This window comes from Bradyrhizobium tropiciagri (genome assembly GCF_001189845.1).
Taxonomy (GTDB): Bacteria; Pseudomonadota; Alphaproteobacteria; order Rhizobiales; family Xanthobacteraceae; genus Bradyrhizobium; species Bradyrhizobium tropiciagri.
The window spans coordinates 1-57,671 of sequence record NZ_LFLZ01000011.1 but is presented as its reverse complement, the minus strand read 5'-3'; the positions used below and the strand labels follow the sequence as shown (position 1 = coordinate 57,671).

The window sequence follows — 57,671 nt, the reverse complement described above, 5'->3', positions numbered from 1 at the left end:
AGCGCCGTCGCGCGCTCGACCATCTCCTCATAGCTCCCCACATCGTCGGAAAGGACGCTGTGAGCGCCCCAAAGCAGGCACAGGCGGCGGGACACTTCGCGGCTTGGGGTGATGGCGAGGATCGGGAGGCTCGGCCGCTTGCGCGCGACGCGTGCGGCGGTGGTGCCGCTCGACGTGTAGGCCACGATGGCTGCCGCGTGAACCACGGAGGCGAGGTCGGCAGCGGCCGTTGCGACGGCATGCGGCGGCGTCTGCTCCTCGCCGGGCTGGGTCGCCTCGACGATGGAGCGATACATCTTGTGCTGCTCGGTGCTGCGAATGATGCGATCCATCATCTCGACGGCCTCGCGCGGATAGCGGCCCGTTGCGGATTCCGCCGACAGCATCACGGCGTCTGCGCCATCGTAGATGGCGGTCGCAACGTCGGAGACTTCCGCGCGCGTCGGCGTGGGCGCAGCGACCATGGAGTCCAGCATTTGCGTGGCGACGATCACCGGCTTCACCGCGAGACGGCAAGCCCGCACCAGCTCCTTCTGCCGCCCCGGCACGTCCTCATGTGGAATTTCGACGCCGAGATCTCCGCGCGCAACCATGATGGCGTCGCACAGCTGGATGATGTCGTCGATCCGCTCGAGCGCTGCCGGCTTCTCGATCTTGGCCATCAGGCCGGCGCGGTCGCCGACGAGGGCTCTCGCCTCGATGATATCGGAGGGTTTTTGCACGAACGACAAGGCGACCCAATCCATGCCGAGCTTCAGCCCGAACTCGAGATCGAGGCGGTCCTTGGTGGTGAGCGGCGAAAGATCGAGCACTGTCCCCGGCAGATTGACGCCCTTGTGATTCGAGATCGTGCCACCGACGATCACCTTGGCCTCGATGAAATCGTCACCGAGCCCGGCGACGCGGACGCGGACCCGGCCGTCGTCGATCAGAAGATCGTGGCCAGGGGCCACCGCGGCAAAGATTTCCCGGTGCGGGAGCGGAATCGAGGCTCGGTCGCCATCCGATCCGGATAGCACGAACCGGATGGTCTCTCCGGCCGCCACGGCAATCTTTCCATCGCGCAAGGTGCCGACGCGGATCTTCGGACCCTGGAGGTCCATCAGAATGCCGATCGGCCGGCCGACTTCCTGTTCCAGCTTTCGGATCGCGGCGTGGACGGTTGCGTGGTCGCTCTGGGTTCCGTGGCTGAAGTTCAGACGGAACGTGTCGACACCCGCCAGCAGCAGCGCCTTGAGCATCTCGGGGGAACTGCTCGCTGGGCCGACGGTTGCGACGATCTTGGCCCGTCGATGACGACGCATGGGTCACCTCATTGCTGGCTTGCCGGCTGCAATCAGCACGGCTCTGACATCATTGACATTGGTAAGCGTTGGCCCGGTGCGCACGAGGTCTCCAAGGCGGTCGAAGAAGCTGTAGCTGTCATGGGCCGCCAAATAGGCCCGGGCGTCGAGGCGATCCGCGGCGGCGCGCCGCAGCGTATCCGGACCGATCAAAGCGCCGGCAGCATCTTCCGTTCCATCAATTCCATCGCTGTCGCCGGCAATCGCCCAGATATTGGACGCGCCGGCCAGGGCGACGGCAAGCCCGAGCAGGAATTCGGTGTTGCGGCCGCCGCGGCCTGCCGGCCCGCGCCCGATCGTCACCGTCGTTTCCCCGCCGGACAGCAGCACGGCAGGAGCAGGGCCGGGCTGCGCGTGCTGCGCAACCGAGCGGGCGATGCCCGCCATCACGGTTCCGAGTTCGCGAGCCTCGCCTTCGATCGCGTCGCCAAGGATGATCGGATTGAGACCTTCATCCCGGGCCGCGCGGGCTGCAGCGTCCAGTGCGAGGGACGGCGCGGCGAGGATGCGGACATCGGCACCGATCTCGCTGGGCTTCGGCGTCTCGTCGGCATGCGCGAGGACAAGCTGCGCTGTTTCTGGCAGCTCGATTGCAAAGCGCCGGATGATCTCTTGCGCGTCGGCTTTTGTGCTGGGGTCCGGGAGCGTGGGACCGGAGGCGATTGCCGCCGGGTCGTCGCCGGGAATGTCGGAAATCACCAGCGTCGTGACGTGGGCGGGACGGGCAGCGAGCGCCAGCCGTCCGCCCTTGATCGCGGACAAATGTTTGCGGACGACGTTCATCTCGGCGATCGTCGCGCCGCTCGCAAGCAGGGCGCGGTTGACCGCCTGCTTGTCGGCAAGCGTCATCGGGGATGCGGGAAGGGTCATAAGCGCCGAGCCACCGCCGGACATCAGGGCGATGACGAGATCGTCTGCTGAAAGTCCCTCGACGGCGCGCAGCATGCGAAGGGCGGCGGCCTTGCTCGAGTCATCCGGAACGGGGTGAGATGCCTCGAGCACGTCGATGCGGCCCGCGGGAACCGAATGGCCGTGGCGCGTCACCACGACACCGGAAAGGTCGACGTCAGGCCATGCCGCGTCGAGGCCGGCGGCCATCGCGGCCGAAGCCTTGCCGGCGCCGATGACAATGCATCTGCCCTTCGGCTTTGCCGGCAGGGCGCGTGCGATGGTCATCCTTGGATCGGCGCTGGCGATGGCCGCATCGAAGATCTTCCGGAGCGCAGTCCGAGCGCGCAAGTCCGTCCATGTGTCGCTCAATCGCTACGCTCCGGCCAATGGGTCTCGCATTATGGCGTCTTCTTGAGACTGTCGTAAGACGCCGGTGTCTCCAGTAGATGATTTTCGCCGAGGGCTGGCCTTGCGCGCGCGACTGTGCCGCCAGCCGTCCCTTCACTGTCGAGAATGAACGCACGCCGCATTGGCTTGATCACCAGCAAGGCGGTGAGGGCCGCGGTGGCATTGAGCGCCACCGCGACGATGAACACGGCCTGCCAGCCGAACTGCGAGGAGATGATGCTGGCGAGCGGGACGAGCAGCGCCGCGGTGCCCTTCGCGGTGTACAGCATGCCGTTGTTGGTGGTTGCGTATTTGGCGCCGAAGGTGTCGCCCGACGTCGCCGGGAACAGGCTGTAGATTTCGCCGAACACGCCGAAATAAATCGCCGTGGCGAGCACGAAGACCACCGGAATGTGGCCGTAGACGGACAGCGTCAGCAGCATCAGCGCCGCTGTCGCGAACGCAATGAACATCGTGTGCTCGCGGCCGATCGTGTCGGAGACCCAGCCAAAGAACGGGCGGCCGAAACCGTCGAGGACACGATCGAGCGAGATGGCAAAGGTCAGCGCCGCCATCTGGAAGCCGGCCATCGTAACCGGCGTATCCGCGATCTTGAAGTCATGGGCGATCGGCCCGATCTGCGCGGCGGTTATCAATCCCCCGGAAGCCACCATGACGAACACCAGGTACATCACCCAGAAGATCGGGGTGCGCAGCACCTGGGGCGGCGTGTAGTCGATTGCGCTCTGCGGCAGGTTGAGTCGCTTCTTCCTGGGTGCCTCGACGCCTTCAGGCGGGCGGACGAACCAGGCCAGCAGGATAACTGTGAGGCCCTGTCCGATTCCGAACGTCAGGAAGGTGCTCTGGTAGCCGCTCGCGGCAATCATGTTGGCAATCGGCACCACGGTGAGGGCAGCGCCCGCGCCAAAGCCTGCGGCGGTCGCGCCGGCGGCGAGGCCGCGCCGGTCCGGAAACCATTTCAGCGCATTGCCGACGCAGGTCCCGTAGACCGCGCCGGCGCCGATGCCCGCGACAATTGCCGCGGCATAGAGCATGACGAGGGACGCGGCGAATGAGTTCAGCACCCAGGCCAGTCCGATCATCAGCCCGCCGAACATGATGACGATGCGGGGGCCGTATTTGTCTACGAACCAGGCTTCCACCGGCACCAGCCACGTCTCCGTCATCACGAAGATCGTGAAGGCGAGCTGGATGGCTGGACGGCCCCAGTGATATTCCGCGTCGATCGGATCAACGAACAGTGTCCACCCGTATTGCAGGTTGGCGATCATCGCCATGCAGACGATGCCGATCGCTAGCTGAAGCCAGCGGAAACCGCCGGGCGACGATACCAGTTTCGTGCCGGAAATCATGTGCGCTCCCAAAGCAGGTGTTGGTCGTTTGGTCCGGGCGTCAGGCTGTCGTCCGGCCGCGGCCTACTGACGAAATTCGTTGGTCAATTCGCCAATGCCTTCGATCGCGACGGTGACCGTATTGACCGGCTCCTTCATCACCCCGACGCCGATCGATGTCCCGCAGCAGATCAGGTCGCCCGGCAACAGCGTCATGTCGTGTGAGATCTTGCTGACCAGCGCCTGCGCACTGAAGATCATGTCCGCGATCGGATAGTTCTGGCGCTCGACACCGTTGAGGATGGTGCGTACCACGAGACGCGCGGGGTCGAGGCCTGAGGCGATGACAGGACCGAACGGGCCATATCCGTCGAAGCCCTTGGCCCGCGCCCATTGCGGGAAGGTCGGGTCGCGATTGAGGATGTCCGCTGCGGTGACGTCGTTGGTGCAAGTGTAACCGAAGATGAAAGCGTCGGCCTGTTCGGGGGCAATCGCCGTGCAGCTTTTGCCGATGACAATGCCAAGCTCGCCTTCGTAGGTCGTCTTGCCGTCGTAGCCGACTGGACGCGTGATCACGGCGCCAGGCTCGGTCACGCTGGTCGCAGCTTTCAGCAGGTACAACGGTTCGGCCGGCGCAGGTGATTTCAGCTTGGCCGCCAGCGCGTGAAAATTGTTCCAGAGCGCGATGATCTTGCTCGGCTGGGTCGGTGCGAGCAGCTCGACATCGGTGAGCGCCAGCATTTGTCCGGTCGGTCGTGTGTCGCCGAACATCTCCCCTGTATGCACGGAGATGCCCGACGGGGTGAGTTGCCCGAAGCCGATTTCGGCGTCGTGGCGGAAGCGAACCCAGCGTGTCACGTCGGTCATCTGGATCACGCCACCGCCAGGGTTTCTGCTACGGCCGCGCCGGCCGCCCCGTCATAGAGGCCGGCCAGCCTCGTGCGCTGCGCGACCAGGGCCAGCACCGCGTCGAGGGCGGGCGTTGCAATCCCGGTCATCCGGCCCATCTCCTGCACCACGGTGATCAGCGGATCGATCTCGACGGGACGTCCACGCTCGAGATCCTGCAACATCGAGGTCTTGTGCGCGCCGACCTTGCGTGCGCCCTCGATGCGGCGTTCGACATCGACCCGGAACTTGACGCCGAGGCTTTCCGCGATCGCCTGGGCCTCGAGCATGATCGCCCGGGACAGCGCGCGCGTGCCGGGATTGCTGCAGATCACGTCGAGGGTCGCGTGGGTGAGGGCGCTGATCGGGTTGAAGCAGACATTGCCCCACAGCTTGAGCCAGATCTCGTCGCGGATGCGGTCGAGCACCGGCGCCTTCATGCCCGCCGCCGTGAACAGGGCAGAAAGCTTCTCGACGTCGGGCGTGACCTCGCCGGAAGGCTCGCCGAGCGGAAAGTTGTTGCCGTAGACGTGACGGATCACGCCAGGTGCCTCGATCTCGGTCGCCGGGTACACGACGCAGCCGATGGCGCGCGCAGCGCCAAGCTCGCTCCACTGCCGTCCGCCGGGATCGATGCTCTCGAGCGTCGATCCTTCGTGCGGGCCGCCGTGCTTGTAGAAATACCAATAGGGAATGCCGTTGACGGCGGTGACGATGCGGGTCCGCTCACCCAGCAGGGGCCGCATCGGTTCGATGACGCCGGTGATCGAATGCGCCTTGAGGCAGATGATGACGAAGTCCTGCTCGCCTAGTTCGGCGGGGTTATCGGTACAGCGCGGATGCACCACGCGCTCCTCGTCGCCAATCAGGAGCTTCAGGCCATTCTGCCGCATCGCGGCGAGGTGTGCGCCTCGCGCGACCAGGCTGACATCGGCGCCTGCGCGCATCAATTCGACACCGAGATAGCCGCCGATGGCACCGGCGCCGTAGATGCAGATCTTCATGAAATCCTCGCGAGCAGGGTGGGGACACATTACGAGCCGCAACGGCTCGGGCCGGGTTGCGTGGCAATGATCTTCGGAACGTCCGTCAGGCCGCGCAGGCGGCTTCCTCGAGCGCAAAGCCGATGTCCCGCATGCTCACGACGCCGACGAGCCGGCCGTTGTCGATGACGGGGATATGGCGGATGTCGTGACGGGCCATCAGATGCTCGACATCGGCGAGCGCGTCTTGCGAGTTGCAGGACACAAGCGGCCGCGGCGAAATGAACTGTGCGACCTTTGCGGCAAGGCCACCCGTACCGTGCTCGGCGATCACGGCGACGACGTCGCGCTCGCTGAACATTCCGATCACGGCGGCGTCGACGCTGCGCGAGCCGTTCCTGACCACAAGCGCGCCGACATTGCTGGCGTACATCAGGTTCGCCGCGATGCTGACGGTTTCGCTCGAGCCGATCGTCACCGCAGGCGCACGGTTGGTGCGAAGGATGTCCCCGACATACATGGTATGGTCCTCCCGGTTGGGTTGTTAAGGACCGATCGTGGTATACATTATCCCAGAAGTCAAACAAAAGAATCGAAGCATTCTTCAATAAGAACGGCACAAATGCTGACCTATTCGTCAGTATTGTCCCCTTGACTTCCATGCCGATTGGCATGCCATATGCCAATTCTGGCGCTCGTTCCCGGCGGGCGATTTCGTTCTGAACCACAACCGGTTAGGGTCAGGTCGTCATGAAAAGAGAGCCGATCCGCCGCAAGCCGTCCGATCCCGATGTTCGCGCGCAACCGGATCCGGATGCACGAGATGGCGGCGTTCAATCCGTCGATCGCGCGCTGCAAATCATGGAAGCGCTTGCGGAGGACGACGAAGGCTATCGGCTGACCGATCTTGCGATCCGCATCGGTTTGCCGCCGTCGACGGCGCATCGGCTGCTGACGACGCTGGAGAATCGCAGGTTCGTGCAGTTCGACCGCGAGGAGTCGAAATGGCACATCGGTGCGCAGAGCTTCGTGGTCGGCTCGACCTTCATGCGCCGGCGCAATTTTTCCGCGCGGGCGTTGCCTTACCTGCGCAAGCTGCGCGACCAGACCAGGGAGACGGCCAATCTTGCGGTGGTCGACGATGAATCCATCATCGTCGTATCCCGGATCGAAAGCCGGGAGATCATGCGTTCGCTGACCAAGGTCGGCGGACGCGTCGCGTTGATCGCTTCAGGCGTCGGGAAGGCGGTGCTGGCCGCCTATTCCGATGCCGACATCAATGCGATCATCCGTCGTCGCGGCATGCCGCGGATGACGGAGAAGTCGATCATTCGGCCGGGCGAGTTGTTCAGGGAGTTGGAGACCGTGCGCCGCCAGGGCTATGCGGTGGACGATGAGGAGGCGCGGCTCGGCCTGCGCTGCGTGGCCGCGGTCGTCTTCAACGATTGCAGCGAGCCGTTCGCCGCGGTGTCGGTATCGGGGATGGCGGATCGGCTGACGGATGATCGCTTGCCGGAGATCGGCGCCATCGTGCATCGGATCGCAGCCGAGCTCTCGGCAGAGCTGCGCGGCAGCAGCCCTGCACAGCAGCAGGCGTGAGGCCCGCTGGCTTTCTCGTGCTTGCCGATTTCCATTTCCGCGTCGGCGCTAATCACTTGGAGGCATGCAAGAAATCGCGAGCGCTGCCACAGCGTGGAAAATCCCATCGATTGCGTTGAGATCGACGGTCGCGGGCCTGATGATCCTGCTCAGGCCAACTCATAGCGAAGCGGGATCATCACATGAAGATGCGAGCGGTGGATGCGGCAGTCCGCATACTTGAACGCGAGGGGATCACTTGCGCTTTCGGCGTTCCCGGCGCCGCGATCAACCCGCTTTACTCCGCACTGAAGCGCAACGGCTCGATCCGGCATGTCCTGGCGCGGCACGTCGAAGGCGCCTCGCATATGGCGGAGGGCTATACCAGGGCGAACGCGGGCAACATCGGCGTTTGCATCGGCACGTCGGGCCCCGCCGGAACCGACATGATCACTGGCCTCTATTCGGCGATCGCGGATTCGATTCCGATCCTCTGCATCACCGGCCAGGCGCCGCGGGCGCGGCTCTACAAGGAAGATTTCCAGGCGGTCGACATCGAGTCGATCGCAAAGCCGGTGACGAAATGGGCCGTCACCGTGCGCGAGCCGGCGCTGGTGCCGCGCGTGTTCAGCCAGGCCTTCCATGTCATGTGCTCGGGGCGGCCGGGACCGGTGCTGATCGATCTGCCGCTCGATGTGCAACTGGCCGAGATCGAATTTGACGACGAGACCTATTCGCCGCTGCCGGTCTACAAGCCGACGGCGACGCGCAAGCAGATCGAGAAGGCGCTCGAGATGCTCAACGCCGCGGAGCGGCCGCTGATCGTGGCCGGCGGTGGCGTGATCAATGCCGACGCGTCCGAGCTGCTGGTCGCGTTCGCCGAAGCGGTCAACGTTCCCGTGGTCCCGACGCTGATGGCGTGGGGCGCTATACCCGACGATCACGCGCTGATGGCCGGCATGGTCGGCCTGCAGACCAGCCATCGCTATGCCAACGCCACGATGCTGGAATCCGATTTTGTGCTCGGCATCGGCAACCGCTGGGCCAACCGGCATACCGGTTCGATCGAGACCTACACCAAGGGTCGCAAATTTGTCCATGTCGACATCGAGCGACCCAAATCGGACGGGTTTTCAATCCGGACCTCGGCATCGTGTCGGACGCCAAGGCGCGCTGGAGATGTTCGTGAGCGTCGCCCGGGAGTGGCGGAAGTCCGGCAAGCTGCGCGACCGGCAGGCATGGCCCGCAGCCTGTCGCGACCGCAAGCGTTCGATGCTGCGCAAGAGCCATTTCGACAACATCCCGATCAAGCCGCAGCGCGTCTATGAGGAGATGAACAAGGCGTTCGGCCGCGACACCTGCTACGTGACGGTGATCGGACTGTCGCAGATCGCGGGTGCCCAGTTCCTCAACGTCTATCGGCCGCGCAACTGGATCAACGCCGGGCAGGCCGGTCCGCTCGGCTGGACACTGCCGGCCGCGCTCGGCGTGCGCGCCGCCGATCCCGACCGCGACATCGTCGCGCTGTCGGGTGACTACGACTTCCAGTTCCTGATCGAGGAGCTTGCGGTGGGGGCGCAGTTCAATCTGCCCTACATCCACGTCGTCGTGAACAATTCATATCTCGGGTTGATCCGGCAGGCGCAGCGCGGCTTCGACATGGACTATCACGTCCAGCTCTCGTTCGAGAACATCAATGCGCCCGAGATCGGCGCCTACGGCGTCGACCATGTGGCCGTCGCCGAGGGGCTGGGCTGCAAGGCGATCCGCGTGACAGATCCGAACGACGCGCAGGCGGCATTCGCGACCGCGCGCGAGCTGATGGCGAAGCATCGCGTGCCGGTGGTGGTGGAATTCATCCTCGAACGGGTCACCAACATCGCGATGGGAACGGAGATCGACAACATCGTCGAATTCGAGGAAGTGCTCGACCTTCCGCTCGATGACGTGCCGAGCGCTCAACGATCCGGCACGCTGTTGCCGGCCTGACGACATCACCCAGCGCTGTCCCAAGCGGAGATCCGACCGGTGCCTCAGTTTGCCGCCAACCTCACCATGCTGTTCAACGAGCTGCCGTTCCTCGATCGGTTCGCAGCCGCCAAGGCCGCCGGCTTCAATGCCGTCGAGTATCTGTTTCCCTACGAGTTCGAGAAGGCCGCGTTGCGCGAGGAATTGTCGCGCTGCGGGCTGACCCAGGTGCTGCACAATCTTCCGGCCGGCAATTGGGCGGCCGGCGAGCGGGGCATCGCGATCCTGCGCGATCGGGTCGATGAATTTCGCGACGGCGTGGTGCGCGCGATCGACTACGCCAAGGCGCTGGAGTGCCGGCAGCTGAACTGCCTGGTCGGCATCGCTCCTGCCGGAGCGGATGCGGCAGAGCTGCGCGAAATTCTGGTGCCCAACCTGCGCTTCGCCGCCAGCGCGCTCGCGCAGCATGGCATGAAGCTGCTCGTCGAACCGATCAACACGCTCGATATTCCCGGCTTCTTCCTGAGCGGGACGGAACAGGCGGTGCAGCTGATTTCCGACGTCGGCTCACCCAATTTGTTCATCCAGTACGACATCTATCACATGCAGATCATGGAAGGTGATCTGGCGCGGACCCTGCAGAAGCATCTCGGCCGGATCGCGCATGTCCAGCTCGCCGACAATCCGGGCCGTTTCGAGCCGGGCACCGGCGAGATCAACTATTCCTATTTGTTCAAGCATCTCGACAGCATCGGATATCGCGGCTGGATCGGATGCGAATACAAGCCGCGGACGACCACGCTCGAGAGCCTCGCCTGGCACGCCGCGCAGACCCTCGTGACTTAATCCGGCTGACAGGAGCGACGACAATGAAAGACATAGGATTCATCGGGCTCGGCACCATGGGACGTCCGATGGCGGGCCACCTCCTGGCTGCCGGCTATCGGTTGTTCCTGCACGACGTCGCACCCATTCCGCCGGAGCTGATTGCAGCCGGCGGCATTGCTTGCGAGTCCGGCAAGCAAGTCGCGCAGGAAGCCGACGCCGTGATCGTCATGGTGCCGGATACGCCACATGTCGAAGCCGTGCTGTTCGGCGAAGGCGGTGTCGCGGAGGGCGTCTCCAAAGGCATGATCGTGGTCGATATGAGCTCGATCTCGCCGCTCGCGACCAAGGAGTTTGCCCGCAAGATCGATGCGCTCGGCGCCGACTATCTCGACGCGCCGGTGTCCGGCGGCGAGGTTGGCGCAAAGGCCGCAAGCCTGACCATCATGGTCGGCGGGCGGGAGCGGGCGTTCAATGCGATGAAGCCCGTGTTCGAGACGATGGGCAAGAACGTCACCCATGTCGGCGGCAATGGCGACGGCCAGACCACCAAGGTTGCGAACCAGATCATCGTCGCGCTGACCATCGAGGCGGTGAGCGAGGCCCTGCTGTTCGCCTCCAAGGCGGGCGCCAATCCAGCGCTGGTGCGCCAGGCGTTGATGGGCGGCTTCGCCTCGTCCCGGATCCTTGAGGTGCACGGCGATCGCATGATCAAGCGCAACTTCGATCCCGGCTTCCGCATCGAGCTGCATCAGAAGGATCTCAACCTCGCGCTGGAAGGCGCGCGGGCACTCGGCTTGTCGCTGCCAGGCACAGCCGCCGCCCAGCAGCTGTTCAACACCTGCACCGCCCTCGGCGGCAAGGCCTGGGACCATTCGGCAATCCTGAAGGCGCTGGAAGTGATGGCGGGGCACGAGGTCGCCGCTGCCTGAGCTCCTCAGGATGGATGAACGTCAACGGCCAGCCTTGGCGGTGATATGACGGCCCGGCGGGGTGGGGGGAGTTGCGCCTAGGCGACGGGTCCCCGCATCCCCAAGCCGGGATTCTGGCTCCTTGACACGGTAAGTAAAAATATTATTACATACCGGGATGGGAGAAACGAGCTGATGTTGCAGACAAAACGAAGCTATGGCGGCATGGTGACCGCGCCGCACCACCTGGCGGCGCAGGCGGGGCTCGCCGTGTTGTCGGAAGGTGGCAATGCCATCGAGGCGATGATCGCCTCGGCCGCGACGATTGCCGTGGTCTATCCCCACATGAACGGCCTTGGCGGCGACAGCTTCTGGCTCGTCGGCCGCGCCGGCTCGATGCCGGTCGGGATTCAGGCGTGCGGACGCTCTGCGATGGCGGCGGACCGCGACTGGTATCGCGCGCGTGGTTGCAGCAGCATTCCCGGCCGCGGCCCGCTCGCCGCGCTCACCGTCGCCGGTACCGTCGACGGCTGGCAGAAGGCCTATGAACTCAGCCGCGATCGTCATGACGGCCGGTTGCCGCTGGCACGGCTGCTCGAACCCGCGATCCGCCATGCCGACGACGGCGTCGCCGTCACCAGCACGCTGCATGAAAACATCCGCAAGAAGCGGCATGAGCTCGAAGGCGTGCCCGGCTATGCCGAGGTCTATCTGCCGCAAGGCAGCCCGCTTGCGGTCGGTGCGCGGCTGCGGCAGCCGCGAGTCGCCGAGACGTTACGGCGACTGGCCAAGGCCGGGCTGACTGACTTCTATCGTGGCGAACTGGCGCGCTCGATGGCGGCCGACCTCGAACGGGTAGGCAGCCCGCTGCGACTGGCTGATCTGGAGCGGCATCAGGCATCGCTGGTGACGCCGCTCACGGTCGAGGTGTCCGGACACAAGGTCTACAACATGCCGCCGCCGACGCAGGGGCTGGCTTCGCTGTTGATCCTGGCCCTCTATGCCCGGCGCATGGCTGAGGAGGCCGATGGCGTCGATCATCTGCACCGGCTCGTCGAATGCACCAAAGCTGCGTTCCGGATTCGCAATGGCCATGTCACCGATCCCGACTACATGAAGCGCGCAGCCGCTGAATTCCTGTCCGAGCAGTCGCTCGCCGCGCTTCACGAAACGGTATCCGACCGCCGCGCCGCGCCGTGGCCCGATCCGTCCAAGCAGGGCGATACGGTGTGGCTCGCTGCGACCGATCGCGATGGGCTTAGCGTCAGCTTCATTCAAAGCGTCTATTGGGAGTTTGGTTCGGGCGTCATTCTCCCCGAGACCGGCGTCACCTGGCAAAATCGCGGGACGAGCTTCAGCCTTGGCGAGGCGGATACCAACAGGCTGGATCCGGGACGCCTGCCGTTTCACACGATCCAGCCGGCGATGGCCGAACTCGGCGACGGGCGGCTGATCTCGTATGGCACGATGGGCGGAGAGGGGCAGCCGCAGACCCAGGCTGCCATCTTCAGCCGTTACGCCATGCACGGCCAGGAGCTGCAGTCCGCGATCACGGCGCCGCGCTGGTTGCTCGGCCGCACCTGGGGCGAGGAAAACAACAACTTGAAGATCGAATCGCGCTTCGATCCCGCGATCATCGAACGGCTACGCGCGCTCGGCCACGACATTCAGGTGGCTGGTCCGTTCGAGGAGTTCATGGGACACGCCGGCGCGATCGTCTGGCATCCGGATGGCCTGATGGAAGGGGCCAGCGATCCGCGCAGCGACGGCGTCGTTGCGACCCGCTGACGGGCATGCCAGCGCATGATCCGCACGATGCTGCTTCGTGCGGATCGCTCGTTAGCGGGATGGTTTGCTGGCCCGTGCGGTCGTCTTCGATCCCGCGGACTTGTACTTGCGTTCCCCGACGGGAGCCGTCAGCCAGGTCAGGATCATGTCCTGCGCATGCTCGCGGCGTAGCGCAAGCCAGTCCGAATCGCCGAGGTCCTTGTCGAACATCGCCGACAGCGTGTAGCGGTTGGACACGTGGAAATAGCTCATCGCAGTGATTGAGACGTAGAGCTGGATCGGATCGACGTCACCGCGAAACAGGCCCGCTGCCACGCCGCGCCGCAGGATGCTTTCGATGCTTGCAACCAGGGGCAAGGTGAGATCGGCAATCTTGCGCGACTTGCGCATGTTGCGACCGCGCTGAAGGTTCTCGGTGTTGATCAGGGCGATGTAGTTCTGGTGCTGCCCGAAGAACGTGAAGGTGAAATCGATCAGCTCGCTCATCGCGGCGATCGGCTCGAGATCATCCAGCTTGAGTTGCTGCTCGGCCGCGCGGATCTCGGTGTAGACGTCCTCGAGGACCGCGATGTAGAGCCCGTTCTTGTCGCCGAAATAGGCGTACAGCAGGCGCATGTTGGCCTTGGCGCGCTGCGCAATGGCTTCGACGCGTGCGCCGCCGAGGCCATTGTGGCAGAACTCGAAGGTCGCCGCGCGCAGGATCGCCTCCTTGGTGAGCGCGGAGTCGCGCGGGCGTTTTTCCGCGGGTGGTGCGGGTGGGGCTGGTCTGTGCTGTCGTCTCTGTCACGGCGTCAACCTTGCCTGGGCTCGGGTAGTCACGCAAGGCAGGTCCGCATCAGGCCACATCGGGCAGCGGTCCGGTTCCCGGCGCAAGCAGCTGGGATTGAGATCGGCATTACGGCTGTTCGTCAAGGGCGATTCCTCCCTGTTCACTGCTTCCGGGTGCCTTCGGTCACCATCACGCCGCCACGCGCGACGAGTCGGCCGGCCTTGTAGACATCGCGCGGCTTGGGACGAGCGACCACGGCTTCCTGGACATGCCGTGCGTCCAGCACGACGAAATCCGCCGCCCCGCCGACGGTGAGGCCGTAATCCTCAAGGCCGAGCGCGCGCGCTGCGTTGGTCGTCACCATGTCGAAGGCCGCGGCCAATTGATCGTCGGTGTTGAACCCGGAGCGATAGCCGACCATCATTGCGCGTTCGAGCAAGTCGCCGTCGCCGTACGGCCACCAGGAATCGCGGATGTTGTCGTTGCCGGAGAACACGTTGACGCCGGCATAGCGAAGCAGCAGCACGGGCGGAAATGCGCGTGCACCCGGGGCATTGGTTAAAATGGCGACGCCCGCTTCGGCAAGCCGGTGCGCGGTACGCTGAACCACTTCAGGGACCACCTCGCCGAGCGCGTAGGCATGACTGATCGTGACCTTGCCGCCGAGGCCCGCCGCCTTGGTTCGCCGCGCAATTTCCTCGATCTCAGAGATGCCCTGCAGACCGCCGTCATGCAGGTGAATGTCGATGCCGACGCCATGCCGCTCGGCAATCCCAAAGACGACGTCGAGATGCCCGGCGACGTCACCATCATGGCTTGCGGGATCAAGTCCGCCGACCAGGTCGGCGCCGGCGCGAACGGCTTCCTCGAGCAATTCGGCCGTACCAGGCGATGTCAGGATGCCGCTCTGGGGAAACGCGACGATCTGGATCGAAACCTTCTCGCGATGCGCTTCACGGGCTGCGGCGATCGCCTCGAAATGCCGCAGGCCGACCTCCGCATCGACATCCACATGGCTTCGCATATGAGCCGTGCCTTGCGAGACGCAAAGGTCGATCAGGGCTGCTGCCCGAACGGCGATCGGCCTGGCGCCGGCGAGAGCTTCCTTCTCGAATCTGACGCGCTCGCGCACGCTGAAGCCCGCGGTGCAGGGGCGATGCGGCTTCCAGTCGTCGCCGATAAAGCATTTGTCGAGATGGATATGACCTTCCACCATGCCAGGGAGCACCAGGCGCCGGCCAAGATCATGGGTGACGCCGACTGCGCCGTGATCTTGCCGGGACGACGTGATGGCGACGATCTTGCCGCCGCTGACGGCGATGTCGACAAGCTGACCATCGGTCAGCCGCGCGTTTCGGAACAATGTGTCGATGGCGGTCAATTGAAGGCTCCGGTTTCTTATGTCGGCACGATGCCGTCGGGCAGGGCGCGAGAAAATGCCGCGATCTCGCCGGCGGTGGTGATCCAGATGTCGTCGCGCTGTGCGACGATCGCCTGCAGCGCGCGCCGCAGCGGCCGCAGCCGGTGCGGCTGGCCGACCAAATACGGATGCAGCGCGATGCCCATGACCAGCGACTGCCTGGCGGATTGCGCCAGCATTTCCTCGAACGTGTCCGTGATCATGGTCGCGAACTGCTCGCCGCTGTCCTTGCGTCCGACAATCGCGGGGATGTCGTTCAGTTCCTGTGGATAGGGGACGGACAGAATGCGCCCGCCACCCCGTGTCGAGAACCACACCGGCTGATCGTCCATGCACCAGTCGAGCAGGTAGTGGTAGCCCGCTTCGGCGAGCAGGTCCGGCGTGACAGCGGATTGCGAGATCCACGGACCGAGCCAGCCAAGCGGCCGTCGTCCCTCGGCGCGCGCGATGATATCGGTCGCTTCCTCGATCAGTCGCTGTTCTTCGGCAGGGGAGAGCACGCCCTGGCGTTCGGAGTTGGTCCGTCCATGGCCGACCACCTCGTCGCCGCGTGCGCGAAAGGCGTCCATGACTTCCGGGCAGTAGTGGTAGATGCTGCTGTTCGCGAGCACCGAGAGCGGCAGCTTCAGTTCGTCGAACAGATCGATCAGCCGCCACACGCCGACCCGGTTGCCGTAGTCGCGCCAGGCGTAGTTGAGGACATCCGGGTGCGGACCGCCCGGGCAGAGCTCGGCGCCGAGCCCGTCACCGAACGCGAAATGCTCGAGGTTGAGCGCGATGTAGACCGCCAGTCGCTTTCCGTTCGGCCACACGAAGTCGGGGCGGCGCGTGATCGCGCTGTAGCGATAGCGGTCGTGAGAGACGAGACTGCGCGCCGGATCAGGCGTTTGCGCGCATGTTGCATCGCCGAGAACGCCACGCGAGACGGCTCGCTCGGGTTCCTCTCCAATCTCCCGCTGCATCGCAATCTCCATTCGGCGCGCGATCGGCCGCTTGACATTCGTAGATTTGTGAAGAAAGTTTTTACTTCCGTCAAGACCGCGGAAACGGCGGCGGCGGACCAGAGGCGGCTCGGGAGCCGTCGGAGCGGGAGGAATTGCAGAAATGAGCTACGCTTGTACCCCCATTACCGGGCTGTGCCGCCGCGTTGTCTTGCAGGGCGCGCTCGCCATTCTCATAGGCTCGCTGCCGCTTGCGGAGCGGGCGCGGGCTGCCGAGCCGATCAAGATCGGCCTGGTCACGGCGCTGTCGGGGCAGTCGGCGCGCGCCGGCGAAGCGTTGACCCGCGGCGCCACGATCGCGATCGAGGAGATCAACGCGAAGGGCGGCGTGCTCGGCCGTCCGCTGGAGTTGGTGCGCCGCGACGATGAAAGCAATCCCGCCAAGGGGCTGACCGCCGCGCGCGAACTGATCCAGCGCGAGAAGGTCGCGGTGCTGCTCGGCGGTCTCGACACGCCGGTCCAGCTTGCGATCGTGCCGTTCGTCAACAACGTCAAGATGCCGTTCGTGGTGCCATGGGCCGCCGGAACCAGCATCACGCAAAACGGCGCCGCGTCCAATTATGTGTTCCGCGTCTCGGCGATGGACGACGAGGTCGACAAGGCGATCGTCGCGTTCGCCGGCAAGACCTTCGCCGCCAAGAAGCCGGGCCTCATCCTCGTCAACAATCCCTGGGGCGAATCGAACGAGCACGGCCTGCGCGCCGCGCTGAAGGCGGCGGGGATCGAGCCGGCCGGTGTCGAGAAGTTCGAGGCGAACGATGTCGACGTGGTCGCGCAATTGTCCCGCCTCAAGCAGGCCGGCGCCGACTCGCTGTTTCTGGTCGGCAATGTCGGTCCATCCTCGCAGGTGGTGAAATCGCTCGACCGCATGGGCTGGGCGCCGCCGATCGTGTCGCATTGGGGACCGGCCGGCGGCCGCTTCACCGAGCTCGCCGGGCCGAGCGCCGAGAGCGTCGTGTTCGTCCAGACCTACAGCTTCTTCGGCAACCTCTCGCCGGTCGGCAAGCGCGTGCTCGCCGAGTTGCAGGCGAAGTATCCGGATATCAAGGGGCCCGCGGACGTGACGCCTGCGGTCGGCTTTGCCAATGCCTATGACAGCGTGCAGGTGATCGCCGGCGCGATCGAGAAGGCCGGCAGCACAGATCCGACCGCCATTCGTGACGGCTTCTACGGGATCGACAGGCTGGAAGGCCTGATCAAGACCTATGAAAAGCCGTTCGCCCAGAACAAGCACGATGCGCTGACGGCGCAGGACTACATCTGGGCCCACTTCGAAGACAACCACATCCTGCCGTTCAAGAACTGACGGCAGCGGTCGTCCAGCAAGCAGATCGAGGTGATCATCGATGTCGTTTCTTTCGGCGATAATAACCGGAATGGCGCTGGGGAGCATGTACGGTCTGCTCGCGCTGGGCTTTCACGTCACTTACGCCGTGTCCGGCACGGTCAACTTCTCGCAGGGCAGCTCGATGACCCTGGGAGCCGTTGCCGGATACTTCTTCCTCGTCGTGTGGGGCTGGCCGGCCGCGATCGGCATCCCCGCGGTGCTGCTGGTCTGCGCGGTCTACGGCGTTCTGATCGAACGCTTCGCGGTTCGTCCGTTCGTGCAGCGCGGGTCGGACAACTGGCTGATGGCGACCGTTGCGGTAGGCATCATCGTCGACAATGTGATGCTGTTCGTGTTCGGCAAGGAGCCGCGCAGCTTCCCGTCGGTGCTCGCGGCCAAGCCGATCCAGATCGTGGAGGGGGCAGGGGTCTACCCCCTGCAGCTCCTGATTCCCGTGGTCGGCCTGCTGCTTGCCCTGGCGCTGCATCTGATCAGCCGCCGTACGCGGCATGGCGTCGCGATGCTTGCGGTGGTGCAAAATCCCAATGCCGCACGGCTGATGGGCATCAATGTCAGCGGCGCCATCGCCGCGAGCTACGCGGTGTCGGCGATGCTGGCGGGCGTCGCCGCGCTGCTGATCGCGCCGCTGCTCAACGTTTCCTCGGAGATGGGCACGCTGTTCGGCATCAAGGCGTTCGCCGCCGCGATCATCGGCGGTCTCGCCAGCGCCTGGGGCGTCATGCTGGCCGGACTGTGTCTTGGCCTGATCGAGGTGTTCGCGACCAACTATCTCGGGTCGGTCTACACCCAGATCATCACGTTCGCTTCCGTCATCGTCATCCTCGTCATCATGCCGCACGGGCTGCTCGGCCGAGCTGGAGTTAAGAAGGTATGATCTCTCGCGCCTCTCTTCTTATCGCGGTCGCGGCGTTCGCGATTGCCATCGGCTATGCCGCGGTCGCGGACAGCTACGCGGTGTTCCTGATCGCGACGATTTCGCTGACCGCGATCGCCTGCATCGGGCTCAACGTCCTGCTCGGCCTCGCGGGCCAGATCTCGCTTGGCCATATCGGCTTCATGGCCATCGGCGCCTACACCACGGTGCTGCTGATGGAGAAGGCCGGCTGGCCCTATCTCGCCGCGACGGCGGGCGCCATCGTGCTGGTCAGCATCGTCGGCGGCCTGCTTGCGCTGCCGGCGCTGCGCGTGCGCGGGCCGTATCTGGCGATGGTGACGATTGCCTTTGGCTTCATCGTCGAACATGTCACGATCGAATGGCGCGATCTCACCGGCGGCGGCAACGGCCTGATGCTGAGCGCGCCGCCGAGCGTGTTCGGCTATGCGCTGTCGGAGCGCTCCCTGGCTACCGCCGGCATCGTGCTGGTGTTTGCCGGCCTCTTCCTGTTCGAGCGGTTGAAGCGCAGCGGCTGGGGCTATGCCATGCGCGCGGCCCGCGATACCGAGGTCGCGACGCGCTCGCTGGGCATCGATCTGGTGCATGTGCGCGCCGTCGCCTTCGTGATCTCGGCGGCCGCGATGGCGCTGGCCGGCGCGCTGTTTGCGCCGCTGCAGGGCTATATCAGCCCGAGTTCGTTTCCGTTCCTGCAATCGGTGCTGCTGCTGTTCGGCGTGATGGTCGGCGGCGCCGGCTCGGTGCTCGGTCCGGTGATCGGTGCTGCGCTGGTCGTGCTGTTGCCGGAAGCGCTGTCGGATCTCGCCGAATATCGCCTGCTGGCCTTCGGCGTGTTGCTGTTCGTCGTGCTGCGCGCCGCGCCCTCCGGCATCGTCGGGCTCGCGGAGCAGCTCGCGGCAAAATTCCTGCCGGCACGCAAGCCCATGGCCGACACTGCGATCGCGCCCGCGCTTGCCGATGCGGCGATCCTCGAAACGCACAGCGCGGCGGGGCTCGACGTGACCGATCTCTCGATCTCGTTCGGCGGCGTGCGCGCCGTCCAGGGTGTCTCGTTCAGGGCGGCGCCCGGTGCCGTCACCAGCATCATCGGCCCCAACGGCGCCGGGAAGACCAGCGCGCTCAATCTGCTCTGCGGCTTTTATCGGCCGCAGGCGGGAACGGTGATGCTCGGCGAGCGCGATGTCACGGGCATGACGTCGCATCTGTTGGCGCGGGTCGGCGTCGCGCGCACCTTCCAGACCACGCAGTTGTTCGGCTCGCTCACGATCCTGGAAAACATCCTGCTCGCCGAGCGGGTCGGCCGTCTCGGCGGCATCGTCTCTGCGTTGCGCAACGCCGAGACCGAGGGGTTCGCCCGGTTCCTGCTGCGCTTTGCCGGCGTCGATGGCGACGTCGACCGGCTCGCGGATTCGCTGTCCCATGGCGAGAAGCGGCTGGTCGAGATCGCGCGTGCGCTGGCGCTCCGGCCCCGCATCCTGTTGCTCGACGAGCCCGCGGCGGGCCTCTCGAAGGGCGACAAGCAGTGCCTGACTGCGCTGTTGCGCCGGATCGCCGATCTCGGAATCGCCGTCATCATCGTCGAGCACGACATGCCGATGATCATGTCGCTGAGCGATCTGATCGTCGTGCTCGACGGCGGCAAGCGCATCGCGATCGGCGATGCGGCGGCGATCCGCAACGATCCGGCGGTCCGCAAGGCCTACCTGGGCGACGCCACGCCGGGCGAGAAGACCCGCGCGCCGCGGCCGGCGCGGCAGGGCACTGCACTCGAGGTCAAGACGCTCGACTCGTTCTATGGCCTGTCGCGCGCCTTGAACGGGATCGATCTGGTGGTCGCTCCCGGCGAGGCGGTTGCCGTACTCGGCGCCAACGGCGCCGGTAAGACCACCCTGATGCGGTCGATCGCAGGGCTCGAACCGCCGCGATCCACGGGCGAAGTTCGGCTCGCCGAGACGCGCATCGACACGATGCCCGCGCATGTTCGGGCCCGCTCGGGCGTCGTGCTGGTGCCGGAAGGGCGGCAGGTGTTTCCGGAACTGACGGTGAAGCAGAACCTCGAGCTCGGCGCCTATGCGCGCAAGGGCCTGGACCTCGATGCCGAGACCGAGGCGATGTTCGTGCGCTTCCCGCGGCTGAAGGAGCGCATCGACCAGCGTGCCGGCCTGTTGTCCGGCGGCGAGCAGCAGATGCTCGCGGTGGCGCGCGGGCTGCTGACCGGGCCGAAGATCTTCATGCTGGACGAGCCGTCGCTCGGCCTCGCACCGCTCGTCGTCGATGAACTGTTCGCGTCCTTCGAGCGGCTGCGCAGCGAGGGCATGACCATCATGGTGGTCGACCAGATGGCGGGCCACGCGCTCGCGCTGGCCGACCGGGCCTATCTTCTCGAGACCGGGGCGATCCTGAAGAGCGGCGCCGCCGACATCATCGCCGAGGATCCGCTGCTCGAGGCGGCCTATCTGGGCGGCGAGGCCCAGGCCGGCGCGCCGCAACGCTTCGCGGCCCAGGCACGCTGAGGGAGGCGAGGGCGGATGTTGGTCGGAGACCGCGAAGCTGACGGAAGGCAGGCTGGTCGCATGGGTGCGCGGGACGAGCGGCGTCCCGGGCGCGCGGCGGCCGTCTGCGCCAGTGTGGAAGTTGGGCTGCTTGCCGACAGGGCGCTTCGCGATCGCGCCGCGGGTCAGGTCGTCGCCGTGTTCGAACGGTCGTTCTACGCCGTCATCGACGGGATCTGGATCTGCGTTGGACGTGCCGGCATCGGATCGGGGCCGTTGCACGTGCTCGGCGACTTTCGATGGCCGCGACTTGCGGCAGGCGATCCCGTGCGGGTCGCGGACTCCATGCTGTTGGTCGCGGAGACGCCGCTGGCAAATCTGGCCGCGCGGTCCGTCTGGGCGCCGCCCGCTGCACCGCACTGGTCGACGAGCAGCCTGCGACGCGGCCTTGAAGCCGTCGATGCGGTGTGGGGCGGTGATCTGAATGAGGACGGCCTCGCCGTCGCCGGGTCTGGACCGGTGCCGAGCGATGCTTCTCCCCTCGTTCGGGCTGCCATGCCCGGTCTCGCGGCTCTCGCGCAAGTCGTGGCCGGCTCGGATGGCGATGCGAATCAAAGCCTCTCTCTCGGCAGCTTGATCGGTCTCGGGCCGGGACTTACGCCGTCCGGCGACGACCTGATCGGCGGGGCGCTGATTGCGCTGGCCGCGCTGAGACGGATCGAACGTCGCGATGCACTGTGGGAACATTGCCGCGCACTGCTCGACGGCACCAATGACATCAGCCGAATTCATTTGCGCGCGGCGGCGCTGGGTTACGGCGCGGCAGCGCTGCATGAGGCCATTCATGCAACGATGAGCGGCGAGGGTGCCGGATTTCGTCGCGCGCTCACGGCGCTCTCGGCGATCGGCCATACGTCCGGACTGGATGCATTCGCGGGCAGTCTGATCGTCCTGCGCCATGAACTTGCGCCATGAACTTCGCGGACGATGATGCCGCCATCGATCAGGTTTTGAGTTCTCCCAAACTGCTCCGAACGAAGTTCGGAGCATTTTTTTAGCCCAATTGCCTCCCGGCCAATCCACTAAGCGACGGCGAAAAGAGATTTCGCATTTCCCGAGAATCCGGTCTTGACTAAGTAAGTATTTTCTTATTAGCTCGACAAAACGAAAACGAACTTTAGGGCGGAGACGATGACGGATCAGGATAGGCCGCAGTATCAGCAATTGCTGGCGCGCAAGGTCGAGGTCGTGAATGTCGGGCTTGAGGGGTTCGTGAAGGACCTCCGCGACTGCGACATCGGCGTCGTTCACGTCGACTGGAAGCCGTCGGCCGGCGGCGATCCGCAGATGGCGGCCCTGCTCGCGAAGCTCGGTGTGTGAGGGCGCACCGATGAAGCTGATCGAAGACGCAAACCAGCACGCGCTCACCCGGATCCTCGAAGGGGAGCCGCGGCTGATCGACATCGTTCCCGCCCGTCAATTGATTCCGGGCCTGCGCGAACGGATGATCCTCCACGCCGGACCACCGATCTCCTGGGACAGGATGTGCGGCCCGATGCGCGGTGCGGTCGCCGGCGCCATCGTGTTCGAGGGATGGGCGCAGGATCTGCCGACCGCGACCAAGCTCGCCGCCAGTGGCGAGATCGAATTCCACCCGAACCACCACTTTGGCGCAGTCGGTCCGATGACCGGCATGACCACCATGTCGATGCCGCTGTTCGTGGTCGAGAATGCGCGCTTCTCCAACCGGGCCTATTGCGCGATCAACGAGGGGCTCGGCAAGGTGATGCGCTTCGGCGGCAACGACGCGAGCGTGCTGAAGCGGCTCGCCTGGTTGCGCGACGTGTTCGGGCCGACGCTGGGCGAGGCGATCCGCGCCGCCGGCGGCATCGACCTCAAATCAATCGTCGCGCGGGGCTTGTCGATGGGCGACGAGTTGCATCAGCGCAATCTCGCCTGCTCGAGCGTTTTCCTTCGCGAGATCGCGCCCTGGATGGCGCGGACCTCGACCGAAAACGCCGTGCTCGCGGAATGCCTCGCGTTCATCGGGCAGAATGATCAATTCTTCCTCAACATCGCGATGGCGATGGGCAAGGCGATCACCGATCCTGCCAACGGCATTCGGGGGTCGACCATCGTCACCACCATGTGCCGCAACGGCACCGATTTCGGCATCCGCGTCAGCGGGCTCGGGGAGCAATGGTTCACCGCGCCGGTCGAAATGCCGGAAGGGCTGTATTTCGCCGGCTATTCCGAGAAGGACGCCAACCCGGACATGGGCGATTCCGCCATCGTCGAGACGATCGGTCTCGGTGGATTTGCAATGGCGGCGGCGCCGGCCGTCGCAGGCTTCGTCGGTGCCGGCGCGCCGTCCGAGGCCGGCAACTTCACCCGCTCGATGGGCGAGATCACGGTCGCGCAGAACCCGGAATGGACCATCGCCGCGATGGACTTCGCGGGCGTGCCGACCGGCATCGATATCCGTTTGGTCGTCGATTCCGGCGTGGTGCCGGTCATCAACACAGGCATCGCGCATCGCGAGCCCGGCATCGGCCAGGTCGGTGCCGGCGTGGTCAAGGCGCCGCTAGCGTGCTTCCAGCAGGCGATCGTCGCGATCGCCAAGGATTTGGGTGTGTCATGAACGTCGTCGTCCTGAACGAGGTCCGCAAGGGATTCTATCTCGACTCGGTCGCGCTGATGCGGCTCTCGCGCGAGGTGGCCGGCTCGCCCGGCGTGATCGAGGCGGCGCTGATGATGGGAACGCCGTCGAACGCGGCGATCATGCGCAATGCGGGGCTGCTGGAGGAGGGCACTGCCGTAAAAGGCAACGACCTCGTGATCGCGGTCAAGGCCGAGTCCGAGTCCGCCGCTCGCGAAGCCCTCGACAATGCGATCAAGTCGCTCGACAAGCCGAAGACCCAGGGCGAGGCGCAGGCCGCCTGGCGGCCGCACTCGATTGCCGCCGCTGTCACGGCCAGGCCGGAGATCAATCTTGCGCTGATCTCCGTTCCCGGAGAATTCGCCGCCGCCGAGGCCCGCAAGGCGCTCAATCGCGGCCTGCACGTGCTGATGTTCAGCGACAACGTGTCCCTCGAGGACGAATTGTCGCTCAAGCAGCAGGCGCGGGCGGCCGGCCTCCTGATGATGGGACCGGATTGCGGAACGGCCGTGATCGGCGGCGCGCCGCTGGCGTTCGCCAACAAGCTCACGCGCGGCAGGATCGGCATCATCGGCGCGTCGGGCACCGGTACGCAGGAGATCTCGTGCCTAATCTCGGAAGCCGGCGCGGGAATCTCCCACGCCATCGGGGTCGGCGGGCGCGATCTGAAGAAGGATATCGGCGGCATCACCACGCTGATGGCGATCGATGCATTCGATGCCGATCCGGAAACCGATCACGTGGTGCTGATCTCGAAGCCGCCGCATCCCGATGTCGCCAAGTCCGTCCTTGAGCGGATCGGCAGAAGCCGGAAGTCGTACACCGTGTGCTTCATCGGTGCGTCGGAGGTCCAGCTCCCGGCGAACGCCCGCTTCTCGCCGACGCTGAAGGGCGCGGCGGAGTTGGCACTGGGACACAAGCAGATCGGAGCGGACTTCGACGCGAACGCTGTCGCGTCACGGCTTCCGCGCAGCGGTCGGGGCGGCATCGAGGGTTTGTTCGCCGGCGGAACGCTGTGCGCCGAAGCCCAGGTGATCCTCGCTGCCGCGGGCCGGAAGGTGGCGTCGAACGCCGCCATCCCCGGCGTACCCAAGCTCGGCGTGGAGCCGAGCGCCGGACGGGACCGGCTGATCGACCTCGGCGACGACGAGTACACCCGCGGCCGGCCGCACCCGATGATCGACCCGTCGGTGCGCGACGATGCGTTGCGTGCCGCGCTCAAGAACCGCGATCTCTCGGTGATTCTACTCGATCTCGTGCTCGGCTATGGCGCGCATGCCGATCCCGCCGAGCATCTGGCGAAGATCGCCGCCGATCGCGGGCAGGATGCACCTGTCTTGGTCGCGTCCGTCGTCGGCACGGAGCAGGATCCGCAAGGGCGCTCCGCGCAGATCAGGAAACTGGAGCAGGCCGGATTCATCGTTGCGCCGTCGAACGCGCAGGCCTGCGAGCTCGCGGTCGCCATCGTCCAGAATGCCGGGAGGTAAGGAAATGCGTACACTCAACGAAGTGCCGCGCCGCCTGGTGGTCGCGATCGGCGGTAATGCGGTTCACCCCGAGGATATCAGGGGCACCTCACAGGAGCAGAAGTCGGTCGCGCAGATCACCGCGGAAGCGCTGCTGCCGCTGGCGCAGCTCGACAACGAGCTGGTCATCACCCACGGCAACGGGCCGGTGGTCGGCAAGATCATGATGCGCCAGATGCTGACGATGAGCCGGATTCCGCCGATGGACATGGACATCTGCGTTGCGCACAGCCAGGGCGGCATCGGCTATCTCCTGATGCAGGCGATCGAGAATGCGCTGCGCGAACAGGGCAACCAGCGGCATGTGGCAAGCCTGCTGACCCAGGTAGAAGTGGACAAGGACGATCCCGCGTTCAAGAATCCGACCAAGTTCGTCGGGCCGTTCTTTTCCGAGGACGAGGCCAAGAAGATCAGCGCCGAGCTCAATTGGGCGATGCGCGAGGATTCAGGGCGCGGCTGGCGTCATGTCGTGCCGTCGCCGAAGCCCAAGCATGTCTGCGACATCTCGCTGGTCGACGCATTGGTCAAGCGTGGAACGATCGTCATCGCGGGAGGCGGCGGCGGCGTTCCCGTGGTCCGTGATGCTAAGGGCGTGCGGACCGGCGTGCCGGCGGTGATCGACAAGGATCTGACATCGGCCCATATCGCGAATGTGCTGGGCATCGAGGAATTGCTGATCCTGACCGCGGTCCCGCGCGTCGCAGTGAATTTCGGCAAGCCGAACAAGAGGGACCTGGATCAGGTCAGCCTCGAGGAGATCAAGGCTTACCACCGCGAAGGACACTTTCCTCCCGGAAGCATGGGACCCAAGGTCGATGCCGCAATCCGGTTTCTCGAGGGTGGGGGCAAGCGGGCGATCATCAGTCACCTCGATTGCGCCATGGCGGCGCTGCGGGGCGAGACCGGGACGCACATCGTTCAGTAAGCACCGGGAGTGGCGCATCGGAGGGATATCCACCTGCGCCAATCCGTACCCGAGTGTCGAGCAAGATGGCGGTTCGATTTTCATGGCCGCAATGGTGCCCGCGCTCACCGAGCAGAAGCAGTTGAGACGCCGGATCGGCGCCTCAACTGATCAGGCAATCGAGCTAGCCGCCGGCTGAAGCTCAAGCACAAGACCAACAAGCAGCCTGCGGGATTCAAGGGAACGACAGGGCCATGGCCATCCAATCCAGCATTAAGGCGAACCTGTACAAGGATTCCGTGTCGTTGATGCGGATCTCGCAGGTCACGGTCGCGCGGACCGGCGTGCAGCGGGTCACGCTGCTGATGGGAACGCGCAGCAACAAGGAATTCCTGCAGCAGGCCGGGCTGATGAGCCCGGCGCTCGAGAGCGCCAAGCCCGGCGATATCATGATCGTTGTGGCGGACGATGCGCCCGAGAAGCTCGCAGCCGCGGAGCAGGAGATCCACTCCCTGATCGTCGGCGAAGAGCCGAAGGGCGGATCGGCTGAAGCGGCGGCGGACGCGCCGCCGCGCTCAATCTCCCGCGGCGTCGCGATTGCCGATCATGCCGACCTCGCAATGATCTCGGTGCCGGGCCCCTACGCCGCGGCGGAAGCGTTGAAGGCGCTGCGGCGGGGTCTGAACGTGCTGCTGTTCAGCGACAACGTGCCGATCGAGCAGGAGCAGGCCATCAAGCGCGTCGCGGCGCAGAAGGGCCTGCTGCTGATGGGGCCGGATTGCGGCACGGCGATCATCAATGGCGTGCCGCTCGGATTTGCCAACGTCGTTCGGCGGGGCGCGATCGGGCTCGTCGGCGCATCGGGCACCGGTCTGCAGGAAGTGATGTGCCAGATCCATCGTCATGGCCTGGGCATCTCGCAGGCCATCGGCACCGGCAGCCACGATGTTTCCAGCGAGGTCGGCGGCATCACCATGTTGCAGGGCCTGGACCTGCTGGCCGCGGACCCGCAGACCAAGGTCGTCGCCATCGTCTCCAAGCCTCCTGCGCGCGATGTCCAGAGGCGGGTGATCGAGCGCGCCGGCGCGATCGGAAAGCCGGTCGTGATCTGCTTCCTTGGCGGCGAGCCGGCCGCATCCGCCGGCGATGTTCACCGCACGTCGTCGCTCGAGGAGACGGCGCGGCAGGCGGTCGCGCTTGCGGGAGCGCGCCAACCCGTGAGTGACGAGCAGTCGATCGGAGCGTTGGTAACGCGGGTCTGTGCGTCGCTGGTGCCTTCGCAGCGCTATCTGCGCGGGCTCTACTCCGGCGGCACGTTCTGCTCGGAAGCCCAGACCATTTGGCGGGCGGCCGGCTTTCGGGTCCGGTCGAACGCGCCGCTGGCCGACGCGGACCGTCTGGCCGATGTGGAAGCGAGCCAAGGACACACCGCGATCGATCTCGGCAGTGATGAATTCACGGTGGGACGTCCGCATCCGATGATCGACCATGGCGTGCGGATCGAGCGGCTGTTGAAGGAAGCGGACGATCCGACTGTCGCCTGCATCGTGCTGGACGTCGTGCTGGGCTACGGCAGTCACCCCAATCCGGCAGAGATCCTGGCTCCGGCGATCCGCCGGGCGAAAGCCGCCGTGCGCGGGCAGGGGCGGGAGCTTCCGGTGATCTGCTTCGTCTGCGGCACCGATGCAGATCCGCAATCCTTCGAGACCCAGAAAGCCATGTTGGCGGACGCCGGCGCCGAGCTTGTCGGCAGCAGCACGGGGGCAGCCCGTTCCGCGCAAGCCATCGCGAGCCGCATGGAAGCGGACGACAACGCCACCGGGCGTCGCGTGATGCTAGGTGGAGAACGATGATGAACGCAGCCCCTTCCGCGCTCCAGAACAAGACATCCGTCATCAGTCTCGGCGCATCCGATCTCGATCGCGGCGTCGAAAGCAGCGGTGCGCCGCTGGTGCGTCTGCAATGGCAGCCGGTCGGCGACGGAAGTCCCGAGGTCGCCTGGAGCCTCGCGCAACTGGTCGGCGACACCACAGATGCGGATTGCTTGGGATCGCGGATCGATCGCGCCAATGCCGAAGTGCTCGAGCGGATCCTGACCGCGCAGCCGGTATGGGTCGACATCGCGGCACATGCATCGGAGGTCTGGCCGGACATGGGCCGGACGCTGCTCCATGCCGGTCCGCCGATCGCCTGGAACGATATGTGCGGCCCGATGAAGGGCGCGGTGGTCGGCGCGATCCTCTATGAGAACTGGGCGACGAGCCCGCGGGAGGCCGAGCAACTCGCCGCGTCAGGCGGCATCCGCTTCGCGCCGTGCCATGAATTCGGTGCGGTCGGGCCGATGACCGGGATCATCTCGCCCTCGATGCCGCTCTTCGTGGTGCAGAACGAGACCTCCGGCAATCGCGCCTATGCGCCGATGATGGAATCCGGCGGCGCCAAGACACTGCGTTTCGGTGCGTTCGCGCCCGAGGTGATCGAAGGCCTCAAGCTCATCGAGACTGTGCTGGCGCCATGTCTGAAGGCCGCGGTCGCCGGCATCGACGGTGGATTGCCGCTGAAGCCGCTGATGTCGCAGTCGCTGCACATGGGCGACGACGTCCACAACCGCAACACGGCGGCGACGCTGCTGCTGTATCGCGCCGTCACGGAATCGCTGCTCAAGTCCTCGATCTCGCGCGACCTGGTTCACGAGACGCTGCGGACGATCGGGGCTGACGACATGTTCTTCCTCAGCCTGTCGATGGCGGCGTGCAAGGCGACCATGGATGCCGCGCACGGCGTGCCGTTCAGCAGCATCGTGACGGCGATGGCGCGCAACGGCGTGAATGTCGGCATCAGGGTCAGCGGACTGGACGGGCAGTGGTTCGTCGGTCCGGCCGATATTCCGGTCGGCCTGTTCCTGCCGGGTTTCAGCGAGGCCGATGCCAATCCCGATATCGGCGATAGCGCGATCACCGAGACCGCGGGGCTCGGCGCGTTTGCGATGGCCGCGGCTCCCGCGATGGTCCAGTTCGTCGGCGGCACGCCGCAGGACGCCCTGCGTTATTCGCGCGAGATGGCCCACGTCACGATCGGCCGCAATCCCGGCTTCACTCTGCCGATGCTCGACTTCATCGGAGCTCCGGTCGGCATCGACGTCCGCAAGGTCGTGGACGAGAGCATGCGGCCGGTCATCAACACCGCAACGGCGCACAAGGAGCCGGGCATGGGGATCATCGGCGCCGGCGTCGTGCAGGCGCCGATGAAATGCTTCGTCGACGCTGTCGGAGTTTTGGCGGCGATTGGCGCGAGATGAATTGTTTCGATTCTGAAACTGACGGCGCGGCCGCGCCGCCGATACAAAAAATGCCGCAACAAAGAGTGCGGCGACACCGGGAACGAACAGGAGGAAACACATGAACTCTACCCGTCGTGCATTTCTGCAAACTGGCCTGCTCTCGGCGGCCTTTATCGGTTCATCAGGCCGGCTCGCCTTCGCCGACGATGCGGCGAAGCCGCTCCGCATCGGCATTCTCATTCCGGGGTCGCGGGCCGACCATGGCTGGATGGAGTCGGCCTACAGCGGCATGAAGGCGGCCGAGCAGCGCCACGGCAACAAGGTCGTGATCACGTCGATCGAGAACGTCAAGTTCGCCGACATGGAGCAGGCGCTCGTCACGCTCGCGACCAAGAACGACATGGTGATCGGCGCCGCGGGGCAGACCCAGGCATCGGTGCTCAAGGTCGCCAAGCGCTTTCCGAAGGTGAAGTTCTCCATCGTCGGTCCGACCGGACAGCCGACCGAAAACGTCGCGCAATACGACGTGCTGCAGGCCCAGATCGGCTTCATTGCCGGCGCGGTTGCGGCGATGATGTCGAAGAACGGCGCGGTGAGCTATGTCGGCGGCCTTGAAATTCCGGCCATCGTCAACACCGGAACGGAGTTCGCGAACGGCGCCAAGCACGTCAAGCCGGATACCAAATGCTTCGTGACCTACACCGGCGATTTTGACGACGTCGCCAAGGCGAAGGAAGCGACCCTTGCGGCGATCGCGCAGGGCGCCGACGTGCACTACAACATCCTCAATCTCGGCGTTCGCGGCATGGAGCAGGCGGCGCGCGAGAAAAGCACCAAGATGATCGGGAGCTATACCAACTACTGCTCCGACAACAACCCGCTCTACATCGCCTACACGGTGAGCGGCATCGGATTCATGGTCGAGTACGCCATCGACCAGGCGGTCGCCGGAACGTGGCACCCGGAATACAAGCAGTTCGGCCTCGCCATGGGGCCACGTTCCGCCGACATCGAGATCTGCACCGGGGCAACGCCAGAGATCCAGGCCAAGATCAAGGAGTTGAAGGACGACCTGCTGTCGAACAAGATCAAAGTCAAGGTGGGCTGACCGTGGCTGTTCTCGAACTGTCTGGCTTGACCAAGCGCTTCGGGGCCTTCACCGCGCTCGACGACATTTCGCTGCAGATCGAGCGCGGCGAGGTGCACTGCCTGCTTGGCGAGAACGGTGCCGGCAAATCCACGTTGTGCAACCTGGTGTTCGGGGTGCACCGGCCGGATGCCGGCACGATGACGCTGGGCGGAGAGCCGTTCCATCCCCGCGGCCCGGCGGAAGCGCTGCAGCGCGGCGTCGTGATGGTCCACCAGCATTTCAGCCTGGTGCCCAACATGAGCGTGGCCGAGAACCTGATGCTCGGCCGCGCCAGCGCGGTGCTGAAGCCGCAGGACATCATCGTGCGGATGGAGCAGCTCGCGGCGGAGTACGGGCTCGAGATCGATCCCGAAGCGCGCATCGAGGACCTCTCGGTCGGCGAGCGGCAGCGGGTCGAGATCATCAAGTGCCTGCTCGGCGATCCGCAACTGCTCGTACTCGACGAGCCGACGGCTGTGCTGCAGCCGGACGAAATCGATGCGCTGCTGGCGATCTGCCGCCAGGTCGCGCTGCGTGGAAAATCCGTGATCCTGGTGACGCACAAGCTCGGCGAGATCAGCCGCGTCGCCGATCGCACCACGGTGCTGCGGCAGGGCCGCATCATCGAGACGGTCGCGATGGAGGGCGCCGACATCCGGTCGCTGGTGCGGTCCATGGTCGGCCGGGATGTGCAGTCGGCAGGCTCGGTGCTCGCCGCGGCGGTCGATATCGAAGGCAAGACGCCGGTGAAACCCTCAGGCGATGCTGGTCCGGCGTCGCCGGGTGAGGCGGTGCTCGAGATCTCGGACCTCGTGTACCGTGACCCGCATGGCGTGCCGAGGCTCGACGGTCTGAGCCTCACGGTCGGCACCGGCGAGATCGTCGGGATCGCGGGCGTCGAGGGCAACGGCCAGACCGAGCTCGGGCTGATCCTGGCCGGGCTCGCCGCGCCGAGCGCAGGGGCGATCGTCGTCGGCGGAACGTCGGTCGGCGGTTGCTCGCCGCAGGAGATCACGGATGCGGGTGTTGGCATCGTGCCCGAGGATCGCCATGCGGTCGCCTGCATCAAGGAATTGTCGGTGGCCGAGAACCTTTTTCTCGGCGCGATCGGAAAATTCAGCCGCTTCGGCCTGCTCGACAAGTCGGCGCGGCGCAAGGCGGCGGAGGCGATGATGCGCGACTTCGACGTGCGGGCAAGCAGCCCCGATGTTTCGATGGCGAGCCTCTCCGGCGGCAATCAGCAGAAGGCGGTACTTGCACGCGAGCTGTCGCTCGATCCGCTGGTGTTTCTGCTTGCGGCACAGCCGACGCGCGGGCTCGACGTCGGTGCGATCGAGGCTGTCTACAACCGCATCCGTGCCGCGCGCGATGACGGCCTCGGGGTGCTTCTGATCTCGAGCGAGCTCGAGGAGCTGATGGCGGTGTCGGATCGGATCGCGGTGATCTACCGCGGCAAGCTGGTTGGCGAGCTCGCGGCCGGATCGTTCAGCCGTGAAGCGATCGGGGCGATGATGTCGGGGCACGCACATGTCTAGGTTGGCCATGGTCATGAAGAATCCGAAGCTCGCGCGGGTCGCGCAGGGCGCGAGACTCGAGCTCGTGCCGTTGCAGGTCGTGGTGCCGGTGGTATCGACCATTATCGCGCTCGGGATCGGCCTCGTCATCATCGCTGCGACCGGTGCGTCGGTCGTCGAGGCGATCGAAGCCTTCTGGGACGGCATGGCGGGAAGCGATTTCAACATCGGCGCGTCGATCAATCGCGCCATCAGCCTCGCGCTGGTCGGTCTTGGCTTCATCTTCGCCAGCCGTGCCAACTTGACCAATGTGGGAGGCGAGGGACAAATCGCGATGGGCGGCATGTTCGCAACCGCGGCTGCTCTGCATGGCGCCGGCGGCCTACCGCTGGGACTGGCGTTCATCGTGCCGCTCGCTGTCGGAACCCTCGCCGGAGCCGTCTGGGGCGGCCTTGCGGGCGTTCTCAAGGCGGCGCGCGGCACCAACGAGGTGATCAGCACATTATTATTGAGCTTCATCGCGCTGCCGCTGGTGTACTGGTCCGTCGAGTCCTTCCACTTGCTGCGCAAGCCGATCAGCGATGTGTCATCGCTGCCGGAATCGGCGGAGATTCCGGATTCGACCAAGCTGCCGCTGTTGTTTCCGGACAATGGATCTCCGCTCCATATCGGATTGCTGATTGCGGCGATCGCGGTCGTCGTGGTGTGGCTGGTGCTCAGGCACAGCTCGCTCGGCCTGCGGCTGCGCGCCGTCGGCCTGAACGCGATGGCGTCCCGTCGTGCGGGGATGCGGACGAGCTTCTACGTGATCCTGGCCATGACGGTGTCCGGTGGCCTCGGCGGTCTCGGCGGCGCGATCATGATCCTCGGCCAGCAATTCTACCTGACGAGCGACTTCTCGTCGGGCTACGGATTTGACGGCCTGGTCGTCGGCTTGTTGTCGCGCGGCTCAGCCGTGGGCGTCGTGATCGGCGCGTTGCTGTTCGGGTTCCTGCGATCCGGATCGATCAACATGGAGATCTCGGCGCAGGTCCCGTCGGCCGTCGTGCTGATCTGCCAAGGCCTGATTGTCATCATCATTGCAGGTTCCGCGATCCTCACCAACCGAAAGGTGACCCGATGATTGACGAACAAATGGCCGTGTTCATCGGCTCCGGACTTCGCCTCGCGGTCCCGATCATTTTCGCCGCAACCGGCGAGATGCTGAGCGAGCGCGCAGGCGTGCTCAATCTCAGCCTCGACGGCATGATGCTGATGTCGGCCTTCACGGCGGCGCTGGCATCGTGGGCGACCGGCTCGCCGCTCATCGGCGTCGCGGCCGGCGTGCTGGTCGCGACCGCGCTTGCCGCGGTCCAGGCCGTGCTGAGCGTGACATTGCGCGCCAATCAACTGGTGGTCGGAATCGGGTTCAACATCCTGGCGCTGGGCTCAACCACGTTTCTCTACCGTGAGATCTTCGGGCCGTTGTCGCGCGATCCGATTCCCGGCTTCGCGCAGCTCAATCTGCCGTGGCTCGCGCATATCCCGGTGATCGGGCCGGCGTTGGCGAACCAGACCGGCCTTGCCTATGTCAGCATCCTGATGGTCGTCGTGACCTGGTTGATCCTGAAGTACACGTCCTTTGGGCTGGCGGTGCGGGCAGTCGGCGAGGATCCGCGCGCCGCTGATAAGGCCGGCATCAGCGTGGCGAAGACCCGCTATCTCGGTGTGCTCTATGCCGGCATCCTTGCTGGCCTCGGCGGCGCATTCATGTCGGTTGCGGACAGCAACACGTTCACCGAGAACATGACCAAGGGCGCGGGTTACCTTGCGATCACGGCCGTGATCTTCGGCGGCTGGAATCCCTGGTACACGCTGGCGGCGTGCCTGCTGTTCGGGTTTGCGACCGCGCTGCAATTCTTGGTGCCGGCGCTGCAACTCGATGTGCCGGTCGCGCTGCTGTTGTTGCTGCCGTATCTGCTGGCGCTGGTCGCCATCGCAGGCTTCGTCGGAAAGAGCAGACAGCCCTCGGCCCTGACCATTCCGTTCGAACGGGGCGGCTGATCGCAACAAACTTCAAGAAAGCATAAGCAAGGGAGGAAAATCCGATGACGAGTTCCACGTTAGCGAAAGCTGCGGAGTCCGCTGCGTCCAGTGCCGCCAATCCTCTTGGATCCGCTCCCGGCTACAAATGGCTGGTCGATGACAACAACGTCAACATGGCGATGGCGCCGCCGCCGCCCCGCGTGGTGACGATCGACGCGCAGCCCCAGACGGTGACGATCGATCTGCACCGCACCGTTCTCATCGTCGTCGACATGCAGAACGACTTCTGCGCGAAGGGCGGATGGGTCGACCATCTCGGCCTCGATCACACGCCGGACCGGGCGCCGATTGAGCCGCTGCAGAAGCTGCTTCCGGTGTTGAGGAATGCCGGCGTGCACGTCATCTGGCTGAACTGGGGCAATCGGCCCGATCTCAAGAACATGGCGCCCAACCAGCTCCATCTGTACAAGCGAAGGGCGTCGGCATCGGTCTTGGCGAGCCGTTGCCGGGCAGCGGAGCGCGCGTGTTGCAGAAGGACAGCTGGGCCGCGGCCGTTGTCGACGAACTGAAACAGGAGCCCGAGGACATTCACGTCGACAAATACCGGATCAGCGGCTTCTGGGACACGCCGCTGGACAGCATTCTGCGCAACCTCGGCACCAAGACCATCCTGTTTGCCGGCGTCAACACCGATCAATGCGTGCTGCATTCGCTCACTGACGCGAATTTCCTGGGCTATGGCTGCCTTCTGGTCGAGGACTGCTGCGCGACGACCTCACCTGGCTTCTGCGTTGAAGCAACCCTGTTCAACGTCAAGAAATGCTTCGGCTTCGTGACGCATTCGTCTGACGTCATCGGTGCGGTTCAGGAGCACATCCAGCAGCAACGGTGATATCGCGTGGAAGCCGTGGCTTCGTGATCTCGGCAGTCGTTCACCCGCTAGGTTTGCGAAGCCGCGTTTGATCTTTGTCCGCCTGATCCCAGGCGTGGTTCCGCCCCCGCCAGCAGCCGCTGAATGTTGGCGCGATGGCGCACGATCATGTAAAGGCCACCTGCGATGACCAGCAGCCGATATGGCAACGGCTGCTCAAACGCGCAGACCAAAGCGATCGCAGCGAGCGCCGCCAACATCGAACTCAGGGACACAATCCGGGAAATTGCCAGCACAACGCCAAAGACGAGGGCGGCGCCCAAACCGACCGGCCAGGACATCGCCAGCAACACGCCGAGCCCCGTCGCCGCGGATTTGCCGCCGGTAAAATTCAACCAGATCGAGCGGCTGTGTCCCAACAACACGGCAAGTCCGGCCAGGCAGACCGCCCAGGGCAGCAAGGTTTGCTGGTCAACGGCTGTCGGTGGTGTGACCGACGGCAATGTATAGAGCCAGGGATAAAACCAGCGGGCAAACGCGATCGCAGCCGCGCCTTTAAGCGCATCCACCAGGAGAACCGCCAAGGCAGGCCACTTGCCCAGGGTTCGCAAGACGTTGGTGGCGCCGGTGGATCTGGAGCCATGCTGGCGGATGTCGATGCCCTTGAGCAGCTTCCCCGCCAGATAGCCCGCGGGCGTAGCACCGAAGAGATAGGCGGCCGCCAATCCGGCCACGCTTGCTATCCAGAAAACCATAGGCGTCCCCTCCATGCCGCAGTGTCAGGCAAGCGTCATCCGGAGTCTACCTCCATACGGCGGCCGAAACCGTCGATACGAGAGGTGGATTGCCTTACCCGCTTCAATCCCTTTGGAATAGGCTGGCCGCGCGATAGATACCGCGATTGATAGGCCGATCGATCGGCCATGCTGTCGCGACGGAGACAGGACACGGAATGACGACGCACTCCATCGAGATACGACGCCTCATGCCCGCGGACGCCGCGCTTTATCGCGACATCCGTCTCGAGGCGCTGCGGTTGAGCCCCGAGGCGTTCGGCAGCGCATTTGAGACGGAGAGCGTCCATCCCGTCGGCTGGTTCGCGGAGAGGCTGGACCGCGGGGCGGTGATCCTCGGGGCGTTCCGGAGCGGTGAACTCGCCGGCATCGTCGGCTTCATTGCGGCTGATGGGCCGAAGCGGCAGCACAAGGGCATGCTGGTCGGGATGTATGTGCGGCCGCAGGCGCGGCGCGCCGGCGTCGGCCGTCTCTTGGTCGAAGCCGCGCTCGAGCTCGCGGCACAATCGGTCGAGCTGGTGCAGCTCGTCGTGGTGAAAGGCAACGAGCCAGCCGTTCGGCTCTATCAGAGCATGGGGTTTGTCGAGTACGGGCTGGAGAGGCACGCGCTGAAGATCGACGGCCGCTATTTTGACGACATCCTGATGGCGAAGGATCTGCTCGGGCGGAGCTGACGGCCGCAAATCAAGCGACACATTTCCGACGGGCGACCGCGCTAGATATGAGCACAGCCGAGGAGCGCTCGCTCGCCACATCGCCAGGAAGTCGTCATGCCGAAGATCGATTTGACAAAAGTGCCGGAACGCAAGGGGACCGGCTATCCGGCCGAATTCGCCGCGTCATGTGCCGAGCGGGTGCGGCAGCGCCTCGGTGATGCCGGCGGGCTCGGCGATTTCGGTGTCAACCTGATGCGGTTGCCGCCGGGCAATTGGTCGAGCCAGCGCCACTGGCATTCGGACGAAGACGAATTCGTCTATGTGCTGGCGGGCGAAGTGGTGCTGATCGAGGATGGCGGCGAGACGGTGCTGCGCGCCGGCGATTGCGCGGCGTTTCCGAAAAATTCCGGCAACGGGCATCACATGATCAACAGGTCGCAGATGACGGCGACCTATCTCGAGGTCGGCTCGCGCTCGCGCGCCGACGTCATCACGTGCTCCGACATCGACATGATGAGCCCGAGCTCCGACGGCCGCTTCCTGCACAAGGACGGCCGGCCCTACGAATAGACCTGAACTGCGAACCGCACGAAATCCGGCGTTGCGGATTGGCCCGCGAAGGACCAATCTTCCCGTGAGGGAGCATCGGTCGCGTGCCATGACGGAATGGTATTTCATCTGGATCGACGGTCCGCGCGGGCCTGAGCCGCAGAAATGGTCGTCGGACGCGCTGTGGGGGCAGCTTGCGCGCCAGGACATCATCGTCCGTTTTCCCCTCAGCGACCGTGAAGCGGGCTTGTCGCTCGATCAACTGGCAAGGCTGCATCCCGTGCCGCAGTGAATTGCGCTGCCGGAGAGCGCGGCAGCCTCACACCACCAGCCGCCCTTCGCGATCTGCGACCGTGATCTGCGCTTCCGTTCCGGAATTGAAGTCGAGCCGGTCGGCCTCGATGCCGTCGCTGAAGATGACGCCGTTCTCCGGCATCAGCGAGCGCACGCTGAGGTGCTCGGCGCGATCGAGGCTGCCGCAGACGAGACTGACCTGCGAGGTGCGGCTTGGAAACGGCTCGCGCACCGCAAAGCGCAGCGCGCCGGCGTCCCAGGCCTGCGGCAAATAGGGCGGGCTGCCGGCACCGCCGCCGAACGCGCCGGCGATCGCGAGCGAGCCGGTGACGATGCTCTTGAACCAGGCGGTCGAGCCGAGCCCAGTCGCGACGATCAGGCCGCTCGAGGACTGCCGTTCCTTCTGCTCGGCCAGCGCGATCTCGTAGACGGCCGAGGTATGCGTACGCGCACCGATGAAGAGGTCGTTGACCGCGTACAGCACCTGGCCGTTGGTCAGCGCGGCCTTGGCCATCGTCACCGCCTTGTGGCCGCGCTTTTCGGCTGCGACCTCGCGCAGCAGGGCAGGGAGGTCGCGCGGCACGAAGGGCAAGAGGATGCCGTCGTAGCGCTTGGCATCCGGGTTGAGCCCGATCAGCGGATGGCCGTCGAGATATTTCATCGTGTTGGCGACGACGCCGTCCTGACCCAGTGCCACCACGATGTCGGAGGGGCCGAAGATGAAGTTCGGCAGGAAACTCCGGTCGATGATCTGGTAGCGGCCCCATTGCTCCAGCGCCTGCACGGTGACGCGGCGCTCGGCCTGGTAGACATCGTGCTCGCGCTGGTAGTCGGAGAAGTCAGCGCCGAGATGCTCGACATAGAAGCGGGCTTGCGCCGCCGTCAGGTATTTCGCGATCAGCTCCTCGAGCCGCGTCTTGCGGGTGACGAGGACGATCTTGCGGTCATTGTCGGCGGGCACGGGGAGCCTCCACGACAGGCTTGTCCAGCAGCGTGTTGAGCAGATCGGGCGAGACGTTGAGCTGGCCGATCTTCTCGGCCTTTTCGGCGATCCCGCTGAAGGCCTGCGCGATCAGCTGTCCGGGCTGCATGCCGGCTGCGGCCAGCGCCTGGATCACGCGGGTGTCGACGCCGTCGAAGATCTTCATCAGCGCGCCGACCCGATAGGCTTCGGCATCCGCCAGCGTGCGGGTGTTTTCGGCGTTGAGGCCTACGAAGTCCTTGCGCTTGCTCTCCAGCGTGATGTCGGCGACCATGCCTGCCTCGCGCAGCTCGGCCTGCTTGGCCGCGACGCTGGCTTCGGCGTCCATCTGGGTTTCCCGGATCGAGCGCTTCTTCTGCTCGACCGCAATCTCGGTGTCGAGCTCGCTCTCGCGGATGGCGCGTTCCTGCTCCACGGCAAAGTTGCGCCGCGCGAAGATCGCTTCGTCCGCGCTCTTGAGGATCGCCTCGCGTGCCTCGGCCTCCAGCGCCTTGGCGGTGTCGGGCGTCGGCTTCACGCCGCGGATCGAGACGCCGAGGATTTCGAGGCCGAGGGCTGCGATATCGGCGCGGCCGCGCAGCCCGCTTTCGATCAGGCCGGCGATGCGATCGGAAGCCTGTAGCGCCTCCTTCAAGGTCAGCTCCTTGACCGCCTGCTGCGCCAGCACCTCGACCGTCGCCAAAATCCTTTGCGGCAGCTTTTCCGGGTCGTCAGACTCGTAGGTCTTGCCGTCGCCCTTGAGGGTGAAGTTGAGCATCGCGGCAGCCTTTTGCGGCTCGCTGATCCGGTAGGTGACATGGCCCTGAATGGTCAGCGCCTGAAAGTCGCGCGCGATCTGCTGGAAGATGAAGGCGGCGTCGCGGCTGCCGATCGGGACCGCCACCCACGAGGTGACCGGGCCATAATAGAAGCCGGACAGCCCGGCGCCCTGCTGGGTCACGGCGCCGCCGCGGTATTTCATGAGGTAGGTGGTCGGCTGGGCCTTGATGAAGCGGAGACCGAACATGGCGTGCACTCCTGAGTAAGTGTGTCTGAACAACTAAGTTAGTTGGACTGTACAACTAAGTATGCTATTGTCAAGCCGGGCCGTGAAAAGGTTCACGGCACCGGAGCGTTTTTCGAGCGAAGTGGACACCGGTTCGCGTGAAGAAAACGCGTCGGGACCAGACACTCTAAAGAGCGGGGAGAGCATGCCCGAGAAACCGGAACTCGACTTTCCGCGGCCGCTGACGACGGTCGACGTCGTCATCTTCGCCATCAGGTCAGACGCGCTTCAGGTCTTGCTGGTTCAACGGCCAAGAACGGAAACCGAGCCGTTTCCAGGGGCTTGGGCGCTGCCCGGCGGTTTCGTCGATATCGCCGGCGATCGCGACCTCGAAGCCTGCGCCGCGCGCAAGCTGAAGGACAAGACCGGCGTCGTCAGCCCGTATCTGGAGCAGCTCGGCAGCTGGGGCAGTGCAATGAGAGACCCGCGCGGCTGGTCTGCGACGCACGCCTACTTCGCATTGCTGCCGGAGCATGCCGCAGGAGGTCCGCTCGCCGCGGACGCACAGTGGTTCGCGATCGAGGGCGAGAAGGTGCGGCCAAAGCTCGCCTTCGACCATGCCGAGATCCTGCAGGCAGCGGTGCAGCGGCTGCGCAGCAAGGTCGAATACACCTCGCTGCCCGCTTATCTGATGCCGCCGGAATTCACGCTGCCGGAATTGCAGCGCACCTTTGAGATCGTGCTCGATCGTCCGCTGGAGAAAAGCGCCTTCCGCACCCGCATGCTCGCCGCCGACCTGATCGAGCCGGTCGCCAGGATGCGCAAGGGTCCGAACCGTCCCGCGCAGCTCTATCGATTGAAGAAGGCCAAGGCGCCGGTGTTCTTTGCACGCACGTTCAATCCGCCGGGATGATGTTCGCGAGGCGCGGCTCAGCGCTGCGTCTGGCAATCCAAACAATTTGAAACAATCGGGGACAGCAAATTTAATTCGCCTGCGCCACACCGTTCAACCTGGAATAGTGGAGTGCGCGATGCGGTTGCAATTGGTTCGTCTTCTGGGCGCTTCGGCGCTGTGTCTTGGCGCGTTGGCCGCGCCGGCAAGTGCCAACACTGAATGGATCGTTAACCGGATGAGCGGCGTCATGCGCCCGGACGTGACCTGGGAGCAGGTCAGGTCGCAGATGCTGATGGCGTTCTATCAGAGCAATCCGGACGAGCGCGGCGTCACCGCGCAAGGGGTCGACGATCTGCGCAAGATCATGGCGGCGCAGCGGCGGTCGCAGGTCGTCTCGCAGATTCTGCTATACGACCTCGACGGTGACGGAGCTGTCACCAAGGCCGAGATCACCGCGGTGATGCAGCCGCGGGCGCGACAGATGATCCATTCCAACGGCGTGCAGCTCGAGCCAACGCCGGAACAGACGAGGCTCCAGCTCGACCGGCTGGTCAGCGACGCGCTCAAGCCGGATGCCGACCGCGATGGCGTGATCAGTGCCGCCGAAATTCAGCAGGAAGCGCAACGGCAGGCGGACCAGGCCAGCACCGGCTGGCGGCAAAACGGGAGCCAGTATGTCCCGATGACGCTCGATGCGAACGGTGATGGCGCTGTCTCGCTGGCGGAATATGAGGCTGCGATACGCCAGCAATTCGATGCGGTCGATGGGGATCGCGATGGTCGCATTTCGGCCGCTGAATTCGCGGATTTCGGCAAGCGCGCCAATGAGGCCCGCCTGGCAACGCAACGCGCACGCGAGGTCGAACTGCGCAAGCAGCGGCAGCAGGCCGCCGTGGCGGGGTGCGACGTGCCGGCCCCGCCGCGCGATGCTCGTATCGTGCTGCTCGGCGCGCAAGAGGCCAGGGCGCTGTCGAACGCCTGGATCGGCACCCAGGATCAGGTGACCTATGTGACGACCGTTGAGATCGCGCCGGGACCCGAGCCGATCTATCTCGCGCTGGCGAGTGGCGGCGCGATGATCTGGGACATCGTCGGGGCGACCGAACGGATCGCCGGCGTTGCGGCCGATGCGGACGTGTCGATCGACAAGTCGGGTGACGCGCGGTTGCAGCGGTTTGCGGCCGTCAACGGCACGGCACCGCAGCGCGGTGGCAAGCCGCTGGTCGGCGTCATCGGCGTGCCGCGCGAAAAGGTGCATTTCACCGAGCACACCGGATGTCTGGTGCCGGCGACGGAGGCGACGATGAAGGACGGCAGTGCCGAGGAGATCGCAGCTCTGCTGCTCGGGCGCGCCGTGGATGAGACCGGCGGCGAGCAGCGCGCGGGGACCTTCCGTGTTCCAGCCGCGCGGCATTTTGCCGACCGCCCGGTTCGCAACGCAATCCAGTTGCCGACGGAAGGCCTTGGCGAGTTATTGTGGCGCGACGTGCGGGAGGCATACCCGGCAGGGATCGCGCAGATCGAGTTGGAGGCGGTGGTCTCGGCGCATCCGGTCAGCCACTATTCCGTGCTGCCGGGCCGTGCGGGGCTTGCGGAACTGGTTGACGCCGGCGCGCTCATGGTCACCGGGATGAGCCGCGGGATTCGGATCAACGATGGCGACTTCAAGCCATTCACGATGCCGAACAAGTTCAGGATTTCAAAGAAGCTCAGGCTTCCTGCCGGCGTGCAGGGCACCTTTACTCTGCCGTCCCAGGTGCCGCCGCCGGACGGCGATTTGAGCGCGACCTGTGTGCTTTCGGAACCGGAGATGAAGCCGATCAGCGGCTCGCGCGCGAATTGCAGCTAGTTGCACCGAGATCGAAGCCCGGCGTCGCGACGTCGGTGTGAAACGAGGCGACGAACATCTTGCCGAGCACGTGCTTGGCCGCCGCGGCTTGCCTCTGCGTCGCGCGATGTCTCATTGGCAGAATGAAGCCGCGGCGCGATGCCGGCTCTCGCGGCATCCCGAGCGAAACATCTTGATACGGGTTGCGCAGCGGGCTCGGCGTCCCTTCGATCCGTAGCAAATAATTCCCGCCGCCTGCATCGATCCGGAACAATTGCGCGAGACCATATGATGGCGTCGATCGCTGCGGTGCCGATCACCTGACGCAGTGCGGCATGTGTTGCGTCGCGCTCTAGCGGCGCCAGTTTATCGAGAGCACTCATGCACAAGAAGGTAGCATGGCCGCCATGCGTACCGAAAATTGCATTGAAGCAGCGTTCTCGATCTATTGCTGGCAGCGCACGATGAAGCGTGAAACAATGCTGCAAAATCATGTCGGGAGAAAACTTGATGCCGTTCGAGCGGGAGTTGCATTGCGCTGTCGCGTGCAGAAACGTTAAGTGCAACTCACGGATCGCGTTGCCATTATTCTGCCTGATCAGCACGTTCGGAGTAATGCACAACGCCGCCGCGAACGAATCCTTGCAGATCGTGGATGCGCGCGTATCGGCGGTCGACAAAGCGGGCGGGGATCTTCCCTTGACGATGACGATCAAGAACGAGGCCGACAGCGCCGACGCGCTGCTCCGTGTCCGCTGCCCGGTCGCGAATTTTTCCGAGCGTCACATTGTCGACCGCGGTGAAGGCGCACCGGCGATGCGTTCGATATCCAATATACCAGTTCCGGCAAAGGGGACGCTCGAGATGAAGCGTGACGGCTATCACGTCATGCTGCTGCAGTTGCGTCAGGCGCTCACGCCGGGCGAGACGTTCAAATGTGCAATCGTTTTTCAGAAGGCTGGAACCATCGAGACGGAGGTAACGGTCCAGAAGTGACCACACGGAATGCGGCGGGTGCGAACGATCACTCGCCGGGACTCAAGGCTTCTCGCGAGATCGTCCGTGTGTGACGGGCGGTTCGATCAATGAAGAATGCTAGATCCGGAGGAAATGCACCTATGACAAGGTTGAATTGGGTTAAGTCTCATATGCTCGCGGCGGCGGTAGCATCCGCTGCGACCCTCGCGGGCTCGTTCGCGCTCGCCGAGGATGTCAGCCAGGACCGCCTGCTCAATGCCGACAAGGAAGCAGGCAACTGGCTGCACCATCACAAGAACTATTCGGCGACCCGCTTCTCGTCGCTGGCGGATATCAACAAGGACAACATCAAGAATTTGAAGGTCGCCTGGACCATGCATCTCGGCGGCGTCGAGGGCGGCGGAATCTGGGCGCATGGCGGCCTGGAGGGAACTCCGATCGTCGAGAACGGATTCATGTACGTCACCGACGGCTGGGGCTCGGTCTATAAGATCGATGCGCATGGCGGCAAAGGCGTGCTGGTCTGGAAGATGGATCCCAAGACCGACCACGACTGGGCCGGCGCGGTCGCCTGCTGCGGCGTCGACAATCGCGGCGTCGCGTTGTGGAACAACCTCGTCATCTCGCACACGCTCGACGGCCGCCTGATCGCGACCAACAAGGAGACCGGGCAGGTCGCCTGGCAGCGTCAGGTCGCCGATCCCGACAAGGGCGAGGTGATCACCGGCGCACCTCTCATCGTCAAGGACAGGGCGATATCGGGCGTAGCCGGTGCAGAATACGGCATTCGCGGCTGGATCGCCGCGACCGACCTGAACAGCCAGAAGGAAGTCTGGCGCACCCATACCATCCCCGGCAAGGACGAGCCGGGTGCGGAGACCTGGAAGGACGACAAGAACGCCAAGGCGAGCGGCGGCGGCTCGACCTGGGTCACCGGCAGCTACGACCCCTCGACCAACACGATCGTGTGGGGCGTCGGCAATCCCGGGCCGGACTGGGACAATGAATATCGTCCCGGCGACAACCTCTACACCGACTCGTCGCTCGGTCTCGATGCCGACACCGGCAAGATCAAGTGGCACTACCAGCACACGCCGAACGATCCCTACGACTATGACAGCGTGGCGGAGAACGTGCTGGTCGACGTCCCCGGTCCGAACAACACGACGCTGAAGCTCGCGCTCGAGGCCGACCGCAACGGCTTTGCCTATGCGATCGATCGCAACAGCGGCAAGTTCGTCTGGGGTCTGCCCTTCGTCAAGAAGGTGACCTGGACCAAGGGGCTCGATCCGGAGTCCGGCAAGCCGGTGGAATATGATCCGAAGCAAGGCGTGCAGAAGTACAACGCCTCAGTCACGCCGAGTCGCACCAACAAGGAAACGGATATCTGCCCCGGCAACATGGGCGGCAAGAACTGGCCGCCGACCGCGTACAATCCGAACCTGAAGCTCTGGTACATTCCCGTCATCGAGAGCTGCAACCACATCAAGGTCGAGGAGATGACGCCGGACAAGGTCAAGGCGCGCGAGTTCTTCACCGGCGGCGGGCCGAGCCAGAACGTCAAGATCACCGGCAGCGTGACCGCGATCGACGTCACCACCGGCAAGGTCGCGGGGAAGGCGGAGACCCAGTTCCCGAACCTCGGCGGCATCCTGGCGACGCCCGACCTCGTGTTCTCGGGACAGCCGTCCGGCGAGCTTATCGCCTATGACGCGAAGTCGTTGCAGAAGCTGTGGGAGTTCAACACCGGTGGCGGCCTCAACGCGCCCCCGATGACGTTCTCGGTCGACGGCAAGCAGTATGTCGCGGTTCTGGTCGGCCTCGGCGGTGCCTGGGACAAGTGGTTCATCGACGCCACGCCCGAGCTGAAGCGGATGCAGCCGGGCTCGATGCTCTACGTGTTCGCCCTTTGACGTCGCGCGCGCGGGAGGCCTCAGTGAGAGGCCTCCCGCGTAATTTTGGTTCAGAGAAACAAAAGCAAATGAAGCACAACTGGCTGGTTGGCGCGTGGCTTGGCTGCGCGCTGGTGACGGGATTTGCAGGCACGGCGCTTGCGCAGTCGGCGAGCGATCCGACCGATGCAGGTAAGGCGGTGTTCAAGCGCGGCAATTGCATGGGCTGCCACAAATGGCACGGCAATGGCGGCGGCGGCTACGGCGGCGACGCGCTGTCGCTGCGCAAGACCGAGCTGACGAAGGAACAGATCATCGAGACCGTGACGTGCGGGCGGCCGGGCACCGGCATGCCGTTCTTCGTGCGCGGCTCCTACGACACGACGAAATGCTACGAGATGACCCGGCAGGATGTCGCCGACCGGATGCCGCCGGAGGCGAATGTGTTCCTGCGGCCGAACGAGATCGAGGCCGTCGCCGATTACGTGCTTGCCCACGTCAAGGGCAAGGGTGAACCGAACTATGACGAGTGCATCGCCTTCTTCGGCGACGGCTCGCGCGTCTGCAACATCTACAAGGAGGCCGGCCACGCCGCCGCGCCGTCCGACCCAAGCGAGAAGGCAAAGCCATGAGCAAGCAGGGATCGGCGATCCGCGGATTGGTCTTCGCCGCCACCGTGACGGCAGCCGTGCCGGCGATGGCGACGGCGGGAGATCTGCGCGACATCAATGTCGGCATGGCGATATCAAGCGTGCCCGACGCGGGCTACATCAGCCTGACCTGCGCCGGCGAGAAGACCACCCACAGATTGGCTGAATGGGCGCAGTGGTCGAGTTGCCCGGAAGGGCCGGACCAGTTGCGCGGCATTCGTTTCGAGTACGATCGCGAGACCGCGCGGGAGGGCACCATGGTCGCCGGCCATCCGGCGATCCTGACCGTGATGATCGACAAGGACGCCAGGATCGCCGCGCTGACGATCGAGACCGACCCGAAGGCGCGGCTCTACCTGCGCAAGAAGGCGTTCCTGCTCGGCCTGCAGGCGAAGTCGCGCTACGGCGAGGACGGCTGGACCTGCGCGGAGGCGAAGCCGGGCGGCGACAAGCAGGAGGTCGGTGGCGTATTCGTCGACGAGAAATGCAGCAAGACCACCGATGGCCGCACGGTCGAGATCGAGCGTCATCTCTATCGCGAGCCCAACAAGGAGCTCAAGGACATGACCGACGAGACCCGGATCACGATCCGCCGCGCCGGGTCTTAGGACTCAAGCCGCAGACCCCGCTTCACCTCGCCCCGCGTGCGGGGAGAGGTCGGAACGCATCGTCAGATGCGTTCCGGGTGAGGGGGAGCCTCCCCAAACGCAGCTCTCACCGAATATGCGGATACAGCCCCTCACCCCAACCCTCTCCCCGTAAGAACGGGGAGAGGGGGCGCAGTGCCGTCGCGGTCTCTACGCGACAAAATCTCATCGCGCTCAGCGCCGCGCCAGCAGCGCTACGATCACCAGAGCGAGGATGGCGCACAGCACCTTCCAGAAGGTCACGGGATCGCGGTCGTGCAGCGATTTGCGGGTGGTGACGGCGGGGCCGGCCCAGGTCGCGCCGTTCTCGAGTTCGTGCGCGAACTCGATGGCGTCGCCGAAGCGTTGCGCGGGCTCGATGCTGAGCGCCTTGCCGATCACGGCATCGAGCCAGGCTGGCAGGTCCGGACGGTAGCGTGACAGCGGCACGGGCTTGCCGAAGCGCGGCCGCGAGAACGGCTCGATCTCGCCGAACGGATAGTTCGCGGTGAACATCCGGTAGACCGTGACGCCAAGCGCGAACAGGTCGGAAGCCTCGTCACCGGCCTTGCCGCCGAACAATTCGGGCGCCATGTAGCTCGCGGTGCCCGGAATGTCCTCGGCGGGAAAATCCTCCAGCAGCGGCACGCGCGCGACGCCGAGGTCGACGAGGCGCAACCCGCCATCCTTCGAAAGGATCACGTTGTCGGGCTTGATGTCGCGATGGATGATGCCGGCACGGTGCAGCGCCGTAACCGCGCGCACCAGCTTGGTGGCAATGGCGATGCCCTCGGTGAGCGACAGCCGCGGTGCGCGCTTGAGGCGCTGCTCCAGCGTTTCGCCCTCGTAGAGCGGCATCGCCGAATAGAGCCGGGTCTGCCGCTCCGCCGGCACCTCGATGATCTCGCCGATCCACAGGCTGCGCACCCGTGCGGCGACCCAGGCCTCGCGCACGAAGGCGAGGCGGTAGGAGCCTTCGCTCGCGACCCGCGGATGCGGAAATTTCAGCACGACGTCGCGGCCGGCGCGCTTGTCGATCGCCTTGAACAAACGGCTGTAGCGTCCGTCGGACAGCACGTCGCCAAGGGTGAAATCGTCGATCGTGTCGCCGCTTTGCGGCAGGTCCAAGATCGGCAGCGCCGCGATCGCGTGGGTGAGATCGTCACGATCCGCCGGCGGCAGGTCGACGACGTCGAGCACCAGCGCGGTCGAGTTATCGCTGCCGCCGGCCGCGAGCGCGGCATCGACGATACTGCGCGCCGATTCGTCGGGCGGCGTGCGCTCCTCCAGCAATTGCTGAAGCCGGGAATCGCCGAGCGCGCCGTGAACCCCGTCGCTGCAGATCAGGAGACGGTCATGTTGCCGGAGCCCGACCGACGTGTAGTCGAACCGGGCGAACTCCTCGAAGCCGATGGCGCGGTTCAGCATGTGGGCGAGGTCGCCGCGCCCGGCGACATGGTCCTGCGTCAGGCGCTCCAGCCGTCCGTCGCTCAGGCGGTAGGCGCGGGTGTCCCCGATATGGATCACATGGCATTGCCGTCGCGACAGGATAATCGAGGAGAAGGCGCAGGCCATGCCGCTGCGCGCGGCATCGACGCGGCCCTGGCCATAGATCCAGCTGTTGGCGGCTTCCAGCGCCCGCGCGGCGCGGCGGCGGACGCCGAGCGTCTCCGGCAGCGAAAAATAGGCGTCGATGAAGCTGCGGACCGCGACCTCCGCGGCCTCGCGTCCGCCCTTGTGGCCGCCGACGCCGTCGGCGACCGCGGCCACGACATCGTGATGAAGCGTGCCCGGCTGGCCGAGGTAGGCCGCGACATAGTCCTCATTGGCGGCGCGCTTGCCGGTCTCGCTGGCGAAGCCGATGCGAACGCCGAGATCCCTTTGCAGGTCTCGCTGCAAATGCCGTTGCGCGCCGTTCGCCAAGTCCGAGCTATCCTCTCCCGAGGGCGCGGGCCGTCAGACGCGCGCTCCCGACACCGCGCCCCAGGTGGTGCGCCAGCGGACCTTGACCATCGCAAGTCCGATGAAGCCAAGCAACGCCAGTGCGCCGAAGAACAGGAAGCCGGCGCCGAAGCCGCCGGTCATGCCCTTGGCGTAGCCGAGGGTCTGGGCGAGGAAGAAGCCGCCGATGCCACCGGCGCAGCCGACCAGCCCGGTCATCAGGCCGATCTCGTGACGGAAGCGCAGCGGGATCAGCTGGAACACCGCACCATTGCCCATGCCGAGCGCCAGCACGCCGATCGAGAACAGCAACACCGAGATCCAGGCGATGCGCGGCAGCTCGGTCAGCGCCCAGCCGCCCGGCGCCGCCGCCACTGGGCCTTCGGGCATGAAGGCGATCACGACATAGGCGGCGACAACGACGCCGAACAGGATCGAGAGCGAACGGATGCCGCCGATGCGGTCGGCAATCATGCCGCCGACGGGACGGAATCCCGAGCCGAAGGCGACGATCAGCGCGACCAGCATGCCGGCCGCGACGCCGGAGACATGATACTGCACGGTGAAATAGAGTGGCAGTGCGTTGGCGAGCCCGACGAAGCCGCCGAACGTGATGAAGTAGAAGAACATGAACCAGCGGCTGTCGGAGTCCTTCAGCAGCGCGCCATAGGCCTTCAGCGAAATCGGTTTGCGCTCGCCCGGCGCATCCTTGGCGGCGAATGCGTAATAGGCGAGCACCATGAGCATCGGAATCAGCAGGCAGCCGAACACGGCCTGCCAGCCCCAATGTTCTGCAATGGACGGCGCAAGCAGCGTGTCGAGCACGACACCCATGTTGCCGGCGCCGGCGATCCCCATCACCGCGCCCTGATATTGCGGCGGATACCAGCGGCTCGCCTGGGGCAGGGCGACCGCGAACGAGGCGCCGCCGACGCCGAGCGCAAGCCCGAACAATTCGATCGCGAGCTTGCTCGTCAGCCCGAAATGCCAGACCGCGGCGGTCGCTGATATCACGACGAGCTGGGCGATGATGCCGGTGCGCTTGGCGCCGATGATGTCGGCAAGGATGCCCATCGGCACGCGCAACAGCGCGCCGGCGAGCACGGGAATGGCGACCAGGGTGAACTTCTCGTTCACGGCCAGATTCATGTCGCGCGCGATGTAGACGATCAGCGGTCCGAGCGCGACCCACGCCATGAAACTGATGTCGAAGTACAGGAACGCGGCAAGCAGCGTCGGCCAGTGACCGGCTTTCTTGAACTCGGCAAGCTTCATCGCAAGCGTCTCGCGGTGATGCGGCGGAGACAGCCGTGGAAGCGGCTCTCTCAGGCGCAGATAAATCGAATGTGGGTGAATGTGTGGGCGCGCTCGTCGTTGAGACGCACTCCGTCAAGAAAGTCAGGTCAGCAATTTGCGTGCCATCGAATCGTTCGCGTCGCTTTGCCTTGCAGTCGCAAGACGTTGCAGCGAGATCGCGAACCGGATTCCACGATCGAAATTGGCGTGGCTTGCAGCAAGTGGCGGCGCGCAAACGCGCACGCTGATGCTTTCTTGTGCGACGCGTCATCGGCATGTGCCAGCGCATCGATAGCCGCTTCGCGATCGTCATCGCGGTCGCTGATGCTGTGCTGCACAAGAGATCATCGGCATGGCTAAAAAATCGGCCAGCTGCGGTCGTGCCGCGCCGCCGGGCAGATTCGAGACCGTCAGAAACCCGTTGATTTTACAACGGGATTCGTCCGTCGCGAATTGGCACGTGTTTTGAATATCAGTCGGCAACGGAACATCGATCGTCATCGAGGACGGTCTGCGCCCGCGGCTGGGCTTCCTAACAACTCCAAACCTGATCGGTGTCGATCGATGACGCGCGCCGCGTCGTTGAGCACCATCGTCGGAATTGAAAGGCAGACCATGCTCGACAAGGTGATCAAGCAGAAGCTCGTGGTGATCGGCAACGGGATGGCCGGCATCCGCACGGTGGAGGCGCTGCTCGAACGCGCGCCCGATCTCTACGACATCACGGTGTTCGGCTCCGAGCCGTACGGCAATTACAACCGCATCCTGCTATCGCCGGTGCTTGCCGGCGAGAAGACCGTCGACGACATCATGCTCAACACCGTCGACTGGTACGAGGACAACAACATCACGCTGCGCAAGGGCGAGACGGTCAACATGATCGATCGCCGGACCTTCGAAGTCGTCACCGAGGCAGGCGAGCGCGTGCCGTATGACCGCCTGCTGATCGCGACGGGCTCAAACCCGATCATGCTGCCGCTGCCGGGCAAGGAGCTGCCGGGCGTGATCGGCTTCCGTGACATCTATGATGTCGATCGCATGATCAAGGCCTCGACCGACTATCGCAACGCGGTCGTGATCGGCGGCGGCCTCTTGGGCCTCGAAGCTGCCAACGGGTTGATGAAGCGCGGCATGAACGTCACCGTCGTGCATCTGCTCGACACCTTGATGGAGCGCCAGCTCGATCCGGTGGCCGGCGGCCTCCTGCGCAAGTCGCTGGAAGAGCGCGGCATGGTGTTCAAGATGCCGGCGCAGACCCAGGCGATCCTGGGCGAGGACCGCGTCACCGGCGTGCGTTTCGGCGACGGCACCGAGCTGCCGGCCGATCTTGTGGTGATGGCAGTCGGTATCCGCCCGAACTTCGAGCTCGCCAAGAAGGCCGGGCTCTACTGCGAGCGCGGCATCGTCGTCTCCGACACCATGCAGACCTATGACGGCCGCATCTATGCGGTCGGCGAATGCGTGCAGCACCGCCGCCAGACCTACGGTCTCGTCGCGCCGCTGTTCGACCAGGCCAAGGTCTGCGCCAACCATCTCGCGATGAAGGGCTTTGCCACCTATGACGGCTCGGTCACCTCGACCAAGCTGAAGGTCACCGGCATCGACCTGTTCTCCGCCGGCGACTTCGCGCCTGGGCCGGACAAGGAGGAGATCGTGCTGCAGGACGCCAACCGCGGCGTCTACAAGCGCATCATCCTGAAGGACAAGAAGATCGTCGGCGCCGTGCTCTATGGCGACACCATCGACGGCCCCTGGTACTTCCAGCATCTGCGCGACGGCACCGACGTCTCGCACATGCGCGAGCGCCTGGTGTTCGGCGCCGCCAATCTCGGCGACGGCCGCGTCAGCGGCCAGAACTCGGTTGCCGCGATGAGCGATGAGACCGAGATCTGCGGCTGCAACGGCGTCTGCAAGGGCGCGATCGTCAAGGCGATCTCGGACAAGAAGCTGTTCACGCTCGACGACGTCCGCGCCCATACCAAGGCGTCGTCGTCCTGCGGGTCCTGCACCGGCCTTGTCGAGCAGGTGCTGGCGTTCACGCTCGGCGGCGACTATTCGGCGGCGCCGAAGGTCAAGCCGCTGTGCAAGTGCACCGATCACAGCCATGACGACGTCCGCCGCGTCATCGTCGAGCAGCAGCTCAAGACCATCCCGGCCGTGATGCGCTTCATGGAGTGGAAGACGCTGAACGGCTGCCATTCCTGCCGTCCGGCGCTGAACTACTATCTGCTCGCGACCTGGCCGGGCGAATACCGCGACGACCAGCAGTCGCGCTTCATCAACGAGCGCGTCCACGCCAACATCCAGAAGGACGGCACTTATTCGGTGGTGCCGCGGATGTGGGGCGGCGTTACCACGCCGAGCGAGCTGCGCGCCATCGCCGACGTCGCCGAGAAGTTCAACATCCCGACGGTGAAGGTCACCGGCGGCCAGCGCATCGACCTGCTCGGCGTCAAGAAGGAGGATCTGCCGGCGGTGTGGGCCGATCTCAACGACGCCGGCATGGTGTCGGGCCACGCCTATGCCAAGGGCTTGCGCACGGTGAAGACCTGCGTCGGCTCCGAATGGTGCCGCTTCGGCACCCAGGATTCCACCGGCCTCGGCGTCAAGCTCGAGAAGTTCATGTGGGGTTCGTGGACGCCGGCCAAGGTCAAGCTCGGCGTCTCCGGCTGCCCGCGCAACTGTGCGGAAGCGACCTGCAAGGACGTCGGCGTGGTCTGCGTCGATTCCGGCTACGAGATCCATTTCGCCGGCGCCGCCGGTCTGCACATCAAGGGCACCGAGTTCCTGACCAAGGTCGAGACCGAGGACGAGTGCCTCGAGGTGATCGTGGCGCTGACCCAGCTCTATCGCGAGGAGGGATGGTATCTCGAGCGCATGTACAAATGGTGCGACCGCGTCGGTCTCGAGCAGATCAGGAAGCGGGTGGTCGACGACATCGCCAACCGCAAGGCGCTGTTCGCCCGCTTTGCCTATTCGCAGCAGTTCGCGCAGACCGACCCGTGGGCGGAGCGCGCCAGCCGCGGCGTCGACCGCAACGAATTTGCGCCTCTAGCCGAATTGGAGCTCGCATGACCCAGTGGATCGAAATCGGCGCACTCGCCGACATTCCGCGGCTCGGCTCGCGCGTGGTGCGCACCCCTGGCGGCAACATCGCGGTGTTCCGCACCGAGAGCGACGAGGTGTTCGCGCTCGACGACCGCTGCCCGCACAAAGGCGGGCCGCTGTCGCAGGGCATCGTGCATAACAAGCGCGTCACCTGTCCGCTGCATAATTTCGTCATCGAGCTGGCCAGTGGCCAGGCGGTCGCGCCCGACGAAGGCTGCACGCATACCCATCCGGCCAAGGTCGAGAACGGCATTGTCTGGCTGTCGGTGCGGCAGGCGGCCGCGGTGAGCTGAGCGTCAGCCAATGCCTGTCAAGACCACGTGTCCTTATTGCGGTGTCGGCTGTGGCGTCATCGCGTCGAAGGACGCGGCGGGCACCGTCAGGGTCGAGGGCGACAAGCAGCATCCGGCCAATTTCGGCCGGCTCTGCAGCAAGGGCTCGGCGCTCGCCGAGACCATCGATCTCGACGGACGTCTGCTCGAGCCTGTCGTCGACGGCGCGCCTGCTGCGTGGGACGACGCGCTCGATCGCGTCGCCGACGGCTTCAGCCGCGTTATTCGCGAGCATGGGCCCGACGCGGTCGCGTTCTATGTCTCCGGCCAGCTCTTGACCGAGGACTATTACGTCATCAACAAGCTCGCCAAGGGTTTTGTCGGCACCGCCAATATCGACACCAATTCGCGGCTCTGCATGGCGTCCAGCGTCGCCGGGCACAAGCGCGCGTTCGGCAGCGATACCGTGCCGGGCTGCTACGAGGATCTCGAGCAGGCGGATCTTCTCGTGCTGGTCGGCTCCAACGCCGCCTGGTGCCATCCGATCCTGCACCAGCGCATGCTGGCGGCGAAGGAGAAGAACCCGGCGTGCAAGATCGTGGTGATCGATCCGCGCCGCACTGCGACCTGCGAAGGCGCCGATCTGCACCTGCCGCTGCGCTCGGGTAGCGACAGCGTGCTGTTCAACGGGCTGTTCGCCTTCCTCGCCGGCAGCAATGCGGTGGATCGCAGCTTTGTCGGCAACTGCACGACGGGGGTCGTCGACGCGCTCAAGCAGGTGGCGGGCCAGACTGTGGCGCAGACGGCTGCGACCTGCGGCCTGACCGAAGGCGCGGTCGGCCTGTTCTTCGACTGGTTCACCCGGACCGAGCGCGTCGTCACGCTGTATTCGCAGGGCATCAACCAGTCGTCGAGCGGCGTCGACAAGGTCAACGCCATCATCAATTGCCATCTGTTGACCGGGCGCATCGGCCGCCCCGGCATGGGCCCGTTCTCGCTCACCGGGCAGCCCAACGCGATGGGCGGCCGCGAGGTCGGCGGGCTCGCCAACCAGCTTGCCGCACATATGGAGATCGAGAATCCGGCGCATCGCGAGCTGGTGCAGCGGTTCTGGCGCGCGCCGCTTGTTGCGGAGAAGGCCGGGTTGAAAGCGGTCGACATGTTCGACGCGATCGCCGACGGCCGCATCAAGGCGGTGTGGATCATCTCGACCAATCCGGTGGTGAGCCTGCCCGACGCCGATCGCGCGCGGGCCGCGCTTGAGGCCTGCAAGCTGGTCGTGGTGACAGATTGCATGCGCGACACCGACACCACGCGCTGTGCCGATGTGCTGCTGCCAGCGCTGGCGTGGGGCGAGAAGGACGGCACCGTCACCAATTCCGAGCGCCGGATCTCGCGGCAGCGACCGTTCCTTGCAGCGCCGGGCGAGGCGCGCCCCGACTGGCGCATCATCTGCGACGTCGCCACCCGGATGGGATATGCCGGCTTCGACTACGCGTCAGCCGCGGAGGTGTTCCGCGAGCACGCCGAACTGTCGGGCTTCGAGAATGACGGCCGGCGCGATTTCGACATCTCGGCGCTGGCTGCGCTCGATGACGGCGCCTATGACGCGCTGGCGCCGGTGCAGTGGCCGGTGACGTCAGGATATCCGGCCGGCACGCCGCGGATGTTCGAGAGCCAGACGTTTTTTACGCCCGACCGCAAGGCGCGCTTCGTGCCGGTCGCGCCGCGCGCGGCACGCAATGCGACCAGCCGCGATTTTCCGCTGGTGCTCAACACCGGCCGCGTCCGCGATCAGTGGCACACCATGACCCGGACCGGCAAAACCGGACGGCTGCTGTCGCATGTCTTCGAACCCTATGCCGAGATTCATCCCGAGGATGCGCGGCAGGCCGGGCTGCAGAACGATGGACTGGTGCGGCTGACGAGCAACTGGGGCGAGATGATCGCGCGCGTCGTGGTCAGCGCCGACCAGCGCCGCGGCTGCGTGTTCGTGCCGATGCACTGGAACGAGGAGTTCGCCGGCGAGGGCCGCGTCAACGCGCTGGTCAATCCGGCGGTCGATCCGCTGTCCGGCCAGCCGGAATCCAAGCACACGCCGGTGAAGGCCGATCCTTACGCGCCGAAATGGCACGCCTTCATCCTGAGCCGCGACGCGATCAAGCGTCCGGCGTCAGGCTATTGGGTTTACGGCAAGGCCGGCGATTGCACCCGGCTGGAGCTCGCGCTCGACGTCCGCCCGGAGAGCTGGCGCGACTGGGCGGAGGCGCAGCTCGGCCTCGACGGCGTCGAGATCGAATGGATCGCCTACCGCGATCCGGCGGCGGGCCGCTTCCGCTACGCGGCGGTGCGCGAGGGGCGGCTCGAGGGCTGCGTGTTCATCGCGCCGGATCACGCGCTGCCGTCGCGGGCCTGGCTGACCGGGCTGTTCGCAGAGCCGCAATTGTCGGCCAATGCGCGGATGGCGCTGCTCGCAGGACGGCCGTTCGGCGCCGGCGAGGATGCCGGCCCGATCGTCTGCTCCTGCTTCAGCATCGGGCAGCACCAGATCACCGCCGAGATCAGGAAAGGCGCCGACAGCGTCGATGCGATCGGCCGTTGCCTCAAAGCCGGCACCAATTGCGGCGGCTGCAAGCCTGAGATCGGCAAGCTGATCGGCACCACAGCACAGCCGCGGCAGGCAGCGATCGCGTCCTGACTCCCGCTATTCCCTTGCGTGACTAGCAGCCGCGGCAGATGCTCTTCAGTCTGGTGTTGAGGAGGCGGTCCTCCTCGTCGGAGGCCGCCTTGGAGTAGGCGTCGTCGCCGTGTCGCTTGTCGGAGGCCAGTCCGCCGCCGCGATGTACGCCGCCGGCATGTATCCCGTGCAAGCGGCTATGGCCGTGGCCGCGCGCATCCGTCGGCGGCATGGCGGCCCCAAGCAGCATCAGCAGCAGGCCGACCGTCGTGATCGTCCGCATGGTGTCCTCCTCGTCGCGGTAAAATACCGCTGCTGCTGAGGCAAATCGGTGTCAGGCCTGTTCACAATTTCGCGTGGCGGCAATCGGCCCGATTCCCGCGGCGGGTTCCCGGCGACTCGGCCAGTGCGCCGCACATAGGCCGCCCGGGGATGGCTTCATGCCGACAATGCAGTGCTCGCGGCAGCAAAATGGTGTATCGGCAAGCTCTGGCGCCGAGAGACATCGCTGGGACGCTGTCCTGCGCCGGATAATCAAGATTTAGCAAGATATCGGAGGAATGCTTCATGTCGGCTCTGCCACTTTCGGGCATCAAGATTCTCGACCTGACGCGGGTGCTCGCGGGCCCGCTGTCGGCCCAGATGCTGGCGGATCTCGGCGCGAGGTGATCAAGATCGAGCGGCCCGGCGGCGGCGACGACGCCCGCGCCTTTGGCCCGCCCTATCTCAGCGATCCCGAAGGCAAGGCGAACAACAACAATTCGTTCTACCTCTGCGCCAACCGCAACAAGAAATCCGTCACGGTCAACATCGCCAAGCCGGAAGGGCAGGCGATCATCCGCGAGCTCGCCAAGTCGGTCGACGTGATGATGGAGAACTACAAGGTCGGTGACCTCAAGCGCTACGGCCTCGACTACGAGACGATCAAGCAGATCAATCCCGGCATCATCTATTGCTCGGTCACCGGCTTCGGCCAGACCGGCCCGTACGCCACGCGCGCCGGCTATGACGCCATCCTGCAGGCGATGGGCGGCCTGATGAGCGTGACCGGCCATATCGACGGCGAGCCCGGCGCGGGCCCGATGAAGGTCGGCCCCTCGATCGTCGACTACATGACCGGTATGAACACCTCGATCGGTATCCTGTCGGCGCTGTACCATCGCGACGCCAACAACGGGGAAGGGCAGCATGTCGACGTCTGCCTGTTCGACACCGTGATCGCCTCGCTGTCGCACTGGCTGCAGATCTACCTCGTCAACGGCAACATGCCGCCGCGGCGCGGCACCTGGGGCAATGGCGGCATGCCGGCCGGCGTGTTCCGCTGCACCGACGGCGAGCTGATGCTGGTGGTCGGCAATGACGGCCAGTTCCAGCGCACTTGCGCCGTGCTCGGCGAACCCGAACTCGCGAGCGACAAGCGCTTCGTCAAGAACAACGACCGTGTCGTGCACGGCAAGGAGATCATGGCGATCTTCGCCGGGCTGTTCCTGAAGCAGCCGGTGGCCTATTGGCTGGAGAAGCTCGAGGAGGCCGGCGTGCCGTCGGGCCCGATCAACAATTTCGAGCAGGTGTTCAGCGATCCGCACGTGCAGTCGCGCGGCATGCGGGTCAAGGTCGATCACCCCTTCGAGCCGAACCTGTCGCTGATCCGCAACGCGCTGACTTTCTCGGGCACCCCGATCACCGACTACCGCGCCCCGCCGCTGCTAGGGGCCGACACCAAGGACGTGCTGGCGACCATCGGCTATGACGAGGCCAAGATTGAAGGCCTGAAGGCGCAGGGGATTCTGTAGGGGCTGACAAGCCTTGGGGCGGCTACGCTGCTGGTCCGTCATCCTGAGGAGCGCGTAGCGCGTCTCGAAGGATGAACGGCCCGGCCGGTGGCCGTCGATCCTTCGAGACGGCCGCTGCGCGGCCTCCTCAGGATGACGGTTCGATAGCGGCGTCGCCCCCGATACACTTCGACCTGCATCGAAGCATCATTGACACCGGCCTGCTAGATTGGCGCCATCGATCCCTCATCGAAGGTGCCAATCATGAAACGGGAAGTGATCCGCGTCGAACCGATCTCCAGCTGGCTGGAGCGCTGGAAGGCGCCGGCGTCGGCGGTCACGCGCGCCGGCAACATGGTCTTCGTCTCCGGCTTGCCGCCGTTCGATCCGGCAACCGGCGAGATCGCCACTGGCGCCTCGATCGAGCGGCAGAGCGAACTCGTGATGGAGCAGCTGAAGCAGTGCCTTGAGGCTGCCGGCGCCACGTTCGACAACGTGATGAAGTGCAACATCTTCTGCACCTCGGCAAAACACTTCGCGACATTCAATACAATCTACCGAAAATACTTCGCGGATGATCTGCCGGCGCGGATCTTCGTCTGCATCCCGGAATGGACCGGACCATTCGACATCGAGATCGATTGCATCGCGATGGTGTGAGGAAAGGCAGGTAGCCGCAGAAGAGTTGTTCTCCCTCTCCCGCTTGGGGGGGGCGGCGGTGGGCGGTCGGGG

General features: G+C 65.2%; 48 protein-coding genes and 2 pseudogenes (1 of these 50 running past the window's edge). 35 read left to right on the top strand and 15 right to left on the bottom strand.

Translation table 11 applies throughout. The features are described from left to right. The 6 genes from pyk to AKN84_RS11630 all read right to left on the bottom strand — a co-directional run. A protein-coding gene (gene pyk / locus AKN84_RS11655; protein ID WP_050420858.1) for a pyruvate kinase crosses the window boundary here: on the bottom strand, positions 1 to 1,304 show its 5' portion. 112 nt of this gene lie to the left of the window's left edge; only the first 1,304 of its 1,416 coding nucleotides appear in the window; it begins with the start codon at positions 1,302 to 1,304; its stop codon lies off the left edge, out of view. Positions 1,305 to 1,307: 3 nt separating this feature from the next. Next, on the bottom strand, positions 1,308 to 2,603 hold the full coding sequence (locus tag AKN84_RS11650; protein WP_050420857.1) for a glycerate kinase type-2 family protein: 1,296 nt from the start codon (positions 2,601 to 2,603) through the stop codon (positions 1,308 to 1,310). Positions 2,604 to 2,632: 29 nt separating this feature from the next. Continuing rightward, complete coding sequence (gene oxlT, locus AKN84_RS11645) at positions 2,633 to 3,994, bottom strand: oxalate/formate MFS antiporter (RefSeq protein WP_167351842.1); 1,362 nt, start codon at positions 3,992 to 3,994, stop codon at positions 2,633 to 2,635. A gap of 63 nt (positions 3,995 to 4,057) precedes the next feature. Next, complete coding sequence (locus tag AKN84_RS11640) at positions 4,058 to 4,840, bottom strand: fumarylacetoacetate hydrolase family protein (RefSeq protein ID WP_050420856.1); 783 nt, start codon at positions 4,838 to 4,840, stop codon at positions 4,058 to 4,060. Positions 4,841 to 4,845: 5 nt separating this feature from the next. Next, positions 4,846 to 5,865, bottom strand: a complete 1,020-nt coding sequence (locus tag AKN84_RS11635) for a 2-dehydropantoate 2-reductase (RefSeq protein ID WP_050420855.1) — start codon at positions 5,863 to 5,865, stop codon at positions 4,846 to 4,848. Between the two features lie 85 nt (positions 5,866 to 5,950). Then, positions 5,951 to 6,364, bottom strand: a complete 414-nt coding sequence (locus tag AKN84_RS11630) for a CBS domain-containing protein (RefSeq protein WP_050420854.1) — start codon at positions 6,362 to 6,364, stop codon at positions 5,951 to 5,953. A gap of 230 nt (positions 6,365 to 6,594) precedes the next feature. Here AKN84_RS11630 and AKN84_RS11625 point away from each other — a divergent pair, with 230 nt between their 5' ends. The 5 genes and pseudogenes from AKN84_RS11625 to AKN84_RS11605 all read left to right on the top strand — a co-directional run bounded on the left by AKN84_RS11625 (position 6,595) and on the right by AKN84_RS11605 (position 12,914). Beyond that, complete coding sequence (locus AKN84_RS11625) at positions 6,595 to 7,443, top strand: IclR family transcriptional regulator (RefSeq protein WP_050420853.1); 849 nt, start codon at positions 6,595 to 6,597, stop codon at positions 7,441 to 7,443. Positions 7,444 to 7,625: 182 nt separating this feature from the next. Continuing rightward, positions 7,626 to 9,411 (top strand): annotated as a pseudogene (gene gcl, locus AKN84_RS11620) (glyoxylate carboligase). 39 nt (positions 9,412 to 9,450) lie between these two features. Then, the gene (gene hyi, locus AKN84_RS11615) at positions 9,451 to 10,236 is read left to right on the top strand and encodes a hydroxypyruvate isomerase (protein WP_050420852.1); all 786 of its coding nucleotides are present in this window, start codon (positions 9,451 to 9,453) and stop codon (positions 10,234 to 10,236) included. 23 nt (positions 10,237 to 10,259) lie between these two features. After that, on the top strand, positions 10,260 to 11,147 hold the full coding sequence (locus tag AKN84_RS11610) for a 2-hydroxy-3-oxopropionate reductase (RefSeq protein WP_050420851.1): 888 nt from the start codon (positions 10,260 to 10,262) through the stop codon (positions 11,145 to 11,147). Between the two features lie 174 nt (positions 11,148 to 11,321). Continuing rightward, on the top strand, positions 11,322 to 12,914 hold the full coding sequence (locus tag AKN84_RS11605) for a gamma-glutamyltransferase family protein (RefSeq protein ID WP_050420850.1): 1,593 nt from the start codon (positions 11,322 to 11,324) through the stop codon (positions 12,912 to 12,914). 51 nt (positions 12,915 to 12,965) lie between these two features. Here the strand turns inward: AKN84_RS11605 and AKN84_RS11600 are convergent, their stop codons facing one another. From AKN84_RS11600 to AKN84_RS11590, 3 genes are all read right to left on the bottom strand, one after another. Next, complete coding sequence (locus AKN84_RS11600; RefSeq protein WP_244485057.1) at positions 12,966 to 13,613, bottom strand: TetR/AcrR family transcriptional regulator; 648 nt, start codon at positions 13,611 to 13,613, stop codon at positions 12,966 to 12,968. 230 nt (positions 13,614 to 13,843) lie between these two features. Further along, positions 13,844 to 15,064: an amidohydrolase family protein gene (locus tag AKN84_RS11595; protein ID WP_050420848.1), complete on the bottom strand. Its 1,221-nt coding sequence runs from the start codon at positions 15,062 to 15,064 to the stop codon at positions 13,844 to 13,846. Between the two features lie 17 nt (positions 15,065 to 15,081). Continuing rightward, positions 15,082 to 16,065, bottom strand: coding sequence for a polysaccharide deacetylase family protein (locus AKN84_RS11590; RefSeq protein WP_128970685.1), 984 nt, complete (start codon positions 16,063 to 16,065; stop codon positions 15,082 to 15,084). Positions 16,066 to 16,207: 142 nt separating this feature from the next. On the opposite strand from AKN84_RS11590, the gene AKN84_RS11585 reads away from it, so the two are divergent. From AKN84_RS11585 to AKN84_RS49935, 16 genes are all read left to right on the top strand, one after another. Continuing rightward, a complete protein-coding gene (locus AKN84_RS11585; protein WP_128970684.1) occupies positions 16,208 to 17,410 on the top strand; it encodes an ABC transporter substrate-binding protein in 1,203 nt (400 codons plus the stop codon). Positions 17,411 to 17,450: 40 nt separating this feature from the next. After that, entirely contained in the window at positions 17,451 to 18,326 is an 876-nt protein-coding gene (locus tag AKN84_RS11580) for a branched-chain amino acid ABC transporter permease (protein ID WP_050420846.1), read from the top strand. Next, positions 18,323 to 20,857 carry a branched-chain amino acid ABC transporter ATP-binding protein/permease gene (locus AKN84_RS11575; RefSeq protein WP_050420845.1) on the top strand — a complete coding sequence of 845 codons (2,535 nt, stop codon included), beginning with the start codon at positions 18,323 to 18,325 and terminating at the stop codon, positions 20,855 to 20,857. Before AKN84_RS11580 ends, AKN84_RS11575 begins: the two co-directional genes overlap by 4 nt. Before the next feature lie 324 nt (positions 20,858 to 21,181). Then, positions 21,182 to 21,811, top strand: coding sequence for an oxamate carbamoyltransferase subunit AllH family protein (locus tag AKN84_RS11570; protein ID WP_244485041.1), 630 nt, complete (start codon positions 21,182 to 21,184; stop codon positions 21,809 to 21,811). Between the two features lie 216 nt (positions 21,812 to 22,027). Further along, entirely contained in the window at positions 22,028 to 22,216 is a 189-nt protein-coding gene (locus AKN84_RS11565; protein ID WP_050420843.1) for a hypothetical protein, read from the top strand. A gap of 10 nt (positions 22,217 to 22,226) precedes the next feature. Then, the gene (locus AKN84_RS11560) at positions 22,227 to 23,477 is read left to right on the top strand and encodes a YlbE family protein (RefSeq protein WP_050420842.1); all 1,251 of its coding nucleotides are present in this window, start codon (positions 22,227 to 22,229) and stop codon (positions 23,475 to 23,477) included. Continuing rightward, complete coding sequence (gene fdrA / locus AKN84_RS11555; protein ID WP_050420841.1) at positions 23,474 to 24,982, top strand: acyl-CoA synthetase FdrA; 1,509 nt, start codon at positions 23,474 to 23,476, stop codon at positions 24,980 to 24,982. Before AKN84_RS11560 ends, fdrA (AKN84_RS11555) begins: the two co-directional genes overlap by 4 nt. 4 nt (positions 24,983 to 24,986) lie before the next feature. Further along, positions 24,987 to 25,946 (top strand): carbamate kinase, encoded by a 960-nt coding sequence (arcC, locus tag AKN84_RS11550; RefSeq protein ID WP_050420840.1) that lies wholly within the window; start codon positions 24,987 to 24,989, stop codon positions 25,944 to 25,946. Positions 25,947 to 26,179: 233 nt separating this feature from the next. Continuing rightward, positions 26,180 to 27,778: an acyl-CoA synthetase FdrA gene (fdrA, locus tag AKN84_RS11545; protein ID WP_050420839.1), complete on the top strand. Its 1,599-nt coding sequence runs from the start codon at positions 26,180 to 26,182 to the stop codon at positions 27,776 to 27,778. Continuing rightward, positions 27,778 to 29,223 carry a YlbE family protein gene (locus AKN84_RS11540; RefSeq protein WP_050420838.1) on the top strand — a complete coding sequence of 482 codons (1,446 nt, stop codon included), beginning with the start codon at positions 27,778 to 27,780 and terminating at the stop codon, positions 29,221 to 29,223. Before fdrA (AKN84_RS11545) ends, AKN84_RS11540 begins: the two co-directional genes overlap by 1 nt. 100 nt (positions 29,224 to 29,323) lie before the next feature. Further along, complete coding sequence (locus AKN84_RS11535; protein ID WP_050420837.1) at positions 29,324 to 30,313, top strand: BMP family protein; 990 nt, start codon at positions 29,324 to 29,326, stop codon at positions 30,311 to 30,313. 2 nt (positions 30,314 to 30,315) lie between these two features. Then, the gene (locus tag AKN84_RS11530) at positions 30,316 to 31,869 is read left to right on the top strand and encodes an ABC transporter ATP-binding protein (RefSeq protein WP_128970683.1); all 1,554 of its coding nucleotides are present in this window, start codon (positions 30,316 to 30,318) and stop codon (positions 31,867 to 31,869) included. Next, on the top strand, positions 31,862 to 32,971 hold the full coding sequence (locus AKN84_RS11525; RefSeq protein ID WP_244485040.1) for an ABC transporter permease: 1,110 nt from the start codon (positions 31,862 to 31,864) through the stop codon (positions 32,969 to 32,971). Before AKN84_RS11530 ends, AKN84_RS11525 begins: the two co-directional genes overlap by 8 nt. Then, a complete protein-coding gene (locus tag AKN84_RS11520) occupies positions 32,968 to 33,891 on the top strand; it encodes an ABC transporter permease (protein WP_050420836.1) in 924 nt (307 codons plus the stop codon). Before AKN84_RS11525 ends, AKN84_RS11520 begins: the two co-directional genes overlap by 4 nt. Before the next feature lie 44 nt (positions 33,892 to 33,935). Continuing rightward, entirely contained in the window at positions 33,936 to 34,442 is a 507-nt protein-coding gene (locus AKN84_RS49940) for an isochorismatase family protein (protein ID WP_283805504.1), read from the top strand. After that, positions 34,397 to 34,765 (top strand): cysteine hydrolase family protein, encoded by a 369-nt coding sequence (locus AKN84_RS49935; RefSeq protein WP_283805503.1) that lies wholly within the window; start codon positions 34,397 to 34,399, stop codon positions 34,763 to 34,765. Before AKN84_RS49940 ends, AKN84_RS49935 begins: the two co-directional genes overlap by 46 nt. Positions 34,766 to 34,812: 47 nt before the next feature. Here AKN84_RS49935 and plsY read toward each other — a convergent pair whose 3' ends face one another. After that, positions 34,813 to 35,499: a glycerol-3-phosphate 1-O-acyltransferase PlsY gene (gene plsY / locus AKN84_RS11510; protein WP_050420835.1), complete on the bottom strand. Its 687-nt coding sequence runs from the start codon at positions 35,497 to 35,499 to the stop codon at positions 34,813 to 34,815. Between the two features lie 197 nt (positions 35,500 to 35,696). Here plsY and AKN84_RS11505 point away from each other — a divergent pair, with 197 nt between their 5' ends. The 3 genes from AKN84_RS11505 (at position 35,697) to AKN84_RS11495 (ending at position 37,035) form a co-directional block, all read left to right on the top strand. Further along, the gene (locus tag AKN84_RS11505) at positions 35,697 to 36,212 is read left to right on the top strand and encodes a GNAT family N-acetyltransferase (RefSeq protein WP_050420834.1); all 516 of its coding nucleotides are present in this window, start codon (positions 35,697 to 35,699) and stop codon (positions 36,210 to 36,212) included. Positions 36,213 to 36,308: 96 nt separating this feature from the next. After that, positions 36,309 to 36,764: a cupin domain-containing protein gene (locus AKN84_RS11500; RefSeq protein ID WP_050420833.1), complete on the top strand. Its 456-nt coding sequence runs from the start codon at positions 36,309 to 36,311 to the stop codon at positions 36,762 to 36,764. Between the two features lie 88 nt (positions 36,765 to 36,852). Next, the gene (locus tag AKN84_RS11495; protein ID WP_050420832.1) at positions 36,853 to 37,035 is read left to right on the top strand and encodes a hypothetical protein; all 183 of its coding nucleotides are present in this window, start codon (positions 36,853 to 36,855) and stop codon (positions 37,033 to 37,035) included. Between the two features lie 27 nt (positions 37,036 to 37,062). Here AKN84_RS11495 and AKN84_RS11490 read toward each other — a convergent pair whose 3' ends face one another. Continuing rightward, a complete protein-coding gene (locus AKN84_RS11490; protein WP_050420831.1) occupies positions 37,063 to 37,998 on the bottom strand; it encodes a diacylglycerol kinase catalytic domain-containing protein in 936 nt (311 codons plus the stop codon). Further along, entirely contained in the window at positions 37,982 to 39,025 is a 1,044-nt protein-coding gene (locus AKN84_RS11485; protein WP_050420830.1) for an SPFH domain-containing protein, read from the bottom strand. Before AKN84_RS11485 ends, AKN84_RS11490 begins: the two co-directional genes overlap by 17 nt. 184 nt (positions 39,026 to 39,209) lie before the next feature. Here AKN84_RS11485 and AKN84_RS11480 point away from each other — a divergent pair, with 184 nt between their 5' ends. The 6 genes from AKN84_RS11480 (at position 39,210) to AKN84_RS11450 (ending at position 45,855) form a co-directional block, all read left to right on the top strand. Continuing rightward, entirely contained in the window at positions 39,210 to 39,917 is a 708-nt protein-coding gene (locus AKN84_RS11480) for an NUDIX hydrolase (protein WP_050420829.1), read from the top strand. Between the two features lie 118 nt (positions 39,918 to 40,035). Beyond that, positions 40,036 to 41,748 carry an EF-hand domain-containing protein gene (locus AKN84_RS11475; RefSeq protein WP_128970682.1) on the top strand — a complete coding sequence of 571 codons (1,713 nt, stop codon included), beginning with the start codon at positions 40,036 to 40,038 and terminating at the stop codon, positions 41,746 to 41,748. Between the two features lie 489 nt (positions 41,749 to 42,237). Continuing rightward, positions 42,238 to 42,723, top strand: coding sequence for a copper chaperone PCu(A)C (locus AKN84_RS11465; RefSeq protein WP_244485039.1), 486 nt, complete (start codon positions 42,238 to 42,240; stop codon positions 42,721 to 42,723). Positions 42,724 to 42,845: 122 nt separating this feature from the next. Then, positions 42,846 to 44,618, top strand: coding sequence for a PQQ-dependent dehydrogenase, methanol/ethanol family (locus AKN84_RS11460; RefSeq protein WP_244485038.1), 1,773 nt, complete (start codon positions 42,846 to 42,848; stop codon positions 44,616 to 44,618). 68 nt (positions 44,619 to 44,686) lie between these two features. Continuing rightward, on the top strand, positions 44,687 to 45,229 hold the full coding sequence (locus AKN84_RS11455; RefSeq protein WP_050420824.1) for a c-type cytochrome: 543 nt from the start codon (positions 44,687 to 44,689) through the stop codon (positions 45,227 to 45,229). Beyond that, on the top strand, positions 45,226 to 45,855 hold the full coding sequence (locus tag AKN84_RS11450; protein ID WP_244485037.1) for a hypothetical protein: 630 nt from the start codon (positions 45,226 to 45,228) through the stop codon (positions 45,853 to 45,855). Before AKN84_RS11455 ends, AKN84_RS11450 begins: the two co-directional genes overlap by 4 nt. Before the next feature lie 213 nt (positions 45,856 to 46,068). On the opposite strand, the gene AKN84_RS11445 is transcribed toward AKN84_RS11450, so the two are convergent. Together AKN84_RS11445 and AKN84_RS11440 are read right to left on the bottom strand one after the other, a co-directional pair. Then, positions 46,069 to 47,796: a bifunctional protein-serine/threonine kinase/phosphatase gene (locus tag AKN84_RS11445; protein ID WP_244485036.1), complete on the bottom strand. Its 1,728-nt coding sequence runs from the start codon at positions 47,794 to 47,796 to the stop codon at positions 46,069 to 46,071. A gap of 33 nt (positions 47,797 to 47,829) precedes the next feature. Then, positions 47,830 to 49,089, bottom strand: coding sequence for an MFS transporter (locus tag AKN84_RS11440; protein ID WP_050420822.1), 1,260 nt, complete (start codon positions 49,087 to 49,089; stop codon positions 47,830 to 47,832). Between the two features lie 651 nt (positions 49,090 to 49,740). Between AKN84_RS11440 and nirB the strand changes: the two genes are divergently transcribed. From nirB to AKN84_RS11420, 3 genes are read left to right on the top strand one after another with little or no spacing between them, the layout of a single operon-like run. After that, positions 49,741 to 52,185, top strand: a complete 2,445-nt coding sequence (gene nirB / locus AKN84_RS11430) for a nitrite reductase large subunit NirB (protein WP_202814677.1) — start codon at positions 49,741 to 49,743, stop codon at positions 52,183 to 52,185. Then, positions 52,182 to 52,511, top strand: coding sequence for a nitrite reductase small subunit NirD (gene nirD / locus AKN84_RS11425; protein WP_050420820.1), 330 nt, complete (start codon positions 52,182 to 52,184; stop codon positions 52,509 to 52,511). The genes nirB and nirD overlap by 4 nt, the downstream gene beginning before the upstream one ends. A gap of 10 nt (positions 52,512 to 52,521) precedes the next feature. Continuing rightward, positions 52,522 to 55,188 carry a nitrate reductase gene (locus AKN84_RS11420; protein ID WP_050420819.1) on the top strand — a complete coding sequence of 889 codons (2,667 nt, stop codon included), beginning with the start codon at positions 52,522 to 52,524 and terminating at the stop codon, positions 55,186 to 55,188. Positions 55,189 to 55,210: 22 nt separating this feature from the next. Here AKN84_RS11420 and AKN84_RS11415 read toward each other — a convergent pair whose 3' ends face one another. Further along, positions 55,211 to 55,450: a hypothetical protein gene (locus AKN84_RS11415; protein ID WP_050420818.1), complete on the bottom strand. Its 240-nt coding sequence runs from the start codon at positions 55,448 to 55,450 to the stop codon at positions 55,211 to 55,213. A gap of 284 nt (positions 55,451 to 55,734) precedes the next feature. Between AKN84_RS11415 and AKN84_RS11410 the strand changes: the two are divergent. Together AKN84_RS11410 and AKN84_RS11405 are read left to right on the top strand one after the other, a co-directional pair. Next, positions 55,735 to 56,960: pseudogene (locus tag AKN84_RS11410) on the top strand (CaiB/BaiF CoA transferase family protein). A gap of 243 nt (positions 56,961 to 57,203) precedes the next feature. Further along, positions 57,204 to 57,599 (top strand): RidA family protein, encoded by a 396-nt coding sequence (locus AKN84_RS11405; RefSeq protein WP_050420816.1) that lies wholly within the window; start codon positions 57,204 to 57,206, stop codon positions 57,597 to 57,599. Positions 57,600 to 57,671 lie beyond the last annotated feature (72 nt).

Bases quoted from the DNA above. Each gene is read 5' to 3' on its own strand.
- oxlT (WP_167351842.1), bottom strand. From the start codon at position 3,994: ATGATTTCCGGCACGAAACTGGTATCGTCGCCCGGCGGTTTCCGCTGG.
- AKN84_RS11640 (WP_050420856.1), bottom strand. From the start codon at position 4,840: ATGACCGACGTGACACGCTGGGTTCGCTTCCGCCACGACGCCGAAATC.
- AKN84_RS11635 (WP_050420855.1), bottom strand. From the start codon at position 5,865: ATGAAGATCTGCATCTACGGCGCCGGTGCCATCGGCGGCTATCTCGGT.
- AKN84_RS11630 (WP_050420854.1), bottom strand. From the start codon at position 6,364: ATGTATGTCGGGGACATCCTTCGCACCAACCGTGCGCCTGCGGTGACG.
- AKN84_RS11625 (WP_050420853.1), top strand. From the start codon at position 6,595: ATGAAAAGAGAGCCGATCCGCCGCAAGCCGTCCGATCCCGATGTTCGC.
- AKN84_RS11610 (WP_050420851.1), top strand. From the start codon at position 10,260: ATGAAAGACATAGGATTCATCGGGCTCGGCACCATGGGACGTCCGATG.
- AKN84_RS11605 (WP_050420850.1), top strand. From the start codon at position 11,322: ATGTTGCAGACAAAACGAAGCTATGGCGGCATGGTGACCGCGCCGCAC.
- AKN84_RS11590 (WP_128970685.1), bottom strand. From the start codon at position 16,065: ATGCAGCGGGAGATTGGAGAGGAACCCGAGCGAGCCGTCTCGCGTGGC.
- AKN84_RS11585 (WP_128970684.1), top strand. From the start codon at position 16,208: ATGAGCTACGCTTGTACCCCCATTACCGGGCTGTGCCGCCGCGTTGTC.
- AKN84_RS11580 (WP_050420846.1), top strand. From the start codon at position 17,451: ATGTCGTTTCTTTCGGCGATAATAACCGGAATGGCGCTGGGGAGCATG.
- AKN84_RS11575 (WP_050420845.1), top strand. From the start codon at position 18,323: ATGATCTCTCGCGCCTCTCTTCTTATCGCGGTCGCGGCGTTCGCGATT.
- AKN84_RS11570 (WP_244485041.1), top strand. From the start codon at position 21,182: ATGCTGTTGGTCGCGGAGACGCCGCTGGCAAATCTGGCCGCGCGGTCC.
- AKN84_RS11565 (WP_050420843.1), top strand. From the start codon at position 22,028: ATGACGGATCAGGATAGGCCGCAGTATCAGCAATTGCTGGCGCGCAAG.
- AKN84_RS11560 (WP_050420842.1), top strand. From the start codon at position 22,227: ATGAAGCTGATCGAAGACGCAAACCAGCACGCGCTCACCCGGATCCTC.
- fdrA (WP_050420841.1), top strand. From the start codon at position 23,474: ATGAACGTCGTCGTCCTGAACGAGGTCCGCAAGGGATTCTATCTCGAC.
- arcC (WP_050420840.1), top strand. From the start codon at position 24,987: ATGCGTACACTCAACGAAGTGCCGCGCCGCCTGGTGGTCGCGATCGGC.
- fdrA (WP_050420839.1), top strand. From the start codon at position 26,180: ATGGCCATCCAATCCAGCATTAAGGCGAACCTGTACAAGGATTCCGTG.
- AKN84_RS11540 (WP_050420838.1), top strand. From the start codon at position 27,778: ATGAACGCAGCCCCTTCCGCGCTCCAGAACAAGACATCCGTCATCAGT.
- AKN84_RS11535 (WP_050420837.1), top strand. From the start codon at position 29,324: ATGAACTCTACCCGTCGTGCATTTCTGCAAACTGGCCTGCTCTCGGCG.
- AKN84_RS11525 (WP_244485040.1), top strand. From the start codon at position 31,862: ATGTCTAGGTTGGCCATGGTCATGAAGAATCCGAAGCTCGCGCGGGTC.
- AKN84_RS11520 (WP_050420836.1), top strand. From the start codon at position 32,968: ATGATTGACGAACAAATGGCCGTGTTCATCGGCTCCGGACTTCGCCTC.
- AKN84_RS49940 (WP_283805504.1), top strand. From the start codon at position 33,936: ATGACGAGTTCCACGTTAGCGAAAGCTGCGGAGTCCGCTGCGTCCAGT.
- plsY (WP_050420835.1), bottom strand. From the start codon at position 35,499: ATGGTTTTCTGGATAGCAAGCGTGGCCGGATTGGCGGCCGCCTATCTC.
- AKN84_RS11505 (WP_050420834.1), top strand. From the start codon at position 35,697: ATGACGACGCACTCCATCGAGATACGACGCCTCATGCCCGCGGACGCC.
- AKN84_RS11500 (WP_050420833.1), top strand. From the start codon at position 36,309: ATGCCGAAGATCGATTTGACAAAAGTGCCGGAACGCAAGGGGACCGGC.
- AKN84_RS11495 (WP_050420832.1), top strand. From the start codon at position 36,853: ATGACGGAATGGTATTTCATCTGGATCGACGGTCCGCGCGGGCCTGAG.
- AKN84_RS11485 (WP_050420830.1), bottom strand. From the start codon at position 39,025: ATGTTCGGTCTCCGCTTCATCAAGGCCCAGCCGACCACCTACCTCATG.
- AKN84_RS11480 (WP_050420829.1), top strand. From the start codon at position 39,210: ATGCCCGAGAAACCGGAACTCGACTTTCCGCGGCCGCTGACGACGGTC.
- AKN84_RS11475 (WP_128970682.1), top strand. From the start codon at position 40,036: ATGCGGTTGCAATTGGTTCGTCTTCTGGGCGCTTCGGCGCTGTGTCTT.
- AKN84_RS11465 (WP_244485039.1), top strand. From the start codon at position 42,238: ATGCCGTTCGAGCGGGAGTTGCATTGCGCTGTCGCGTGCAGAAACGTT.
- AKN84_RS11460 (WP_244485038.1), top strand. From the start codon at position 42,846: ATGACAAGGTTGAATTGGGTTAAGTCTCATATGCTCGCGGCGGCGGTA.
- AKN84_RS11455 (WP_050420824.1), top strand. From the start codon at position 44,687: ATGAAGCACAACTGGCTGGTTGGCGCGTGGCTTGGCTGCGCGCTGGTG.
- AKN84_RS11450 (WP_244485037.1), top strand. From the start codon at position 45,226: ATGAGCAAGCAGGGATCGGCGATCCGCGGATTGGTCTTCGCCGCCACC.
- AKN84_RS11440 (WP_050420822.1), bottom strand. From the start codon at position 49,089: ATGAAGCTTGCCGAGTTCAAGAAAGCCGGTCACTGGCCGACGCTGCTT.
- nirD (WP_050420820.1), top strand. From the start codon at position 52,182: ATGACCCAGTGGATCGAAATCGGCGCACTCGCCGACATTCCGCGGCTC.
- AKN84_RS11420 (WP_050420819.1), top strand. From the start codon at position 52,522: ATGCCTGTCAAGACCACGTGTCCTTATTGCGGTGTCGGCTGTGGCGTC.
- AKN84_RS11415 (WP_050420818.1), bottom strand. From the start codon at position 55,450: ATGCGGACGATCACGACGGTCGGCCTGCTGCTGATGCTGCTTGGGGCC.
- AKN84_RS11405 (WP_050420816.1), top strand. From the start codon at position 57,204: ATGAAACGGGAAGTGATCCGCGTCGAACCGATCTCCAGCTGGCTGGAG.